At 70.7% G+C, this 57,339-nt stretch carries 49 protein-coding genes and 1 riboswitch (1 of these 50 only partly in view); of the genes, 30 read left to right on the forward strand and 19 right to left on the reverse strand.

Annotation, left to right across the window (positions count from 1 at the left end):
• The first annotated feature begins 354 nt into the window (after positions 1–354).
• Both ACWEVS_RS30825 and mgrA read left to right on the forward strand, forming a co-directional pair.
• Positions 355–2,424, forward strand: coding sequence for a S9 family peptidase (locus ACWEVS_RS30825; RefSeq protein WP_452554311.1), 2,070 nt, complete (start codon positions 355–357; stop codon positions 2,422–2,424).
• Positions 2,421–3,416, forward strand: coding sequence for an L-glyceraldehyde 3-phosphate reductase (mgrA, locus tag ACWEVS_RS30830; protein WP_449921464.1), 996 nt, complete (start codon positions 2,421–2,423; stop codon positions 3,414–3,416). Before ACWEVS_RS30825 ends, mgrA begins: the two co-directional genes overlap by 4 nt.
• A gap of 10 nt (positions 3,417–3,426) precedes the next feature.
• On the opposite strand, the gene ACWEVS_RS30835 is transcribed toward mgrA, so the two are convergent.
• Positions 3,427–5,805, reverse strand: coding sequence for a flippase-like domain-containing protein (locus ACWEVS_RS30835; RefSeq protein WP_449921466.1), 2,379 nt, complete (start codon positions 5,803–5,805; stop codon positions 3,427–3,429).
• 210 nt (positions 5,806–6,015) lie between these two features.
• Between ACWEVS_RS30835 and ACWEVS_RS30840 the strand changes: the two genes are divergently transcribed.
• The 4 genes from ACWEVS_RS30840 to ACWEVS_RS30855 all read left to right on the forward strand — a co-directional run bounded on the left by ACWEVS_RS30840 (position 6,016) and on the right by ACWEVS_RS30855 (position 12,704).
• Positions 6,016–7,323 (forward strand): M28 family metallopeptidase, encoded by a 1,308-nt coding sequence (locus ACWEVS_RS30840; RefSeq protein WP_452554312.1) that lies wholly within the window; start codon positions 6,016–6,018, stop codon positions 7,321–7,323.
• Between the two features lie 105 nt (positions 7,324–7,428).
• On the forward strand, positions 7,429–8,961 hold the full coding sequence (locus ACWEVS_RS30845) for a M28 family metallopeptidase (RefSeq protein WP_452554313.1): 1,533 nt from the start codon (positions 7,429–7,431) through the stop codon (positions 8,959–8,961).
• Between the two features lie 80 nt (positions 8,962–9,041).
• Positions 9,042–10,604, forward strand: a complete 1,563-nt coding sequence (locus ACWEVS_RS30850; protein WP_452554314.1) for a M28 family metallopeptidase — start codon at positions 9,042–9,044, stop codon at positions 10,602–10,604.
• 51 nt (positions 10,605–10,655) lie between these two features.
• Positions 10,656–12,704: a molybdopterin-containing oxidoreductase family protein gene (locus ACWEVS_RS30855; protein ID WP_452554315.1), complete on the forward strand. Its 2,049-nt coding sequence runs from the start codon at positions 10,656–10,658 to the stop codon at positions 12,702–12,704.
• On the opposite strand, the gene ACWEVS_RS30860 is transcribed toward ACWEVS_RS30855, so the two are convergent.
• On the reverse strand, positions 12,672–13,595 hold the full coding sequence (locus ACWEVS_RS30860) for an N-acetyltransferase family protein (RefSeq protein WP_449921479.1): 924 nt from the start codon (positions 13,593–13,595) through the stop codon (positions 12,672–12,674). The two genes, ACWEVS_RS30855 and ACWEVS_RS30860, sit on opposite strands and share 33 nt — an antisense overlap.
• Positions 13,596–13,682: 87 nt before the next feature.
• Between ACWEVS_RS30860 and ACWEVS_RS30865 the strand changes: the two genes are divergently transcribed.
• Positions 13,683–14,126 carry a hypothetical protein gene (locus ACWEVS_RS30865; protein WP_452554316.1) on the forward strand — a complete coding sequence of 148 codons (444 nt, stop codon included), beginning with the start codon at positions 13,683–13,685 and terminating at the stop codon, positions 14,124–14,126.
• Positions 14,127–14,196: 70 nt separating this feature from the next.
• Here ACWEVS_RS30865 and ACWEVS_RS30870 read toward each other — a convergent pair whose 3' ends face one another.
• The 3 genes from ACWEVS_RS30870 to ACWEVS_RS30880 all read right to left on the reverse strand — a co-directional run bounded on the left by ACWEVS_RS30870 (position 14,197) and on the right by ACWEVS_RS30880 (position 15,818).
• Positions 14,197–14,583 (reverse strand): VOC family protein, encoded by a 387-nt coding sequence (locus ACWEVS_RS30870; protein WP_452554317.1) that lies wholly within the window; start codon positions 14,581–14,583, stop codon positions 14,197–14,199.
• A gap of 9 nt (positions 14,584–14,592) precedes the next feature.
• Positions 14,593–14,916, reverse strand: coding sequence for a DMT family transporter (locus ACWEVS_RS30875; protein ID WP_354920028.1), 324 nt, complete (start codon positions 14,914–14,916; stop codon positions 14,593–14,595).
• Between the two features lie 24 nt (positions 14,917–14,940).
• Positions 14,941–15,001, reverse strand: a riboswitch (guanidine-III (ykkC-III) riboswitch).
• 10 nt (positions 15,002–15,011) lie between these two features.
• Positions 15,012–15,818, reverse strand: coding sequence for a class I SAM-dependent methyltransferase (locus tag ACWEVS_RS30880; RefSeq protein ID WP_452554318.1), 807 nt, complete (start codon positions 15,816–15,818; stop codon positions 15,012–15,014).
• Positions 15,819–15,917: 99 nt separating this feature from the next.
• On the opposite strand from ACWEVS_RS30880, the gene ACWEVS_RS30885 reads away from it, so the two are divergent.
• The 5 genes from ACWEVS_RS30885 to ACWEVS_RS30905 all read left to right on the forward strand — a co-directional run bounded on the left by ACWEVS_RS30885 (position 15,918) and on the right by ACWEVS_RS30905 (position 20,615).
• The gene (locus ACWEVS_RS30885; protein ID WP_452554319.1) at positions 15,918–17,723 is read left to right on the forward strand and encodes an acyl-CoA dehydrogenase; all 1,806 of its coding nucleotides are present in this window, start codon (positions 15,918–15,920) and stop codon (positions 17,721–17,723) included.
• 74 nt (positions 17,724–17,797) lie between these two features.
• Positions 17,798–18,694 (forward strand): MBL fold metallo-hydrolase, encoded by an 897-nt coding sequence (locus ACWEVS_RS30890; protein ID WP_452554320.1) that lies wholly within the window; start codon positions 17,798–17,800, stop codon positions 18,692–18,694.
• A 66-nt stretch (positions 18,695–18,760) separates the two neighbouring features.
• Complete coding sequence (locus ACWEVS_RS30895; protein ID WP_354920016.1) at positions 18,761–18,985, forward strand: hypothetical protein; 225 nt, start codon at positions 18,761–18,763, stop codon at positions 18,983–18,985.
• 41 nt (positions 18,986–19,026) lie between these two features.
• On the forward strand, positions 19,027–19,530 hold the full coding sequence (locus ACWEVS_RS30900; protein ID WP_449921491.1) for an RNA polymerase sigma factor: 504 nt from the start codon (positions 19,027–19,029) through the stop codon (positions 19,528–19,530).
• Positions 19,527–20,615, forward strand: coding sequence for a hypothetical protein (locus tag ACWEVS_RS30905; RefSeq protein ID WP_452554321.1), 1,089 nt, complete (start codon positions 19,527–19,529; stop codon positions 20,613–20,615). Before ACWEVS_RS30900 ends, ACWEVS_RS30905 begins: the two co-directional genes overlap by 4 nt.
• On the opposite strand, the gene ACWEVS_RS30910 is transcribed toward ACWEVS_RS30905, so the two are convergent.
• The 4 genes from ACWEVS_RS30910 to pdhA all read right to left on the reverse strand — a co-directional run bounded on the left by ACWEVS_RS30910 (position 20,612) and on the right by pdhA (position 24,571).
• A complete protein-coding gene (locus ACWEVS_RS30910; protein ID WP_449921495.1) occupies positions 20,612–20,908 on the reverse strand; it encodes a Dabb family protein in 297 nt (98 codons plus the stop codon). The genes ACWEVS_RS30905 and ACWEVS_RS30910 overlap by 4 nt on opposite strands.
• Positions 20,909–20,970: 62 nt before the next feature.
• The gene (locus ACWEVS_RS30915; RefSeq protein WP_452554322.1) at positions 20,971–22,488 is read right to left on the reverse strand and encodes a dihydrolipoamide acetyltransferase family protein; all 1,518 of its coding nucleotides are present in this window, start codon (positions 22,486–22,488) and stop codon (positions 20,971–20,973) included.
• 14 nt (positions 22,489–22,502) lie between these two features.
• Entirely contained in the window at positions 22,503–23,483 is a 981-nt protein-coding gene (locus tag ACWEVS_RS30920; protein WP_452554323.1) for an alpha-ketoacid dehydrogenase subunit beta, read from the reverse strand.
• Entirely contained in the window at positions 23,480–24,571 is a 1,092-nt protein-coding gene (pdhA, locus tag ACWEVS_RS30925; protein ID WP_449921500.1) for a pyruvate dehydrogenase (acetyl-transferring) E1 component subunit alpha, read from the reverse strand. The genes ACWEVS_RS30920 and pdhA overlap by 4 nt, the downstream gene beginning before the upstream one ends.
• A 395-nt stretch (positions 24,572–24,966) precedes the next feature.
• Here pdhA and purS point away from each other — a divergent pair, with 395 nt between their 5' ends.
• The 4 genes from purS (at position 24,967) to purL (ending at position 29,014) form a co-directional block, all read left to right on the forward strand.
• Positions 24,967–25,212 carry a phosphoribosylformylglycinamidine synthase subunit PurS gene (gene purS, locus ACWEVS_RS30930; protein ID WP_449921503.1) on the forward strand — a complete coding sequence of 82 codons (246 nt, stop codon included), beginning with the start codon at positions 24,967–24,969 and terminating at the stop codon, positions 25,210–25,212.
• Positions 25,213–25,434: 222 nt separating this feature from the next.
• Positions 25,435–25,821: an ATP-binding protein gene (locus ACWEVS_RS30935; protein WP_354920068.1), complete on the forward strand. Its 387-nt coding sequence runs from the start codon at positions 25,435–25,437 to the stop codon at positions 25,819–25,821.
• A 266-nt stretch (positions 25,822–26,087) separates the two neighbouring features.
• Entirely contained in the window at positions 26,088–26,771 is a 684-nt protein-coding gene (gene purQ, locus ACWEVS_RS30940; RefSeq protein ID WP_354919993.1) for a phosphoribosylformylglycinamidine synthase subunit PurQ, read from the forward strand.
• Entirely contained in the window at positions 26,768–29,014 is a 2,247-nt protein-coding gene (gene purL, locus ACWEVS_RS30945; protein WP_449921507.1) for a phosphoribosylformylglycinamidine synthase subunit PurL, read from the forward strand. Before purQ ends, purL begins: the two co-directional genes overlap by 4 nt.
• A 135-nt stretch (positions 29,015–29,149) precedes the next feature.
• Here purL and ACWEVS_RS30950 read toward each other — a convergent pair whose 3' ends face one another.
• A complete protein-coding gene (locus ACWEVS_RS30950) occupies positions 29,150–30,067 on the reverse strand; it encodes a hypothetical protein (protein WP_452554324.1) in 918 nt (305 codons plus the stop codon).
• A gap of 260 nt (positions 30,068–30,327) precedes the next feature.
• On the opposite strand from ACWEVS_RS30950, the gene ACWEVS_RS30955 reads away from it, so the two are divergent.
• The 4 genes from ACWEVS_RS30955 (at position 30,328) to ACWEVS_RS30970 (ending at position 34,940) form a co-directional block, all read left to right on the forward strand.
• Complete coding sequence (locus tag ACWEVS_RS30955; RefSeq protein WP_449921513.1) at positions 30,328–32,328, forward strand: adenylate/guanylate cyclase domain-containing protein; 2,001 nt, start codon at positions 30,328–30,330, stop codon at positions 32,326–32,328.
• Positions 32,325–32,987: a Crp/Fnr family transcriptional regulator gene (locus ACWEVS_RS30960; RefSeq protein WP_354919984.1), complete on the forward strand. Its 663-nt coding sequence runs from the start codon at positions 32,325–32,327 to the stop codon at positions 32,985–32,987. Before ACWEVS_RS30955 ends, ACWEVS_RS30960 begins: the two co-directional genes overlap by 4 nt.
• Before the next feature lie 73 nt (positions 32,988–33,060).
• Positions 33,061–34,500 (forward strand): MFS transporter, encoded by a 1,440-nt coding sequence (locus tag ACWEVS_RS30965; protein WP_449921516.1) that lies wholly within the window; start codon positions 33,061–33,063, stop codon positions 34,498–34,500.
• Between the two features lie 62 nt (positions 34,501–34,562).
• Positions 34,563–34,940: a VOC family protein gene (locus tag ACWEVS_RS30970; protein WP_452413779.1), complete on the forward strand. Its 378-nt coding sequence runs from the start codon at positions 34,563–34,565 to the stop codon at positions 34,938–34,940.
• 16 nt (positions 34,941–34,956) lie between these two features.
• Here the strand turns inward: ACWEVS_RS30970 and ACWEVS_RS30975 are convergent, their stop codons facing one another.
• Both ACWEVS_RS30975 and ACWEVS_RS30980 read right to left on the reverse strand, forming a co-directional pair.
• Positions 34,957–35,703: a methylenetetrahydrofolate reductase gene (locus ACWEVS_RS30975; protein WP_452413777.1), complete on the reverse strand. Its 747-nt coding sequence runs from the start codon at positions 35,701–35,703 to the stop codon at positions 34,957–34,959.
• A gap of 10 nt (positions 35,704–35,713) precedes the next feature.
• The gene (locus ACWEVS_RS30980) at positions 35,714–36,367 is read right to left on the reverse strand and encodes a TetR/AcrR family transcriptional regulator (protein ID WP_449922137.1); all 654 of its coding nucleotides are present in this window, start codon (positions 36,365–36,367) and stop codon (positions 35,714–35,716) included.
• 72 nt (positions 36,368–36,439) lie between these two features.
• Here ACWEVS_RS30980 and ACWEVS_RS30985 point away from each other — a divergent pair, with 72 nt between their 5' ends.
• Positions 36,440–37,786 (forward strand): MFS transporter, encoded by a 1,347-nt coding sequence (locus tag ACWEVS_RS30985; protein ID WP_449921524.1) that lies wholly within the window; start codon positions 36,440–36,442, stop codon positions 37,784–37,786.
• On the opposite strand, the gene ACWEVS_RS30990 is transcribed toward ACWEVS_RS30985, so the two are convergent.
• Together ACWEVS_RS30990 and ACWEVS_RS30995 are read right to left on the reverse strand one after the other, a co-directional pair.
• Positions 37,756–39,630 carry an ABC transporter ATP-binding protein gene (locus tag ACWEVS_RS30990; RefSeq protein ID WP_452554325.1) on the reverse strand — a complete coding sequence of 625 codons (1,875 nt, stop codon included), beginning with the start codon at positions 39,628–39,630 and terminating at the stop codon, positions 37,756–37,758. The genes ACWEVS_RS30985 and ACWEVS_RS30990 overlap by 31 nt on opposite strands.
• A gap of 144 nt (positions 39,631–39,774) precedes the next feature.
• Positions 39,775–41,820, reverse strand: coding sequence for a PhoX family protein (locus ACWEVS_RS30995; protein WP_452413775.1), 2,046 nt, complete (start codon positions 41,818–41,820; stop codon positions 39,775–39,777).
• Positions 41,821–41,932: 112 nt separating this feature from the next.
• On the opposite strand from ACWEVS_RS30995, the gene ACWEVS_RS31000 reads away from it, so the two are divergent.
• A complete protein-coding gene (locus ACWEVS_RS31000) occupies positions 41,933–42,370 on the forward strand; it encodes a sterol carrier family protein (RefSeq protein WP_354919965.1) in 438 nt (145 codons plus the stop codon).
• On the opposite strand, the gene ACWEVS_RS31005 is transcribed toward ACWEVS_RS31000, so the two are convergent.
• Entirely contained in the window at positions 42,367–44,766 is a 2,400-nt protein-coding gene (locus ACWEVS_RS31005) for a hypothetical protein (protein ID WP_452554326.1), read from the reverse strand. The genes ACWEVS_RS31000 and ACWEVS_RS31005 overlap by 4 nt on opposite strands.
• Before the next feature lie 530 nt (positions 44,767–45,296).
• Here ACWEVS_RS31005 and purF point away from each other — a divergent pair.
• Positions 45,297–46,736, forward strand: coding sequence for an amidophosphoribosyltransferase (gene purF / locus ACWEVS_RS31010; protein ID WP_354919959.1), 1,440 nt, complete (start codon positions 45,297–45,299; stop codon positions 46,734–46,736).
• Positions 46,733–47,761: a phosphoribosylformylglycinamidine cyclo-ligase gene (purM, locus tag ACWEVS_RS31015; RefSeq protein ID WP_452554327.1), complete on the forward strand. Its 1,029-nt coding sequence runs from the start codon at positions 46,733–46,735 to the stop codon at positions 47,759–47,761. Before purF ends, purM begins: the two co-directional genes overlap by 4 nt.
• Positions 47,762–48,310: 549 nt before the next feature.
• Here the strand turns inward: purM and ACWEVS_RS31020 are convergent.
• Positions 48,311–48,532, reverse strand: a complete 222-nt coding sequence (locus tag ACWEVS_RS31020) for a DUF3073 domain-containing protein (RefSeq protein WP_354919953.1) — start codon at positions 48,530–48,532, stop codon at positions 48,311–48,313.
• A 148-nt stretch (positions 48,533–48,680) separates the two neighbouring features.
• The gene (locus tag ACWEVS_RS31025; RefSeq protein ID WP_354919950.1) at positions 48,681–49,760 is read right to left on the reverse strand and encodes a Leu/Phe/Val dehydrogenase; all 1,080 of its coding nucleotides are present in this window, start codon (positions 49,758–49,760) and stop codon (positions 48,681–48,683) included.
• Between the two features lie 167 nt (positions 49,761–49,927).
• On the opposite strand from ACWEVS_RS31025, the gene ACWEVS_RS31030 reads away from it, so the two are divergent.
• Positions 49,928–50,791 carry a hypothetical protein gene (locus tag ACWEVS_RS31030; protein WP_354919947.1) on the forward strand — a complete coding sequence of 288 codons (864 nt, stop codon included), beginning with the start codon at positions 49,928–49,930 and terminating at the stop codon, positions 50,789–50,791.
• Between the two features lie 322 nt (positions 50,792–51,113).
• A complete protein-coding gene (bldC, locus tag ACWEVS_RS31035; RefSeq protein WP_013133571.1) occupies positions 51,114–51,317 on the forward strand; it encodes a developmental transcriptional regulator BldC in 204 nt (67 codons plus the stop codon).
• A gap of 235 nt (positions 51,318–51,552) precedes the next feature.
• Here bldC and ACWEVS_RS31040 read toward each other — a convergent pair whose 3' ends face one another.
• A complete protein-coding gene (locus ACWEVS_RS31040) occupies positions 51,553–52,206 on the reverse strand; it encodes a TetR/AcrR family transcriptional regulator (RefSeq protein ID WP_354919944.1) in 654 nt (217 codons plus the stop codon).
• Between the two features lie 110 nt (positions 52,207–52,316).
• On the opposite strand from ACWEVS_RS31040, the gene ACWEVS_RS31045 reads away from it, so the two are divergent.
• The 4 genes from ACWEVS_RS31045 (at position 52,317) to ACWEVS_RS31060 (ending at position 56,148) form a co-directional block, all read left to right on the forward strand.
• The gene (locus ACWEVS_RS31045; RefSeq protein WP_354919941.1) at positions 52,317–53,357 is read left to right on the forward strand and encodes a LacI family DNA-binding transcriptional regulator; all 1,041 of its coding nucleotides are present in this window, start codon (positions 52,317–52,319) and stop codon (positions 53,355–53,357) included.
• A gap of 83 nt (positions 53,358–53,440) precedes the next feature.
• On the forward strand, positions 53,441–53,689 hold the full coding sequence (locus ACWEVS_RS31050) for a hypothetical protein (protein WP_354919938.1): 249 nt from the start codon (positions 53,441–53,443) through the stop codon (positions 53,687–53,689).
• Positions 53,690–53,717: 28 nt separating this feature from the next.
• Entirely contained in the window at positions 53,718–54,524 is an 807-nt protein-coding gene (locus tag ACWEVS_RS31055) for an N-acetylmuramoyl-L-alanine amidase (RefSeq protein ID WP_449921534.1), read from the forward strand.
• Positions 54,525–54,537: 13 nt separating this feature from the next.
• Positions 54,538–56,148: a beta-N-acetylhexosaminidase gene (locus ACWEVS_RS31060; protein ID WP_452554328.1), complete on the forward strand. Its 1,611-nt coding sequence runs from the start codon at positions 54,538–54,540 to the stop codon at positions 56,146–56,148.
• Positions 56,149–56,222: 74 nt separating this feature from the next.
• On the opposite strand, the gene ACWEVS_RS31065 is transcribed toward ACWEVS_RS31060, so the two are convergent.
• Positions 56,223–57,339: the 3' portion of an AMP-binding protein gene (locus tag ACWEVS_RS31065; protein ID WP_452413764.1), read on the reverse strand. The gene runs 587 nt beyond the window's last position; only the last 1,117 of its 1,704 coding nucleotides appear in the window; the start codon falls outside the window, past its right edge — the gene reads right to left on this strand; the stop codon is at positions 56,223–56,225.

Genomic DNA, 57,339 nt, shown 5'->3' on the forward strand with positions numbered 1-57,339 from the left:
TATTTTCATGCACTGGCTTTTAACACACTGTTGAGTTCTCAAGAAACGGACGCGTTCACCGTCAACCACCCGGCCGCACTCGCTTCGTTCGTTGTATCTTAATTTTACCGTTTCGTCCGACTTGCTGTCAAACCGGGCGAACCAGCTACAATCTCGACCACCCCGCTTCCGGGGCAACCCCTCTAACTTACCAGCCCTCCGACCGTTTCACAAACCGATCTTCAGAACCGCTGCGTCAGTGGGGTTTGCCGGCCCTGGCGGTCTTGCCACTAGGTGGTTGCGCCGCGCCGCGCCGACTCCTCAAGATTAGCAGCGCTCCCGACCACTCGAGACGCGAAACGTAGACTCGGCGAGGTGAGCAGCCACATCCCGCCTCTGGCGAAGAAGGTTCCGAGCGAGCGCACCCATCACGGCGACACCGTGATCGACGAATACGCGTGGCTCACCAATAAGGAAGACCCTGACACGATCGCCTATCTCCAGCAGGAGAACGACTATCTCAAGCAGGAGACCACCCACCTCGACGATCTCCAGGAGCAGGTCTTCCAGGAGATCAAGGGGCGCACGCAGGAGACCGATCTGTCGGTTCCCAGCCGCAAGGGCGCCTGGTGGTACTTCTCGCGCACCCAGGAGGGCAAGCAGTACGGCATCTCCTGCAGGGTGCCCGCCGACGGCGACACCCCTCCGGAGGTCACCACCGACGCCACGCTCCCCGGCGAGCAGGTCCTGCTGGACGGCAACGAGCTGGCGGGCGACAACGACTTCTTCTCGATCGGCACCAGCGCCGTCACTCCGGACGGCAAGCTCCTCGCCTACTCCACCGACTACAAGGGCGACGAGCGGTTCACGCTGACATTCAAGGACCTGGAGACGGGTGAGAAGCTCGCCGACGAGATCAGCGGCGTCTTCTACGGCGGCGCCTGGTCGGCCGACGGCACCACGTTCTTCTACACCAGGGTGGACGACGCCTGGCGCCCCTACCAGGTCCACCGCCACGTCCTCGGCACCGACGCCGCCGACGACGTGCTGGTCTACGAGGAGTCCGACGAGCGCTTCTGGGTCGGCATCGGCCTGACGCGCAGCGAGAAGTACCTCGTCCTGGGCGCCGGCAGCAAGATCACCAGCGAGGTCCGGATCCTCGACGCCGAGGACCCGACCGGCGAGTTCAGGGTCGTGCGCCCACGCGTCACGGGCGTCGAGTACGGCGTCGAGCACGCCGGCGACCGCTTCTTCGTCCTCCACAACGAGCACGCGGAGAACTTCGAGCTCGCCACCGCGCCGCTCGACGACCCCGGGTCGTGGACGCCGCTCATCCCGCACCGCGAGGACACCCGCCTGCTGGAGATCGACGCGTTCGCCACCCACGCCGTCGTCCACTTCCGCCGCAGCGGCCTGACCGGCATCCGCGTCCTGCCCTACCCCCTGGAGGGCGGGCAGAGCGAGCCCTACGAGATCGAGTTCCCCGAGCCCCTCTACGACGTGGCGCCCGCGGGCAACCCCGAGTTCGCCACCGAACGGCTGCGCCTCGGCTACACCAGCATGGTGACCCCGCCGAGCGTCTACGACTACGACCTCGAGACGCGGCGGCTCATCCTCCTCAAGCAGCGCCCCGTGCTCGGCGGCTACGACCCCTCCGACTACGAGCAGTTCAGGGAGTGGGCGACCGCGGACGACGGCACCAAGGTGCCGATCTCGATCGTGAAGCGGAAGGACGCCGCCAGGCCCGCCCCCACCCTCCTGTACGGCTACGGCAGCTACGAGACCTCGATGGACCCGAGCTTCTCCGTCGCCAGGCTCAGCCTCCTCGACCGCGGTTTCGCCTTCGCGATCGCGCACGTGAGGGGTGGCGGCGAGATGGGCCGCCGGTGGTACGAGGAGGGCAAGCTCACCAGGAAGAAGAACACCTTCACCGACTTCGTGGCCGCCGCGCGGCACCTCAAGGCGTCCGGCTGGAGCGAGCGGATCGTCGCCAGGGGCGGTTCGGCGGGTGGCCTGCTGATGGGCGCGGTGGCCAACCTGGCCCCGGAGGAGTTCGCCGGCGTGGTGGCCGAGGTGCCGTTCGTCGACGCGCTCAACACCATCCTCGACCCGTCGCTGCCGCTGACCGTCATCGAGTGGGACGAGTGGGGCGACCCGCTGCACAACGCCGACGTCTACGCCTACATGAAGGAGTACTCCCCCTACGAGAACGTCGCGGCGACGACCTACCCGCCGATCCTGGCGATCACCAGCCTGAACGACACCAGGGTGCTCTACCACGAGCCCGCCAAGTGGATCGCGCGGCTGCGGGCGACCGCGCAGGGCGGGCCGTTCCTGCTGAAGACGGAGATGGGCGCGGGTCACGGCGGCCGCAGCGGTCGCTACGACGCGTGGAAGGAGGAGGCGTTCGCGCTGTCCTGGATCATCGAGAGGGGAACCCGGTGAGCTACGCGGCGGCCGATGACCGCTACGAGAAGATGCCCTACGTCCGCAGCGGCCGGAGCGGGCTCAGGCTGCCCCAGGTCTCGCTCGGCCTGTGGCACAACTTCGGCGACGACCGGCCGATCGAGATCTCGCGTGCCATCCTGCGCAGCGCCTTCGACCGCGGGGTGACCCACTTCGACCTGGCCAACAACTACGGCGTGCCGTACGGCTCGGCGGAGCGCAACTTCGGTGCCGTCTTCGCCCAGGACTTCCGCTCCTACCGCGACGAGCTGGTCATCTCGACCAAGGCCGGCTACGACATGTGGCCGGGCCCCTACGGGGAGTGGGGATCGCGCAAGTACGTGCTGGCCAGTCTCGACCAGTCGCTGCGGCGGATGGGCCTGGAGTACGTCGACATCTTCTACAGCCACCGTCCCGATCCGGAGACGCCGCTGGAGGAGACGATGGGCGCGTTGGACACAGCGGTGCGCTCGGGCAGGGCGCTGTACGCGGGCATCTCCAACTACTCGGCCGAGCAGACCACGCAGGCGGCGCGGATCATGCGGGAGCTGGGCACGCCGCTGCTGATCCACCAGCCGTCGTACTCGATGATCAACAGGTGGATCGAGGACGGGCTGCTGGACACGCTGGAGGACGAGGGGATCGGCTGCATCGTCTACTCCCCGCTGGCCCAGGGGCTGCTGACCGACCGCTACCTGGAGGGCGTGCCGGCCGGTTCGCGGGCGGCGACGAGCAGGTTCCTGTCGGCGGACCGGATCGACCGCGAGCTGGCGCGCGACCTCAACGAGATCGCGAGCGCGCGCGGCCAGTCGCTGGCGCAGATGGCGCTGTCGTGGGTGCTGAGGGACCCGCGGGTGACCAGCGTGCTGATCGGGGCGAGCAGCGTGGGCCAGCTGGAGGCCAACCTGGCGGCGGTGGACGGGCCGGCGTTCACGGAGGACGAGCTCGAGCAGATCGACAAGATCACGGGCTTCGCCTCGACCGCGTCGTGACGACCCCCGATCACAGAGCCTCGTGCCGCTGGAGGTAGGTGAAGGCGGCCCAGCCGGGTAGCACCGGCAGCCAGAAGGTGAGCAGCCGGTAGAGGAGCACCGCGGAGGTCGCGTACTCCGCGGGCACTCCGGCCACCGTCAGGCCGACGGCGAGCGACGCCTCGACCGCGCCCAGACCGCCAGGGGTGGGCGCGGCCGAGCCGATCGCGTTGGCGGTGAGGTACACGACGGCGACGGTGGTGAAACTGGTGTCGCCGCCGAAGGCGCGCACGCAGCCGTAGAGGCAGACCACGAACGCCAGCGACAGGCAGATGATGCCGCCGAACCCTTCGGTGATCTTGCGGGGTGACTGGAGGACGTCGAGCAGGCGCGGCACGACGTTGGCGAACAGCGAGCGCAGCCGCTTGGTGATGATCCTGCGCAGGGGCGGCACGCCGAGCACGACCACCATGAGGACGGCGACGGCGAGCACGACGGCGAGCAGCCCCCGCGAGGGTGTGAACGACGTGGTCGCGCTCGACCCGGTGATGTAGGCGAACAGCAGCAGCAGCCCGATGTGGCTGGCCAGGCCGATGACCTGGGAGGCGCCGATGCTGGCGACCGCCAGCGCCGGCGGCACCCCGCGCTTCTGCAGGTAGCGCGTGTTGATCGCGACGCCGCCCACCGCGGGCGGGGTGACCAGCTTGACGAAGGACGAGGCGAACTGCACGAGCACGGTACGGCCGAGCGGCAGCGGCTCGGGCACGAACCCTCTGATCATGAGCGCGGCGGCGACGAAGCTGAGCCCGGCGGCGGCGAACGCGAGGACGCCCCACTCCCACTTGGCCGTGGTGATGACCTGGAGCAGGTTGACCTTGCTGAGCTGCGAGAGCAGGAAGTAGGCGGCCAGGGTGCTGGCGATGATGGTGACGAGGGTGCGCGGCCGGAACCGCTCCAGCCGTACTTCTTCGACCTCGGCCTGCGGCGTCAGCGCCTCGATCTGCTCCCTGATGGCCGGCAGCAGCTCCTTCTGCTTGTTCAGGGCGGCCCTGGTCGGCCTGGTCAGCGCGATGCGCTGGAGCAGGGGGAGCGCGCTGACGAGCGCGTCGTTGCCGAGCACGGAGGCGGCGGCCTTGACCGAGCGTTCGGGCCCGACGCGGAGCGCGAGGTAGGTCAGCAGCTGCGCGATGTCGATGCGGAGCAGCAGGTCGCCCGCCGCGACCTCGCCGCTGCGCGGGTCGGTGAGGACGACGCGGCCGTCGCGGTCGAGGTGGATGCTGTCGCCGGTGAGCCGCCGGTGGGCCAGGCGCTGCATGCGGAGCAGCAGCACCTGCTCCCAGATCTGGGCCAGCAGGTCGTCGTCGAGCTCGCTGTCCTTGACGTCGTCGAGGGGGCGGGTCTCCAGGTGCTCGTAGGCGAGGAGGGCGGCCTCGGTGCCGATCTCGCTGGTGCCGAGCAGGCGCGGGGTGTTGGCGCCCGCCGCCTGGGTCGCGTAGGCCATGAGCGCCTCGCGTTCGAGCTCGGCGCGGAGCGAGCGGATGGCCCGGCGCCTGGTCTCGGAGTGGAGCCTGATGCGCCGCCACAGCCGGTACGGCAGGCCGGCCACCTGGCGGTCGCGGTCGAGCACGGTGACGTCGAGGCTGGTGCCGTCGGACAGGCCGACGGCGTAGCGGCGGCTGCCCTGGTGGTCGTCGTCGATCCGCCTGGCGGAGACGGGCGAGAAGGACAGCTTGCGTAGCGCGGAGATGACGGCGTTGCCCGGCGGGCGGGTGTTGGGGCTGCCGACGCCGTAGAGGGTGCCGTAGCCGACGGCCATGCCGAACAGGACGGTCACGATGGCGCTCGGCAGCGTGATCTGCTTGCCGGTGAACAACGCGAAGATCGACAGCGCGGTCACCGTCCACATGAGCGCCCGCCACGTGGGACGTCTGGAGATGCGGACGGCGGTGGCGTAGGCGATCACGGAGCTGAGCAGCGCGTTGAGCGGTTCGAGGTCGCGGCCGCCGGTCAGCAGGGTCGCCAGGTCGCCGGGGCCGTTGGTGACCAGCCACTGGCCGATCAGGTAGGAGCCGGCCATGCCGATGATGGCGGCGATCAGGCCTTCGGCGACGCGCAGGCCGTCACGGTGGAAGACCCGTTCGACGGCGAACGCGGCGGGCACGACCAGGACGGCCGCGCCGCTCAGGAAGGTGGCGATACGGGTCAGGAGGGCGGGCGCGCGGTCGGTGCCCTGGGTGACGTCCTGTTCGAGGCCGATGAGCGTCTGCTGGGCCACGAGCATGAGCAGGATGACCGCGGTGAGCGCGAGCAGGGTGGCCAGGAAGCGGAGCGCGTCGGACGGGCGGCGCAGCCGCTGCGGCAGCAGTGGTTCGACGACGAACACGGCCGGTTCGTCGCGCGCCTCAGACACGACTGGACGCTCCTTCGCGGAGTCCGCCGATTTCTCGCTTTCCCTGATGTCTGCCACCGACAGCGATTCTGCACCTTTCCCGGGTGACCGTGCGATCTCCAGCTTCCAGTGTCCGTCCACCCCACCGCGGCCACTGCCCCGGGTAACGTCTCTACCAGCAACGACGTGCCTTGCCATACCCGGTGGTGAAAGCTTGCCACTCTGTGCGGCATGATCACCCATTTGCTCGTCGCCTTCGCCGTGGCCCTGCCCGGCGCCCCTCTCGCCGAAGATGTACAGATCGCCAACATTCTCGGCCATCTGCGAGCATTCCAGGCAATCGCCGACGCCCACGGCGGTAACAGAGCGGCGGGAACTCCAGGCTATGACGCTTCGGCCGACTATGTGGTCGCGCGCCTGCGTGAGGCGGGATACGACGTCGAGCAGCAATTCTTTCAATTCGATCACTACCGGGAACTGTTCCCGGCCCGGCTGGTGGCGGACGGAAAGGATGTCGGAAAGATCACAACGCTGTCCTTTTCGGCGAGTGGCGACGTCACCGGACGCCCCCAACCGGCGGGAACGGGCTGCCTGAACGCCGACTTCACCGATTTCCCATCGGGCGGGGTCGCGGTGGTCGACAGGGGTGGCTGCACGTTCGCCGCCAAGGCGGCCAACGCCACGGCGGCGGGCGCGGGCGCGCTGGTGGTCGTCAACCAGGGTGGCACGTTCGCCGGCAGCACGGGTGCTCCTCAGCGCATTCCCGTGGTGGGCGTCGACGCGACGACCGGCATGGAGGTGGCGGACGCCCGGCAGCTGCGGGTGGCGACCAGCACCGACACCACGCGGCAGATCACGAGCAACGTGATCGCGCAGACGAAGGGCGGCGCGTCCGACGACGTGGTGATGGTCGGCGCCCATCTCGACTCGGTACGGCAGGGCCCCGGCATCAACGACAACGGCTCGGGCAGCGCGGCCGTCCTGGAGGTCGCCCTGAAGATGGCCGCCTACCAGCCCGAGCGGGCGGTCCGCTTCGCCTGGTGGGGCGCCGAGGAGCTGGGACTGCTCGGATCGACGTACTACGTGAGCTCCCTCTCACCGGAGGAGCGCGAGAAAATCACGATGTACCTGAACTTCGACATGATCGCCTCTCCCAACCACACGTTCGGGATCTACGACGGCGACGACTCCGACGGGGTGGGCGAGGGCCCGGGACCGGAGGGGTCGGCCGAGATCGAGCAGGAGTTCGTGCGGTTCTTCGCGGAGCGCGGCCTGCCGTACAAGGGGACCGACTTCAGCGGGCGCTCGGACTACGGGCCGTTCGTCGGCGTCGGAATACCGGCGGGCGGGCTGTTCACCGGCGCCGAGACGGAGAAGACCGAGCGGGAGGCGAAGCTGTTCGGCGGGCAGGCGGGTGCCCCGATGGACACGTGCTACCACCAGGCCTGCGACACCACGCAGAACATCGACGCGCACGCGCTGGACGTGTCCGCCGACGCGATGGCGACGGTGATCACCGAGTTGGCCTGGCGTCGATAACGAAATGCATTCGGGATCTTTCCGATAAAGGGTCGCCAATATACCTTTCCGAGCATGCACTTAGCCGTCGAGGACAAGCATTTTCATTCTCCGAGGAGAGCACGTATGCGTTCCCGTCTGGGCAAGGGCCTGCTGGCCGCGGTTCTCGTCGCACCTCTGACGCTCACCGGCACCGCCCACGCGGACGCGCCCGCCAACACGGTGCGCAAGCTCGTGAACGCGGTCAAGGGCGAGAATGTCAAGCGCCATCTACAGGTGCTCGACCTCATCGGAAAGGCCAATGGCAACACCCGCGTGGACGGCACGCGCGGCTACGAACTGTCTCGCGACTACGTGGCCACCCTGCTGCGGCTCGCGGGCTACAAGGTGACGGTCCAGCCGTTCGAGTTCGAGTTCGAGGGCTACAAGACGCCGCCGGTCCTGCAGCGGACCGCTCCAGAGCCGAAGTCGTTCGCCCACGTGACGGAGTTCACCGAGGTGGACGCGAGCGCCGCCGGTACGGTCACCGCCCCGGTGCAGCCGGTCGACGTCGTGCTGCCGCCGCCGGCGACCCCCGGCTCGACCTCGGGGTGCGAGGCGAGCGACTTCGCGAACTTCACCAGGGGCAACATCGCCCTCGTTCAGCGCGGCACCTGCAACTTCGCCGACAAGGTGGCCAACGCCGTCGCCGCGGGCGCCTCCGCGGTGATCATCTTCAACGAGGGTCAGCCCGGCCGGACGACGGCCCGGGTGAACCCGGGCATCGGCGAGAACGTTCCGGTGCCCGTCTTCTTCACCAGCTTCGCGGTCGGCGACGAGCTGGCCGCCAAGCCGGGCACCACGGTGAAGGTGTCGTTCGACAAGCTGGTCGAGACGCGGACCACCTACAACGTGATCGCCGAGTCCCGGTGGGGCGACGGCGGCAACGTCGTGATGGCAGGCGCGCACCTCGACTCGGTCCAGCCGGGCCCCGGCATCAACGACAACGGCTCGGGCGCCGGCGGCGTACTGGAGGTGGCGCTGCGGCTGGCCGCGCACCGGCCGGCCAACAAGGTCCGCTTCGGCTTCTGGGGCGGCGAGGAGTTCGGGCTGCTCGGGTCCAACCACTACGTGGCCAACCTGACCGAGCAGGAGAAGGCGGACATCGCCCTCTACCTCAACTTCGACATGATCGCCTCGCCGAACTTCACCTACGGCGTGTACGACGGCGACGGCGACGCCTTCGGCGTGCCGGGACCCGAGGGCTCGGCGCAGGTCGAGAAGGCCTTCCAGGACTTCTACACCGCGCGTGGCCTGCGGTCCAAGCCGAGCGAGTTCGACGGCAGGTCCGACTACAAGGCCTTCATCGACGCGGGCATCCCCGGCGGCGGCCTGTTCACCGGCGCGGAGAAGGTCAAGACCGCGGAGGAGGTCGCGATCTGGGGCGGCACCGCGGGGATCGAGTACGACCCCTGCTACCACGCCCCCTGCGACACCATCAAGAACATCGACGACACCGCGCTCGACGTCAACTCCGACGCGATCGCCACGCTGGTCGGCACCTACGCCTTCGACGCGAGCGCCGTCAACGGCCTCAGGGCGGCGGGCCCCCGCACGACCGCGGGCGTGGCCCGCGCCACCGGCGACGGCCACGACCACGACAAGGTCGAGCTGAGCTAGATCCCACCGGCGGCCCGTCGACAGCTCGGCGGGCCGCCGCTCGTGTGCTCTCGGGGGACCAACCGTCATCGAGGAGTCTCATGAGTCATCGCCGGAAGAAGGGCCTGCTCAGCGCCGCGCTGGCCACGGCCATCCTCATCACGCCTCTGGCAGCCTCGGGAACGGCGCACGCCGACCCGAACAACAACTCGGTCCGCAAGCTCGTCAAGGCCGTGGACGGCCGGAACGTCAAGAAGCACCTCAAGGTGCTCGACCTGATCGCCAAAGCCAACGGCAACACCCGCGTGGACGGCACGCGGGGCTTCGAGTTGTCGCGTGACTACGTGTCCGCCCTGCTGCGGCTGGCCGGATACCAGGTCTCGACGCAGAAGTTCACCTTCGAGAACGAGGAGTTCAAGACCAAGCCGGTCTTCGAGCGCAAGTCACCGAACCCGAAGGTCTACGCGCTCGGCCTCGACTGGATCCCGTCGGGCCACACCGCCGAGGGCAGCTTCACCGCCAAGATCCAGCCTGTCGACGTGCAGATCCCACCGGGGCCGGCGCCCAGCTCCTCCACCTCGGGGTGCGAGCCGGCCGACTTCGCCGGGTTCACCGCGGGCGACTTCGCGCTGATCCAGCGCGGCACCTGCAGTTTCGCGATCAAGGTGGCCAACGCCAAGGCCGCGGGCGCCACCGGCGTCGTGCTGTTCAACGAGGGGCAGCCGGGCCGTACCGAGGCCGACGTCAACCCCGACCTGGGCGGCCGGCAGGACATCCCGGTGCTGTTCACCAGCTTCTGGGAGGGCAGGGACCTGGCGGCCACGCCCGGCGCGGAGGTCGGCTTCACCTTCTCGTGGGAGACGGAGGTCAAGACCTACGAGTCGTACAACGTGCTGGCCGAGTCGCGGCACGGCCGCGCGGACAAGGTCGTGATGGTCGGCGGTCACCTCGACTCGGTCGAGGACGGCCCCGGCATCAACGACAACGGCTCGGGTGCCGGAGCGATCCTGGAGGTGGCGCTCCGGATGGCCAAGGCGAAGCCGGAGAACAAGGTCCGCTTCGCCTTCTGGGGCGGCGAGGAGTTCGGCCTGCTCGGCGCCGAGCACTACGTGGCGAACCTGACCGAGCAGGAGAAGGCGAACATCGCCCTCTACCTGAACTTCGACATGATCGCCTCGCCGAACTTCGTCTACCACGTCTACGACGGCGACGACTCCGACGGTGTGGGCGCGGGCCCTGGCCCCGAGGGCTCGGCGCAGATCGAGAAGTACTTCGAGCAGTTCTACGCCGGGCGCGATCTCGCCTTCAAGGGCACCGACTTCGACGGCCGCTCCGACTACGGGCCGTTCATCGCGGTCGGGATCCCCGCCGGCGGCCTGTTCACGGGGGCGGAGAAGCGCAAGACGCCCGAGGAGGTCGCCCTGTGGGGCGGTACGGCGGGCGAGCGCTACGACCGGTGCTACCACCAGGCCTGCGACACCATCAAGAACATCAGCGACACGGCGCTCGACGTCAACGCCGACGCCATCGCCACGGTCGTGGGCTCCTACGCCTTCGACTCCTCGTTGACCAACGGGCCGCACACGCCCGCCGTCACCTCCAAGGCCACCACCTCTCACGGCAAGGGCGCGCACGGGCTCGACGCGCCCAAGGCGCTGAGCTGACGCTGCCGGGCGCAGCGTCCCGGTGGGGGCGCTGCGCCTACACTCGATGCCATGTCGGCCAAGTCGGGAAAGTCGGGGACGTCGGGAAAGTCGGGGGAGCTGCGGGTTCTGGGGGCGTGTCCGCTTGACTGCCCCGACACGTGCTCCTGGGTCGTGACCGTCCAGGACGGCCAGGCCGTCAAAATGCGCGGCAATCCCGACCAGCCGTACACCCGGGGCGCCCTGTGCGTGAAGGTCAACCGGTACCTCGAACACACCAGGGCCGACGACAGGATCCTGTATCCGCTGCGCCGTACGGGGCCGAAGGGCTCGGGCCGGTTCGAGCGGATCACCTGGGACGAGGCGCTCGACGAGATCGCCACCAGGCTGCGCGCGATCATGGACGAGCACGGCGGCGAGGCGATCTGGCCCTACCTCGGCACCGGCTCGCTCGGCTACCTGCAGGGCTGCGAGGGCGTGGCGGGACGCAGGTTCTGGAACGTGCTCGGCGCGGGCAAGCACTCCCTCAACATCTGCTCGGTCGCCGGGAGCCTCGGCCTGGCGCGCACCCAGGGCACCGCGGGCGGCATGGACCCGGAGAACTTCGCCCAGGCCAGGCTGATCATCCTCTGGGGCACCAACACCCTGACGAGCGGCCACCACCTGTGGAAGTTCATCCAGGACGGCCGGGCGGCCGGCGCCTACGTGGTGGCGATCGACCCGATCCGCACCAGGACTGCCGACCAGGCCGACGAGCACCTGGCGATCAGGCCGGGCACGGACGCGGCGCTGGCGCTCGGGCTGCTCAACGTCGTGCTGGCGGAGAACGCCCAGGACGAGGAGTACCTGGCGCAGCACACCGAGGGCTGGGCGGAGTTCCGGGCGGAGATCGAGGAGTGGCCGGTCGAGCGGGCCGCCGAGGTCACCGGGATCCCGGCCGAGGCCGTCCACAGCCTGGGGATACGGCTGGCGCGCACCCGCCCGACCGCGATCCGCGCCACCATGGGCATCCAGCGGCACGAGGGCGGCGGCACGGCGATGCGGACGATCGCCGCCATCCCCGGCGTCACGGGCGACTGGCGCCACCCGGGCGGCGGCGTCGCCTACTCCACCACCGGCCACGTCCGCCTGAACATCGACCGCCGCTTCGACCTGCTGGCCGGTCCGGTCAGGACCAGGTTCATGACCCGCCTGGCCGCCGACCTCGACGACGTGAAGTGCCTGTGGGTCTACCTGGCCAACCCGGTGGCCTCCACCTCCGACTCCAACAGGATCAGGCGCAAGCTGCTGCGGGAGGACCTGTTCACGGTCGTCATGGAGCAGTTCCCCACCGACACGGTGGACTACGCCGACATCGTGCTGCCGGCCACCATGCAGACCGAGCACATGGACCTGCACGCCGGCTACGGCCACATGTACCTGATGTGGAACGAGCCCGCCGTCGCGCCTGCGGGCGAGGCCCTGTCCACCACCGAGACCTTCCGCCGCCTGGCCGCCCACATGGGCATGACCGAGCCGTCGCTGTACGACTCCGACCTGGAGCTGGCCGCCGAGCTGCTGTCCAGCGGCCACCCGTCCCTCGACGGCATCACGCTCGACCGCCTGCGCAAGGAGGGCTGGGTGCGGATGAGCTACCCGACGCCCTTCGCGCCCTTCGCCGAGGGCTTCCCCACCCCGTCGGGCCGGCTGCGCTTCCCCCGGCGCGGCAAGGCCTACGTGCCCTCCCTCTCCGCCCGTGCCAATCCGGCGGGCGACAAGCTGACGCTGATCACGCCGGCCTCGCACACCTTCCTCAACACCACGTTCGGCAACAACCCCGAGCTGCTGCGCAGGGCCAAGGACCCCGTCGTGCTGGTCAACCCCGCCGACGCGCACGCCAGGGGCCTGTCCACGGGCCAGCGCGTCAGGGTGGTCAACCACAACGGCTACTTCCTGGCCGACGTGGAGGTCAGCGACCGCGTCGCCAAGGGCGTGGTGGCCAGCCCCAAGGGCAGGTGGCCCAAGCACACCATCGGCGGCTCGAACCCGAACGCCGTGGTGGACGAGCGCGACGCCGACATGGGCAGGGGCGCCGTCTACCACGACAACCTAGTCGAGCTGGAGCTTGAACCCCTCGTGTGACTGGGCGTAGCCGAGGGAACGGTAGAAGCGGTGCGCGTCCTCGCGCCGCTTGTCGGAGGTGAGCTGCACCATCGCGCAGCCGCGCGCCCTGCCTCTGGTGTGCGCCCACTCCATCATCTTGCGGCCCCAGCCCTGCCCGCGCAGCTGGGCGGCGATCCGCACCGCCTCGACCTGCAGGCGGGTGGCGCCGCGCCGGGAGATGCCGGGGATGTAGGTGAGCTGCATGGTGCCGACGACCTCCCCCTTCAGCTCCAGCACGATCAACTCGTTGTTGGGGTCGGCGTCGATGGCCTCGAAGGCGGCCCGGTGGTCGTCGCCGTACTCCCCCGTCCTGGCGGCGGAGATCGCGTCGTCGGTGATGAGCGCGACGATGACGGGCACGTCGGCGGCGCGCGCCGTACGGAAGACCAGGGAGAGCACGTAGTGCGACTCCATCAGGTCCGGGTTGGACGGCAGCGCCATGACCTTGCCCGAGGGGATGAAGCCCCTGCGCGTGTAGAGCGCGCGGGCCGCGGTGTTGGCGTCGACGGCCCACAGGCCGATCTCCTCGGCGTCGCGGGCGCGGGCCCAGGCGACGACCTCGTCGAGCAGGCGGTCCGCCTGCCCCTGGCCTCTCGCTTCGGGGGCGACCCACATCGACACCAGGTGCACGTGTCCGGGGTGCTCCTCGAAACCGCAGGCCAGCCCGGTGTCCTGGCCGTCGCGGGTGGCGACGAACCAGGCGGAGCCGGGGGCGGCAAGCCGCTCGGCCCACTTGTCCTCGGGGAAGGCGGATTCCTTGGCGTGGGTGGAGGCGAAGGCGTCGGGGGCGTCGGCCAGCGCCCGCAGCCTGATCGCCCTGAGCCGGTCGGTCTCGTCGGCGCCGAGACGCTCGATGCGGAGTTCCTGCATGCCCGAAATCATGGCAGGCCGGCCTCCGGGGACTCTCAGGGTGATTCCCCGATGTGAACAGGGGCCGCCGAACGGCACTCTGGCTACATGAACGAGCTCTCCCGACGCGAAGAACTGTCGTTGTCGGGCGCCGCGCTGCGTGGCGCCCCTTGGAAGGCCGCCGTCGTGGGCGGTGGCGTGGTGGCCGCCGCGAGCTACGGCATGGGCGTGATCCTGCCGGGCCCGGCCGACCTGCCGTGGGCCCTCGGGCTCGGCGTCAGCCTGTTCGCCCTGATCGCGGCCATCGGCGCGATCGCCAAGCCGGAGGAGGGCGACCGGGTCACCCGGCAGGCGCGCCACTGGTCGCTGCGCCACCCGTGGAAGTTCGCCCTGCTGCCCGCCGGCATCACGGCGGTCGCCACCTACCCGATCCAGCTGGTCATCGACGGCGAGGGCATCTTCGGCGCCGCCTGGGACGCGCTGTGGGGCGGCGCGCTGGTGTACCTCATCGCGGGCATCCTGACGCTGACCATGAAGGGCAGGGCGCGCTAGCCGTTCGACCCTTCGAGAGAGCGGCGCACGGTGCGTGGGCGGCGGCGCCGCCCACGCACCGCCGGCGGCCTCACGCCGACGCCGCGTCCTTCTCGGCCTGCGAGCGGCAGACGCAGAACTCGTTGCCCTCCGGGTCGAGCATGGTCACCCAGCCGGTGCCGTCAGGATTGCGGTGGTCCTGGTGGACCGTCGCGCCGAGACCCAGCAGGCGCTCGACCTCCTCGTCGCGCGAGCTGCCGTCGATGCCGTTGACGTCGAGGTGGACCCTGTTCTTCACCGTCTTGCCCTCGGGCACCTTGATGAACAGCACGAACGGGTCCTGTGGGGTGCGGATCGCGACCTCGTCGTCACCGGGCGCGCAGTCACCCCACAGCGGCAGGCCCGTGGCCTTGCTCCACCAGGTGGCGAGCTCGTACGGGTCCGCGGCGTCGATGGTCACGGCATGGATCTCAATCATGCGGCAAGGCTAGTGGCCGGCCCCGGCGAGGTTGAGACCGACGACCCCGACCAGGATGAGCGCGATCGAGCCCAGCTTGACCGCCGACACGTCGTCGCCCAACATCAGCATGCCGAGCGTGGCCGTACCGACGGCGCCGATGCCCGTCCACACCGCGTAGGCCGTACCGACCTCCAGGCTCTTGAGCGCGAAGGCGAGCGCGCCGAAGCTCAGCACGGCGAAGACGAGGAAGCTCACCGCCCACCACACGTGCGAGAAGCCGTCGCTCATCTTCAGCGAGTAGGCCATCGCGACCTCGAGCAGGCCGGCGGCGACGAGAATGACCCAAGCCATGCGAAGCACTCCTTCTGTCGTAGGGGTGCGTCGTCTTGGCTTTCCGGGTACGGCGCGTCTCGTCCGGGAGCGGGTCGCTCACTCATCCCAACGGCTCAGGTGGCGCGCCGATTCCACCAGAGCGTGACCCAGCGGTCGCGGGGCACCGGCCACATGCCCATCGACATGGCCGTCTCGGCCACCTCCTCCGCCCGCGAAGGCTCGAGGCAGGCCCGGTGGCAGACGCTGGCGGCCAGTTCCTCGATCGTGTCGAAGCGTTCGATGGGTGCCTCCCGCTCCTCCACCCGCACCTCGAAGCCGAGCGCGGCGGCCAGCGCCACCGCGTCCTCCGCGATGGGCCGGACCGGGCGCCTGATCCCGTGGAAGTGCTCCCACAGCGGGCTCATCCAGCTCATCGGATGGCGGTGCGGCAGCTCGACGACCACCCTGCGGGTGGCGTGGGCGTCGAGGGCGCGCAGGAACACCGCCAGGTCAGGAACGTTGTAGACGACGTGCGCGGCCACCGCGACGTCGGCCGTGCCGGCCTCCTCGGCGACCTGCGGCCACCTGCCCTCGACGGTCGTCACGCGGACGCCGGCCTTGTCCGCCCTGACGGTGAGCTCGCCGAGCATCGCGGCCGAGGTGTCAACGGCGATCAGCTCGCCGATCCTGCCGGCCAGCGGGAGGGAGGCGGCGCCAGGGCCCGAGCCCACGTCCAGCAGCGTCCCGCCCTCGGGCAGGGCCTCGGCCACCCGGTCCAGGGTCGGCCCGCCGGGCTCGGCCAGCGCGCGGTCGGTCCTGGCCGCGAAACGGGTGGGTGAGTGGCCCCAGGGGTCGACGGGCGCCTTCGCCAGGATTTCCGGCGGGATGGCCCATGACTCCAGGTTTCGCCGCCATCGTTCGTTCAGCGCCTCGGCATCCATGTGACGAGAGTATGTGCTTAGCGGAGGTTACCCATGGGTAGCATTGGGAGTAAGGTTACTCGCCAGTACTAACGCCCCCGGTTCAAGGAGACAGCGGCCATGGGCCACTACAAGAGCAACGTGCGGGACCTGGAGTTCAACCTCTTCGAGGTCTTCGGTCGCCGCGAAATCCTCGGTAACGGCCCGTTCTCGGAAGTGGACGAGGACGTCGCCCGCAGCATCCTCGACGAGGTCAACAGGCTCGCCACGGGCGTGCTGGCCGACTCCTTCGAAGAGGGTGACCGCACGCCTCCGGTCTTCGACCCGGCCGCCTCGACGGTGACCGTACCCGCCGGCGTGAAGAAGTCGTTCAAGGCGCTCATGGACGGCGGATGGGCGCACCTCGACCTGCCCGCCGAGCTCGGCGGGCCCGGCGTCCCCCGCTCGCTGGCGTGGTCGGCCGCCGAGATGATCCTGGGCGCCAACCCGGCCCTCTACATGTACGCCGCGGGCCCCAACTTCGCCTACACGCTGTGGAAGGTCGGCACCCCCGACCAGCAGCGGTTCGCCGAGCTGGCGATCGAGAACAACTGGGGCGCCACCATGGTGCTGACCGAGCCCGACGCGGGCTCCGACGTCGGCGCCGGGCGCGCCCGCGCCATCCAGCAGCCCGACGGCACCTGGCACATCGAAGGCGTCAAGCGCTTCATCACCAGCGCCGAGCACGACATGGCCGACAACATCTTCCACCTGGTGCTGGCCAGGCCCGAGGGCGCGGGCCCCGGCACCAAGGGCCTGTCGATGTTTCTGGTGCCCAAGTACCACGTGAACCTGGAGAACGGCGAGCTCGGCGAGCGCAACGGCGTCTACGTCACCAACGTCGAGAAGAAGATGGGCCTGAAGGTCTCCACGACCTGCGAGCTGACCTTCGGCGACAAGCACCCGGCGATCGGCACGCTGGTCGGCGACGTGCACGAGGGCATCAGGCAGATGTTCATGGTGATCGAGCACGCCCGGATGATGGTCGGCACCAAGGCCATCGCGACGCTGTCGACCGGTTACCTCAACGCGCTGGAGTACGCCAAGTCCCGTCTCCAGGGCGCCGACCTGACCCAGATGGCCGACAAGTCCGCGCCGCGCGTGACCATCACCCACCACCCCGACGTGCGCCGCGAGCTGATGCTGCAGAAGTCGTACGCCGAGGGCATGCGCGCGCTGGTCCTCTACACGGCCACCTTCCAGGACGCCCTGCTGGTCAACCCCGGCGACGAGCACGCCGAGGCGATGAACGACCTGCTGCTGCCCGTGGTCAAGGGCGTCGGCTCCGAGCGCTCCTATGAGCTGCTGTCGCGCTCGCTGCAGACGCTGGGCGGCTCGGGCTACCTGCAGGACTACCCGATCGAGCAGTACATCCGCGACGCGAAGATCGACTCCCTGTACGAGGGCACGACCGCGATCCAGGGCCTCGACCTGTTCTTCCGCAAGATCCTGCGCAACCAGGGCGCCGCGGTCGGCTCCCTCATGGCCGAGATCAACGCCTTCGCCGCCTCCGAGGCCGGCAACGGCAGGCTCAAGCAGGAGCGCAGGCTTCTCGCCCAGGCCGCCGCCGACGTCAAGGCCATGGGCGACACGTTGGCGGGCTGGGCGCTGGGCTCGCTGGAGGCGCAGCGCGAGATCTACAAGGTCGGGCTCAACACCACGCGCTTCCTGCTGTCGCTCGGCGACCTGATCATCGGCTGGCTGCTGCTGCGCCAGGCGGAGATCGCGCTGGCCCGGCTGGCCGAGGGCGAGGACCCGTTCTACAAGGGCAAGGTGGCGGGGGCGTCGTTCTTCGCGACGACCGTGCTGCCGCGCCTGGCCGCCGAGCGGGCCGTGCTGGAGAGCACCGGCCTCGACCTGATGGACCTGCCGGAAGAGGCGTTCTAGACCACCTGCTCCCGCGGCAGGTCCGGAAGGCCGTCCACCCCCGCGGTGGGCGGCCTTCCGTGTACCTTCACGACATGTCCCCACGTGTCGAAGAGGTGTCCGAGGGCGTCTACGCCTACATCCAGCCCGACGGGAGCTGGTGGATCAACAACACCGGGTTCCTGGCCGGACGCAGGGGCGTCATCTCCATCGACGCCTGCTCCACCGAGCGCCGCACCCGCGCCTACCGCGACGCCATCGCCCAGGTCTCCGACCGGCCGATCACCACGCTGGTCAACACCCACCACCACGGTGACCACACCTTCGGCAACCACCTGTTCCCTGAGGCGACGATCGTGGCGCACGAGCGGACCAGGGAGCGGATCCTCGCCGACGGGGTGCCCACCTACCTGGGCGCGTGGTCTCCCGACGTCGAATGGGGCACGCTCGATCCCGTGCCGCCGTTCCTCACCTACACCGACGGCGTCACCCTCTACTCCGACGAGCTGCGCTGCGAGGTCAGGCACGTCGGGTTCGCCGCGCACACCACCAACGACTCCTACGTGTGGATCCCGTCGCGCAAGGTGCTGTTCGCGGGCGACCTGGTCTTCAACGGCGGCACGCCGTTCGTGCTGATGGGCTCGGTGGACGGCGCGCTGGCCGCGCTCGACCAACTGGAGGCACTCGGCGCGGAGACGATCGTGCCGGGGCACGGCGACGTGTGCGGCCCCTCGGCGATCGACACGGTGCGCGGCTACCTGCGGTTCGTCCGGCAGACCGCCGAGGCGGGGATGGCGGCCGGGCTGTCGCCGCTGGAGCTGGCCCGGCAGACCGATCTCGGCGAGTACGGCGCGCTGGTCGACGGCGAGCGCATCGTCGGCAACCTGCACCGGGCCTACGCCGACGCCACCGGCGGCGACGTCGACCTGGCGGCCGCCGTCCTCGACATGATCGCCTTCAACGGCGGGCGACCGCTGACGTGTCACGCCTGAGGGTGTGATCTTCACCAGGAGGGTATGACCGTCTCCGTACGTGGTCTTTACCCTCCGGAGGTCGTCATGGGTGTCGGGGTCAGCATCTTCTTCCTCACGCTCGGCGCCATCCTCCGTTTCGCCATCGAGCCCGACGTGTTCGGCAGCGCCGTCCACATGGACAGGATCGGCGTCATCTTCATGATCGTCGGCGGGGTCGGCGTGGTGCTGAGCATCGTGCTGGCCCCGCGCCGCGGCCACACCTCCGAGGACCGGCTGATGCACCGGGAGAACAACCCGCCCGAAGTCTGAAATCGTCGGGAAGGACCGGCCCGCTGCGGGCAATCAAGGGTGTGATCACCGCTCCAGGCGTCTTCGAGGCCGTCTTCGACGCCCACTTCGAGGAGATCCGGCGCTACATCGGGCGCAGGCTCGACCTCGACGTGGCCGAGGACCTCGCCGCGGAGACCTTCCTCATCGCCTTCCGGCAGCGCGACCGCTTCGACTCCGCCCTCGGAGAGGTCAGGCCGTGGCTGTACGGCATCGCGACCAACCTCATCGGCCGCCATCGCCGCGCCGAGGTGCGCAGGTACCGCGCGATGGCCAGGTCAGGGCCGCCGCCCGACGACGAGGGGCACGACCAGCGGATCGTGGACAGGCTCACCGCCGACGTGCGGGCCGACCGGCTGGCGGGGGCGCTGGCGCGGCTGTCACCCGGTGAGCGTGACGTGGTGCTGCTCGTCGCGTACGGCGGGCTGACATACGACGAGGTGGCCACGGCGCTCAAGATCGCCACGGGGACGGTCGCCTCCCGGTTGAGCAGGGCCAGGACCAAGCTGCGTGAGGTGATGGGATGAACGAGTTCCAGGTCATCGACTCGGTGATGCCGGACGTACCGCCCGCCTCGCCCGAACAGCTCGCGGCGACACGGGACCGGGTCCTGTCCAGGCAGGCGCTCCCCCCGGCCGTCCAACCGCGGCGCGCGAGCGGCCGATGGGCGGGATGGTGGGCGTGGACGGGGACGGCGCTCGCGGCGGCGGCCGTCGTCCTCGTCGTCAGCGCGGTGGCGGCCCTGATCCCGCGGGCGGACGAGCAGCCGGCCGCGGTCCCCCCGCTGCGGAAGCTGGAGGTGGCGGCGGCCAGACTGGCGGCCACGCCGGAGGCGAAGGGCCGCTACTGGCGGCAGGACTCCGAACGGGTCGTCCGGCTGAAGGGGGACGGGTACCTCGTCGAGGAACGGGCCGTCGAGTCGCTCGCCTTCGGGCCCAGCCAGGAGGTCTACAGCTGGCACGAGCCGGTGTCGGCGAAGCCGTACGGGGAGGCGGCCAGGAAGGCCTGGAAGCGGGCGGGCTCGCCGAGGCTGTGTCCCGCGCGAGGATGTGACCCGAACCTGCCCGCCTACCCGACGACGGACCTGCGCCGGAGCCTGACCCTGGCCGACGGGCTGGAGCCGACGCTGACGGAGCTGCGGAACCTGCCCGACGAGCCCGGCGCCCTGCGGGCCAGGCTGCTGGAGAGCTACGACCCCGGCCGGACCCCCCGCCGCGAGGAGTGGCTGGAGCGGGCGGCCTTCTCCCTCGTCACGCGCGTCCCTGCCACACCCGCCACGAGGGCCGCGGCCTACCTCCTGCTGGCGAAGGTGCCGGGGGTGACGGTGCTCGACCGGGTGCCGGGCGACTTCGGGCTGCGCGGCATCGCCCTGCAGTCCCTCAACGGGACGCAGGCGGTGATCGACCCCGCGACCGGGGAATTGCTCGGAACGCAGCAGCTGCCTCCCGCGCAGGCGCAGGCGACGATCGACCCGCTGACGGGGAAGGTGCTCAGCGTGTCGCGGCCGCCCGACGGGGTTCCGTATGCGGCGACCATCGTCACGAAGGCGGGGTGGACCGACGTGCGGCCGGTGCCGCCCCCCGGCTGCCGCAAGTGCTCCGCGCGGCTCTAGACCTCGAACTGGATGGCGGTGCGAGCCTTCCTGATCGGGACGATGTGCTCGTTGATGACGGCGTGGTGCTGCGGGTGGTCGCGGTAGACCTCGAAGTCGGCGACCGAGTCGAACTCGGCGACGATGCCGAAGTCGGCGTTGCCCGCGCCGGCGAGGCCGAGGTCGCTGCCGAGCTCGTAGCGGCGCAGCTCGGGGATCACGGCGGGCAGGGCGGCCAGGCCCTTCTCGACGGCGGCCTTCTGCTCCTCGGTGGCGGCGTCGGTCCAGGTCAACAGCACGATGTGACGGATCATGGCTTCAGCCTAGCCGTGGGGCGGGCGCCGGTGACCGGCGCCCGCCCGTCGGCGTCCTGAGCTCAGCTCCAGGCCAGCATGCGCAGCGGGTCCTCGAGCATCGCGCCGACGTCGCGCAGGAACAGCGAGCCGAGCTCGCCGTCGACGATCCGGTGATCGAACGACAGCGCGAGCGTGGTCACCTTCCTGACGGCCAGCTGCCCGTCCACCACCCACGGCGCGTCCTTGACCTGGCCGAAGGCCAGGATCGCCGACTCGCCGGGGTTGAGTATCGGGGTGCCGGTGTCGACGCCGAACACGCCCACGTTGGTGATCGTGATCGTGCCGCCGGCCATCTCGGCCGGTTGCGTACGGCCCGCCCGTGCCGTCTCCGTCAGCTCGCCCAGCGCCCTGCCCAGGCCCGGCAGGTCGAGCGTGTGGGCGGACTTGATGTTCGGCACGACCAGCCCGCGCGGTGTGGCGGCGGCGATGCCGAGGTTCACGTAGTGCTTGACCACGATCTCCTGAGCGGCCTCGTCCCACGCCGAGTTGATCATCGGATAGCGGCGGGCGGCCACCAGGACCGCCTTGGCCACCAGCAGCAGCGGCGAGACCCTGACCTCGGCGAAGTCGGGAAGCTGCTTGAGCCGCTGGACGGCCGCCATCGTCTCGGTGACGTCCACCTGCAGGAACTCGGTGACGTGCGGCGCGGTGAAGGCGCTGGCGACCATCGCCTGCGCGGTCATCTTCCGCACGCCCTTGACGGGGATGCGCTCCTCCCCGTCCCGCGGCGCGAGGCGGGCGGGCTCGGCGGCCCGCGGCGCGGTGGCGGCCTGCGCGGCGGCATGCACGTCGTCGCGGGTGATGGAGCCCTGCGGGCCCGTGCCGCGCAGCGTCGCCAGGTCCACACCCAGGTCCTTGGCCAGCTTGCGGACCGGCGGCTTGGCGAGCGGGGTCACCCGTCCCCCGGCGGGCCAGGGTTCGGGCAGCGGCTGGGCGGCGCCGGGCCCGGGGACGGCCACCCGCTCGGGGTTGGCCACCGAAGCGGCGGGCGGCATCGAAGCAGCGGGCGGCGCCGGGGCAGCAGGCGGCGCCGGAGCCCGGACGGCCTGCGGCCCGGCGGGGGCGGAGGCGGCGGGAGGCGTGGTGGCCTTCTTACGGGGGCGGCGCTTGGCCGCACCGGCCTTGACGCCGTAGCCGACCAGGACGGGAGTGCGCTCCTCCTTGGGCGCGGGGCTGCCGTGCACGCCCGGCTCGACGGCGCCCTCGGCGGGCGGGCTCGGCACCATGTCGTCGGCCAGTGCGGCGGCCCGGCCGGCCGGCTCCCCGGGGGCGGGCGCCGCCGTACCCGCGGGAGCGGGCTCGTCGGTGTCGACCGCGATGATCGGCACGCCGACGTCGACCGTCCGCCCCTCCTCCGCCATCAGCTCGGCGACGACGCCGGCCCAGGGGGACGGCAGCTCGACGATCGACTTGGCCGTCTCGATCTCCACGACGATCTGGTTGACCTTGACGGAGTCGCCCGGTTTGACGTGCCAGCGGACGATCTCGGCCTCGGTGAGGCCCTCTCCCACGTCGGGGAGCTTGAATTCACGACGCATTCGAGATCCCCCTCTCAGTAGGCGAAGGTACGGTCGACGGCATCGAGGATCCTGTCCAGGTCGGGCAGGTAGTGCTCCTCCAGCTTCGACGGCGGGTAGGGGGTGGAGAAGCCGCCGACCCGCAGCACGGGGGACTCCAGGTGGTAGAAGCACTCCTCGGTGATCCTGGCCGCGAGCTCGGCGCCGAAGCCGTTGTAGACCGGCGCCTCGTGGACGACCACCGCCCTGCCCGTCCTGCGCACCGACTCCATGACCGTGGGGAAGTCGAGCGGGTTGAGCGAGCGCAGGTCGACCACCTGGACGGAACGGCCGTCCTCCTGGGCGGCCGCGGCGGCCTCCAGGCAGGTCTTGACCATGGGCCCGTAGGCGAACAGCGTGACGTCGTCGCCCGGCCGTACCACGGCGGCCCGGTCGAAGGGGGCCCACCAGTCGGTGGCGGTGGTGTCGACGTCGGCCTTCTCCCAGTAGCGGCGTTTGGGCTCGAAGAAGATCACCGGGTCGTCGCTGCGGATGGCCTGCTGGATCATCGTGTAGGCGTCGGCCGGGTTGCTGCAGGCGACCACGCGCAGGCCGCCGGTGTGTGTGAAGTGCGCCTCGGGGGACTCGCTGTGGTGCTCGACCGCGCCGATGCCGCCGCCGCACGGGATGCGGACCACGACGGGCAGCTTGATGGCGCCCAGCGAGCGCAGCGGCATCTTGGCCAGCTGGGTGATGATCTGGTCGGCGGCCGGGAAGACGAACCCGTCGAACTGGATCTCGCAGACCGGCCGGTAGCCGCGCAGGGCCAGGCCGATGGCGGTGCCGATGATGCCCGACTCGGCCAGCGGGGTGTCGATGACGCGGTCCTCGCCGAAGTCCTTCTGCAGGCCGTCGGTCACGCGGAAGACGCCGCCGAGCTTGCCGACGTCCTCGCCCATGATGAGGACCTTCGGGTCGTCCTCCATCGCCCTGCGCAGGCCCTCGTTGATCGCCTTCGAGAGGGTCAGCATGGTCATGACTGGAAGCCCTCCAGGTAGGCGGCGTACTGGGCGCGCTCCTGCTCCATCAGCGCGTGGGGTTCCCTGTAGACGTGGTCGAAGATGTCGAGCGGCCCGGGGTCGGGCATCTCCAGGCAGCGCCTGCGCAGGTCGGCGCCGAGGTCCTCGGCCTCCGCGTCGATGGAGTCGAAGAACTCCTGGTCGGCCAGCTCGTTCTTGAACAGGTACGCCTTGAGGCGCTCGATCGGGTCCTTGAGCTTCCACGCCTCCAGCTCGCTGGCCACCCGGTAGCGGGTCGGGTCGTCGGTCGTGGTGTGCGCGCCCATCCGGTAGGTGAAGGCCTCGATCAGTGTCGGCCCCTGGCCGGTCCTCGCGGCTTCCAGGGCCTTCCTCGTGACGGCCAGGCAGGCGAAGACGTCGTTGCCGTCCACCCGGATGCCGGGGAAGCCGAACCCCGACGCCCTCCGGTAGAGCGGGATGCGCGTCTGCTTCTCCAGCGGCTCGGAGATCGCCCACTGGTTGTTCTGGCAGAAGAAGACGATCGGGGCGTTGAACACGCTGGCCCAGATGAACGACTCGTTGACGTCGCCCTGGGAGGTGGCGCCGTCGCCGAAGTAGGCGATCGTGGCGGCGTTGGCGCCGTCGCGCTGGATGCCCATGGCGTAGCCGACCGCGTGGAGGGTCTGGCTGCCGATGACGATCGTGTAGAGGTGGAAGTTGTGCTCGGACGGGTCCCACCCGCCGTGGTTGACCCCTCTGAACAGGCCCAGCAGCTTCACCGGGTCGACGTCGCGGCACCAGGCTACGCCGTGCTCGCGGTAGGTGGGGAAGGCCATGTCGGCGTCGGTGAGCGCCCTGCCCGAGCCGATCTGCGCGGCCTCCTGGCCGAGCAGCGAGGCCCAGATGCCCAGTTCGCCCTGGCGCTGCAGGGCCACGGCCTCCAGGTCCACGCGGCGGACGAGCACCAGGTCGCGGTACAGCGACCTCACGTCGTCGGGCGTCAGGTCGATGTCATAGTCGGGGTGCTCGATCCGCTCCCCTTCGGGGGTGAGCAACTGCACGAGCTCTGGGGGTGCTTCTGCACCACGAGAGGCGTCGACGGTCACGTGCCACTCCTGTGCGGTCGGGGCCGGTTCGCTGGGGTTGCCATACTTTTCCCGGCCTTTCTGGCGTACGGCCCATCTGGTGGTGGTTCGTACGCGTTTGGGGACATGGTGGCAGAGGTCACAGCCCTACGCGCAAGCCCCATGTCCTCCCCGTTCCCGGTGGATCGTGCACGAACCTTCCCGGCGGGGATCACGTTGGCAGCCGTCGGATCCCCAACGGCAGGTCAAGAGAGCCCTGCCCCGCGCCAACCCCGCGCCCGACACGCGGGCCGGTCTCGTCAGAGGCGGTGTGGGGCCGGATGGAGAGGTCGGAGGCAGGGGTGGGGCGGGTTCACCACGGGCGGGGCGTTAGGCTGAACGCCGCAACCCCGTACCTCAGCTTCAGGAGGAGCGCCGTGGCGCGCGTCATCGTCGACGTCATGCTCAAGCCGGAAATCCTCGACCCGCAGGGCCAGGCCATCGCCCGCGCGCTGCCGCGCCTGGGCTTCTCCGGCGTCTCCCAGGTGCGCCAGGGCAAGCGGTTCGAGCTCGAAGTGGAGGGCGTCGCCGACGAGGCGGCCCTCGCGGAGGTCCGGAAGATGGCCGAGACCCTGCTGGCCAACACGGTGATCGAGGAGTACACCGTGCGGGTCGAGGGGTAGAACGGCACATTTGGCGGCCAGAAATCACCATCGCGGTTTAAAGCCGGGTTTGGCCGTGCCACAATCCCACGGGCTTACCAACACTAAATAACAACAACGTGATTTTGCGGTTAGCCCTGATTTCACGGGGAAACCTCCTCCAGGTGAGATTCCCGCACTCGGAGGAGTCCGGTGGACATTGAGTTCTCGTTGGCGCTGCCGCGGGATGCGATCGGCATACCGATGGTCAGACGGGTGCTAGGTGACGCGATGCGCTCACTCAGCGTGAGCGAGAGCTGCATCTCCGACATGCTGCTGGCCGTGTCGGAAGCCTGCTCCAACGCGGTGCGCCATGGCGGTCCCGCCAACAGGTACGAGGTCAGCGCGTCCATCGGCTACGGCCGCTGCGACGTGAAGGTGGCCGACGCGGGCACCGGCCTGCCGTCGATGCCGCTGCACTACCCGCCGCCCGAGACGGAGAACGGTCGCGGTCTGCTCATCATGCGCTCCGTCGTCGACGAGATCTCCTTCGGCATCACGCCCGGCCGCGGCACCACCGTCCACCTGCGCAAGCACCTGGCGTGGGACCACGAGGAAGGCGCCCGCCCCCGCGAGCTCGCCGCCGTCTGATCCGCTTCCCCCGTCAGGTCCCGATCGGGCTTCCCCGCAGGCCCTGATCCGCTTCCCTTCCCAGGTCCTGGTCCGGCTCCCCCGCAGGTCCTGATCCGCTTCCCCGCAGGTCCCTGAGCCGCTTCCCCGCAGGTCGGCCGCCTTCCTGACAGGCCGCGAGAGGGCATCGGGCAGCAGCCGATACCCTGGAGGCACCGCCGCAGACCGCCGTCCACACCATGAGACGGTGGCGTGGCGTGCGCATTCCTCCGGAGGGGACGAAAGTCATGAGCGCTGCCCGTGTGGGCGTTGTCACGTTTCCAGGAACTCTCGACGACCAGGACGCAGCCCGTGCCGTACGGCTGGCGGGCGCGGAGGCGGTGCCGCTCTGGCACGGCGACCACGATCTGAAGGGAGTCGACGCGGTCTTCCTGCCCGGCGGCTTCTCCTACGGCGACTACCTGCGCTGCGGCGCGATCTCGCGGTTCGCCCCGATCATGGAGGAGCTCGTCCCCGCCGCCCGCGGCGGGCTGCCGGTGCTCGGCACGTGCAACGGCTTCCAGATCCTGTGCGAGGCGCACCTGCTGCCCGGCGCACTCACCCGCAACGCCTCCCTGCATTACGTCTGCCGCGACCAGCGCGTCAAGGTCGAGACGAACGCGACGGCCTGGACCGCCGACTACGCGCCCGGCCAGGAGATCGTGCTGCCGGTCAAGCACGGCGAGGGGCGCTACGTCGCCTCGGCCGAGACGCTCCAGGAGCTGGAGGCCAACGGCCGGGTGGTCTTCCGCTACCTCGGCGGCAACCCCAACGGCTCGCTCGACGACATCGCGGGCATCTGCAACGAGGCGGGCAACATCGTCGGTCTCATGCCGCATCCGGAACACGCGGTCGAGGAACTGGTCGGCGCCCCCAGCACCGACGGCCTCGGCTTCTTCACCTCCATCCTCAAGAAGCTGGTGAACGCATGAGCCTCGACACGGTGAAGCGAGCCGCGGACACGCCCGACGAGGCGATGCCGTTCGCCGAGCTGGGAATGAAGCAGGACGAGTACGACAGGGTCCGCGAGATCCTCGGCCGCCGTCCCACCTCCTCCGAGCTGGCCATCTACTCGGTCATGTGGTCCGAGCACTGCTCGTACAAGTCGTCCAAGGTGCACCTGCGCCAGTTCGCCAGCAAGGCGCCCGCGTCCGAGGCGCTGCTGGTCGGCATGGGCGAGAACGCCGGCGTCGTCGACATCGGCGACGGCTGGGCCGCCACCTTCAAGATCGAGTCGCACAACCACCCGTCGTACGTCGAGCCGCACCAGGGCGCGGCGACCGGCGTCGGCGGCATCGTGCGCGACATCATGTCGATGGGCGCGCGCCCGATCGCGGTCATGGACGCGCTGCGCTTCGGCGGCGCCGACCAGGCCGACACCCGGCGCGTGCTGCCCGGCGTCGTCGAGGGCATCTCCTCCTACGGCAACTGCCTGGGCCTGCCCAACATCGGCGGCGAGGTCGTCTTCGACCCCTGCTACATCGGCAACCCGCTGGTCAACGCGCTCTGCGTGGGCCTGCTGCGCAAGGACCAGATCAAGCTGGCCACCGCGCCTGGACCGGGCAACAAGGTCGTGCTCTTCGGCGCCTCCACCGGCCCCGACGGCATCGGCGGTGCCTCGGTGCTGGCCTCGGCGACGTTCGAGGACGAGTCCTCGGCCAAGCGGCCCGCCGTCCAGGTGGGCGACCCGTTCATGGAGAAGCTGCTCATCGAGTGCTGCCTGGAGCTGTACGCGGCCGACGTGGTCGTGGGCATCCAGGACCTCGGCGCGGCGGGCGTCTCCTGCGCCACCACCGAGCTGGCCGCCAAGGGCACCGGCGGCATGCACGTCGACCTCAACCTGGTCCCGCTCCGCGACCCCTCGCTCAGGCCCGAGGAGATCCTGATGAGCGAGTCGCAGGAGCGGATGATGGCCGTGGTGGCCCCGTCCGACATCCCCGCCTTCATGGCGATCTGCGAGAAGTGGGACGTGCCCGCTGTCGTGATCGGCGAGGTGACCGACACCGGCAGGCTCGTGATGACCTGGGACGGTTCGGTCATCGTCGACATCCCGCCGGGCACCGCGGCCGACGAGGGCCCCGTCTACGAGCGGCCCTTCCACGAGCCCGCGGGCCAGGCCGCGCTGAACGAGGTCGTCGACCTGCCGCGGCCCGCCGACCTGAAGGCCACGCTGCTCCAGCTGCTCGGCTCGCCCAACCTCGCCTCCAAGGAGTGGGTGACCTCCCAGTACGACAGGTACGTCCGCTCCAACACGGTGCTCGCCCAGCCCGCCGACGCCGGCATGCTGCGCATCTCCGAGGTCATGGAGGGCGCCACGCCGACGACCCGCGGCATCGCGCTGGCCACCGACGGCAACGGCCGCTACGCCAAGCTCGACCCCTACGCGGGTGCCCAGCTGGCGCTGGCCGAGGCGTACCGGAACGTCGCGGTGACGGGCGCGCGGCCGCTCGCCGTCACCAACTGCCTCAACTTCGGCTCCCCCGAGGACCCGGAGGTCATGTGGCAGTTCGCCGAGGCCGTCCGCGGGCTCGCCGACGCCTGCCGGACCCTCGGCGTCCCGGTGACCGGCGGCAACGTGTCCTTCTACAACCAGACCGGCGCGGCGGCCATCCACCCGACGCCCGTCGTGGGCGTGCTCGGCGTCATCGACGACGTCGCCAAGCGTGTCCGCTCCGGGTTCACCGAGCCGGGTCTGCGCATCGCGCTGCTCGGCGAGACCCGCGACGAGTTCGGCGGTTCGGAGTGGGCGCGCGTCGCCCACGACCACCTCGGCGGCCTGCCGCCGGAGGTGGACCTGGTGGCCGAGCAGGGCCTGGCCTCCGTCATGGTCGAGGCGGCCGCGAAGGGCCTGGTGGCCGGCTCGCACGACCTGTCCGACGGCGGCCTGGCGATCGCGCTGGCCGAGGCGTGCCTGGCCCAGGGGGTCGGCGCGAAGGTCGCGCTGCCCGAAGACGCGTTCGTCGCCCTGTTCAGCGAGTCGTCGGCGCGGGCGCTGGTGGCGGTGAAGGCCGAGCACTTCGAGGAGTTCGCGGCGCTGTGCGCGTCGTTCGAGGTGCCCTGCTACGGGCTCGGCGAGACCGGCGGCGAGTCGCTGGTGGTGGAGGGCGCCTTCGAGGTGCCCGTCTCCGAGCTGCGCGAGGTCCACACGGGCGCGCTGCCCGCGCTGTTCGGCTGAGGTTCCTTCGTTCGCGGGGGCCGGTACGGCATGCCGTACCGGCCCCCGCGGCGTTCCTGCTGCGCGGTTCCTCCCTGCGCGGCGTTCCTACTTGGCGGCGTTCCTACTTGGCGGCGTTCCTACTTGGCGGCGTTCCTACTTGGCGGCGCAGATCGCGTAGACCGTGCCGCCCCTGCCGCCGCCGGAGCCCTGGCCGGTGACGGTCTTGGTGTCCGTGCCCGGCGTGGTGGCCGTCTGCGGCGCGAGGTCGTTGCCGTGGCTGCCGCCGCTCAGCTCGACCTCCCAGCCCGTCGGGGTGCCGCCGGAGAGCGACGGCGCGCTGGTCGTGACGGTGCCGTTGACGCCGGAGAAGCCGCCGCCCGTGGCCACCGAATCGGCCGGGCAGGAGACGGATCCTTCCTTGCCGCTGAAGTTCTTGCTCACGACGACGATGGACTTGATGCCGCCCGCGTCGCCCTTGTCGCCCTTCGGACCGGCGGGACCCTGCGGCCCCGCGGGGCCGGTGTCGCCCTTCGGACCCTCGGGGCCCTTCTCGCCGGGCTTGCCCTGCGGCCCCGCGGGCCCGGTGTCACCCTTCGGGCCCTGCTCGCCCTTCTCACCAGGCTTGCCCTGCTGACCGGCGGGACCGGTCTCACCCTTGGGACCCTGCTCGCCCTTCTCGCCAGGCTTGCCCTGCGGACCGGCGGGACCGGTCTCACCCTTGGGGCCCTGGGGGCCGGGCTTGCCGTCGACGCCGTTCTTGCCGGCCGGGCCCGCCGGACCCTGGGGACCGGTCTCGCCCTTCGGGCCCGCCGGACCCTGCGGGCCCTGCTCGCGCGTGCCGGCCAGCCCGTTGGGGGACGATCCCCCGATCAGCACCCTGATCTCCGTCGTCCGGCACGGCGTCGCCGGGTTGACGATCCGGGCGTAGCGGGTCTTCTTGTGCACGCAGGCGTGCACCTCGTTGGCGGCGGACGACGCGGTGGCGACGCCACCGATGGTGAACAGCGAAGCGGCGAGCGCTCCGACGGTGGCGAGGGTGAGCGCGCGCCCACCGCGAACCTTGATTGCCACGGCATACCTTCCAGATGGAACAGAGATGGTGCGCATGTTGTGCATGAGGTTCACGCTTCAACCGTTCCAATGGATTACGCCACTACATAACGTGTATGTCACGAAACAGAGGGTGACAGGCGGGATTGACCGGCGGTCAGCCGTCGCCGAATCGCGAACACTCCCGGAGCGGTCACGAGCGACCAGGCCCCGGGCAGACCAACGCGCCGAGCCGGTGAATCGACGCCTTGGATTCCTCCCGGGCGTGGGGATAATCGTCCGTGAACACCTACCTGCCGCCCGCCAGCCAGCCCGTCAGAGCGGTGGTGTGGGCGATTCACCTGGTCCTGCCGCTGCTCGGGCTGTGGCTGCTGCTCGCCGACCCGGGCGGCATCAACGTGAGGTGGCAGCACAACCCCAGCCACTTCTGGATGATCCTCGTCGTGGCCGGCATCAACGTGGTGCTGGGCCTGATGATCAGCGAGGCGGCGCGCAGGCGGGAGGACGCGCGGCTGTTCCTGGTGTCGATGGTGTTCCTGAGCAGCGCGGGCTTCTTCTTCCTGCACGGCCTGGCGACGCCGCAGATCATCCTCGCGGCGCCCTCCCTCGGGTTCGACGTCGGCCAGCAGGTCGGGCTGACGGTGGCGGCCGTCTTCGCCTTCGCGTCGGCGTTCCCGCTCGGCGAGGGGCAGGCCAGGACGGTACTGGCGGCGCAGGACCTGATCAGAGCGGTCCTGCTGGGAATCATGGTGATGTGGGGCGTGGCCTCGCTGGTGCCCGGGCTGACGCCGCTGAGCAGGCCGCCGGCGGAGGCGCCCATCCCGTGGTTCGGCTGGTTCTCGGTGCCCGGCATGGTGTTGTTCGTCGCGGCCGGCGTCATGATGTTCCTCCTGCACCGCAGGCGGCGCTCGGCGATCCTGGTGAGCCTGATGACCGCCTACGCGCTGCTGGCCGAGGCCATGATCGCGGGGATGTCCCAGCTCAACTGGCACCTGTCGTGGTGGGAGTGGCACATCCTGCTGACACTGGCCTTCGTCTTCGTCGCCTACAGCGCCTACCTGCAGTTCCGGCGCGAGGGGTCGAGCGCCGGCCTGTTCGACTCGGTGGCGCTGTCGGCGACGGTGGTCAGGATCCAGGCGCAGTACGAGCAGGCGCTGGAGGAGCTGGTCGAGCACGTCCGCAAGGGCACCAAGCTGCCTGCCGTACGGCTGGCGGGGCGCTTCCAGCTGACCGAGGGCCAGGCGGCGGTCCTCGACCGCGCAGGAGAGGCGCTGGCCAGCGAGCGCGAGCTGTCCGAGCGCCTCGCGGCGCTCGTCGACGTCGGGACGCAGACGAGGGTACGGCTGGCCGAGTCCGACCTGCTGACCGGCGCCCTGGAGCGGGTACGGCAGGCGTACGGCGACGTGCGCATCGGCCTGGTCGCCGACGGCAGGGTGAGCATCGGCTCGCGCGAGTACGTCTTCGACGGCACCGCGCCCATCAGGCGCGAGGGCCTGGTCGCCTATCCGCTGACCGTGAAGGGGCACCTGGCGGGCGCGCTGGAGGTGCCGCTCGGCCGTACAGCGCAGGACGAGGCCCTGGCCTCGACCCTGGCCAGCCAGCTGTCGATCTCGTTGGAGAACGCCCGCCTGTACGCCGAGCTCGACACGCTGTTCCGGCAGTACATGTCGCCCGACGTCGCCAACCGCCTGCTGGCCGACCCTGGGCAGGCCGCTCTCGGCGGCGAGCTGCGCGAGCTGACGGCGCTGTTCGCCGACCTCAAGGGGTTCACCACGTTCTCCGAGCGGGTCACGCCCGGGGAGATCGTCGAGATGCTGAACCGCTATCACACCGCGGCCGTGCCCTGCATCCTCGGCAACGGCGGCACGATCGTGCAGTTCGTGGGCGACGCGCTGCTCGCGCTCTTCAACGCGCCCGCCACCCAGGAGGACCACGCGCTGGCCGCGTGCCGGGCCGCCCTGGCCATGCAGGAGGCGGCCAGGCAAGTCGCCGCCGACGGCTGGCCGACCTTCAGGGTCGGCATCAACACCGGCATGGCGCTGGTCGGCAACATCGGCAGCCCGGAGCTGAGGGGCTTCAACGCCATGGGTGACGCGGTGAACGTCGCGGCCCGGCTGGAGGCCATGGCGGAGCCCGGCACGGTGGTGATCGGCGCCACGACTCTGGCCCAGCTCGGCGCCGGCGTGACGGCCACACCTCTCGGGGCGCTGCGGTTGAAGGGGAAGGAACAGGAGGTGGAGGCCTACGTGCTGGCGGCCCTGCCCCGCATAATCGGGTCATGACCGCAGAGGCCGGAGAGTTCCTGTCCATGCTGACCCCTGACGAGACCGAGGCCCTGAAGGCCGCCGGTCGCCCCAGACGCTGGGAGCGGGGCGAGGTGCTGATGACGGAGGGAGACACCTCCGACTGGGTGCTGCTGCTGCTCGAAGGGCGGGTCAAGGTGTCCTCCCACACCAGCGGCGGGACGGAGGTCGTGCTGGCGGTGCGCGGGCCCGGCGGGCTGATCGGCGACATGTCGGCCATCGACGGCTCGCCCCGCTCGGCGACCGTCACGGCGCTGGAGCCGGTGGCGGGGGTGGTGGTCCGCGACTTCGCCGGGTTCCTGCGGGCGCACGGGCGGGTGGCGGTGCTGCTGATGCAGCTGGTCACCGGGCGGCTGAGAGACGCGGACCGCAAGCGGGTCGAGTACGGCGCGTTCGACACGACGGGGCGGGTGGCGACACGGCTGGTGGAGCTGGCCGAGCGGTACGGCGAGCAGACGAGCACCGGGCTGCGGGTCGCGCTGCCGCTGTCGCAGGACGAGCTCGCGGGGTGGACGGGCGCGTCCAGGGAGGCGGTCAGCAAGGCGCTGCGGACGTTGCGCGACCGGGGCCTGATCGAGACGGGGCGGCGCCGGGTGGTGATCCACGACCTGGAGGGCCTGCGCAAACGCGCCCGCTGACGGCATCGCTTCTCGCGCGTGGCTCGGGGGTGGCGCGATCAAGCGGACGTACGTCGTACGTCATAGTGGGAGCATGGTCGCCGTCTCCCCCGACTACGCCCGCCGACTCCGTTACGCCTGGCGTGTCTGCTCGGTGACCAGCCTCGGTCTGGTGTTGATCGGGATCGCCGGCAGCACGCTCAACGTCGCCCTCCCGGCCGTCGTCCGCCACTTCCATGCCACCCCCTTCGAGTCGGGCTGGATCCTGCTCTCCTTCCTCCTGGTCAACACCGCCAGCCTGGTCTTCTTCGGCAGGATCGCCGATCTGCTCGGCCGCAGGGAGGTCTACCTGGCCGGGTTCGCGCTGTTCACGGTCGGCTCGCTGCTGGCGGGCCTCGCGCCCGGCGTCTGGTTCCTGGTCGCGATGCGGGTGTTACAGGCGATCGGCTCGGCGATGATCCTGGCCAACGGAACAGTGATCATCACGGCCGCCTTCCCGCCGGACCGCCTCAGCCAGGGCATGGGCGTCTACATCGGCACGCTGTCCATCGCGCAGCTCGCCGGGCCGACCGTCGGCGGCCTGATCGCCGAGGCGGCCGGCTGGCAGTGGATCTTCTGGGTGAACGTCCCCGCGGGGGTGATCGCGCTGGTCTGGGGGGCGCTCACGCTGCGCGGGATGCCGCGGGGGCCGCGCGAGCCCGTGGACGCGCTCGGCAACCTGCTCATCTTCGCCACGCTGACCGCGCTCCTCCTGGCGCTGTCCGAGATCGGCAACGGCGGTCCCGTCGTGGTCGTGGGCGCGGTGGTGGCCGCGGTGCTGGCACCGCTCGTCCTCCTGGTCGAACGGCGGGCCGCGCATCCGGTCCTCGACCTGCGGCTGTTCGGCGGCCGGATGCTGGCGTGGGCGAACCTGGCCTCCTTCTGCAACGCGCTGGCCAGGGCGGCGCTGATCCTCCTGGTGGCGCTGCACTTCCAGGCGGCCCGCGGCGTCGACGCGTTCACCGCCGGTCTGACCGTGCTGCCGGTTCCCGTCGGGATGGCGCTCGCCTCCCCCGTCGCGGGCGTGCTGGGGCGGCGCGTCTCGCCGTACGCGCTGTCGATCGGGGGGTCGCTGTTCAGCGCGGCCGGCCTGGCGGTCCTGATGGCGACGGCCCGGCCCGGCACGCCGTACTGGATCATCGGGGTGGGGCTCTTCCTGGCCGGATGCGGCAGCGGCACGTTCCTGACCGGGAACACCACGCAGGTGATGAGCGCCCTGCCGGCGGGGAGCCTGGGCGTGGTGAACGGCTTCCGGCTCATGGTGATGAATGTCGGGATCGTGCTCAGCGTGGGCCTGTCGCTGAGCGTGCTGACCAGCGCGGTCGCTCCGTCGTTGCGCGCGCAGGTGTACGCGGGCACGCTGTCGCGGCTGTCGCCGGTGGCGGTGGAGCAGTTGATGGCCGGGTTCCGGCTGACGTACGGCGTGCTGTTCGGGGTGGCACTGGCGGGCGCCGTGTTCGCGGCACTGGCCCGCGGCCCCCGCGCCGTACGATGAACGGCCATGAAGATCGTGCGACGACGGGATCGCCGGCGCGCGGCACACGGGAAGAAGGGCTGATGACGCACCACAGCAGGTTGCACCTGGCCGTGATCGACGTGCCTGGGGACGAGCACGACGAGGCACTGGCGTTCTGGCGAGGCGCGACGGGGCACGAGCTGCCCCGCATTCCCCAGCATCCCGAGTTCCACGGCGGCATGCTGCCCGGCCAGGAGTTCGGGCTCCTGGTGCAGCGACTGGACGACGGGGAGCCCCGCGTGCACCTCGACTTCCACACCGACGACCTGGAGGCCGAGGTCTCGCGGCTGGAGGGGCTGGGTGCGACCCGCGTCCGGCAGGCCCCCAACTGGTGGGTGATGCGGGACCCGGCGGGCCAGCCGTTCTGCGTGGTGAAGGATCCCGGGATCAACGCCGACAACGCCCGCCGGTGGGACTGAGCGCCCGACCGGCCGCTCAGAGGGTGTCGTGGAGGCGGGACTCGACGTCGCGGTAGCGGGTGACCGGGATGAGGTGCACGCCGTCGAAGGCGCCGGAGTCACGGATCCTGAGAACGTGCTCGCAGGCCGCCTCCACGCCCGCCATCCGGTCGTCGCCCAGGCGCTCCACCAGCTCCTCGGGGATGTCGATGTCGGGAATGGCCGCGGCGAGCCGCTGGGCGTGGGACTGGCTGGCCAGCACCATCACCCCGGCGTAGACGGGCACGTCGACGGGGTTGGCCTCGCGCCACCTGAGCAGCGCGTCGAGCGAGAAGCTGACCTGGACGAAGAGGAAGTCGGCCGCGCGCTTCCACGCGGGCAGCGGCCGCAGCCCCGCCGCCGCGCCGACGCGGAACGCCGGCGAGAACTCCCTGGCCTCCTCGATCATCGAGCGGACCGTCAGGTCGCTGGTCCTGTTGCCGCTCGTGGGCTTGTCGCCGTAGACGAACAGGAAGTGATCGACCCCGTAGGCGGCCGCGGTCAGCAGGTCGCGGCGCAGGCCGAGCAGGTTGCGGTCGCGCGAGTTGAGGCAGGCGATGCTGCGCCCGCCCATGGCCTGGACCTCGTGCGCGACGGCGACGCTGGAGACCGTCGCCCTGCCGATGTGGTTGTCGGGGATGAGGAAGGAATGGGCGAGCTTGCCCAGGGTGCCGATCTGGTGCCGGACGTGCGTGAGGTCGGGCTTGGTAGGCGGTTCGATCTCGCAGACCAGCTGGAAAGTCATGCCCGGCAGCCTATCGGCGGGCGGCCAGCGCGACGACGCCGCCGAGCACGAGATCGACGCCGAAGCTGTCGTAGAACTCCTCGCTGACACCCTCGACCATGGGCCGCGCCATCGCCACCAGGTTCGGGTAGGTGTCGGCGGGCAGCGACTGCAGGCCCAGCCGCTTGACCCTGAGCAGCTCGGTGATCTCCTCCGGCGTACGGCCGGGCCGGAAGTGGACGGGCGCGTCGGCGATGGAGATGGCGCTCTGCAGCAGGTACTTGGTGATCAGGCAGCTCTCTTCCTGGCTGAACCCGGCCGAGTGGGCCAGGCCGAGCGCCCGGTCCCAGACGGTGAGGAAGCTGGGCACGGTGGTCTGGTCGATCTGTTCAAGCACGTTCTTGGCGCAGGGATAGCGGCGCAGCGTCCTGATCAGTCCGAGGACGAGGTCGCGTAGCTCCTGGTGCCACGGGCGGTCGCCGGCGTCCTTGGGGGTGAACCCGGCGATCAGGTGATCGGCCATGCCGATCAACAGCTGCTCCTTGTTCTTGAAGTGCCAGTACAGCGCCATCGGCGTGACCCCGAGGTCGGTGGCGAGCCGCCGGATGGTCACCGCGTCGAGCCCCTCGGCGTCGCCGATCTCCAACGCCTTCTCGACGATCGCCTCAGCGGTCAGTTTTCCCATCACGGTTGACAACTATACGCCGTACAAGTTCAACTGTACGGCGTACAAGTACGGCGTATAGGAGGCAATGCGATGAGATGGTGGGCGCTGGCCGCGGTGACCCTCGGCACGTTCATGACGTACCTGGACAACAACATCGTCAACGTGGCCCTCCCGACGATCCAGCGGGACCTGGGGTTGACGCTGTCCGGCCTGGAGTGGGTGGCGACCGGGTACATGCTGGTGTTCGCCGGGCTCATGCTGGTCGGCGGGCGGCTGGCCGACGTGCTCGGCAGGCGGACGACGTTCCTGAGCGGGCTCGCCGTCTTCACGCTCTCGTCGCTGGGGGCGGGACTGGCCGCCGACGGCGGCACGCTGATCGCCGCGCGGGCCGTCCAGGGCGTCGGCGCGGCCCTGCTCACCCCGACCGCGCTGGCGCTCATCTCCGCCACCTTCCGCGACCCGCGCGAGCGCGGGACCGCGGTCGGCATCTGGACCGCGTCAGGCGCGCTGTCGATGGCGCTCGGACCCGCGACGGGCGGCTTCATCAGCGAGCACCTGCACTGGGGCTGGATCTACCTGATCAACGTGCCGGTCGGCGTGGGCACGCTCGCGCTGGCCGTGTGGGCCATCAGGCCCGACGCCGAGCGCGTGCGCCGCGCGCTCGACCTGCCCGGCCTGGCCACCTCCGCGATCACGCTCTTCGCCCTGACGTACGCGCTCATCGAGGGATGGACGCTTCCGCTCGCCGCCGTCACGGTACTCTCCGCCGTCGCGTTCGTGGTCGTCGAGAGCAGGTCGGCCGAGCCGATGATCGACCTGAGCCTCTTCAGGAACCGGGTCTTCACCGGCGGGACGCTCGCGATGGGCCTGTGGTCCTTCGGGGTGTTCGGCATCTACTTCTTCAGCGCCCTGTGGCTGCAGAACTCCCTGGGCTTCTCCCCCGTCGAGGCCGGCGCCGCGTTCGTCCCGATGGCCCTGCTCATGGCGGCCGTCGCGATCCAGGCGCAGCGGCTGGCCCGCCTCCTCGGCAACGGCCGCACGGTCGCCCTCGGCCTGGCGCTCATGGCGACGGCCGTGCTCGGCATCTCGTTCGTCGGCGCGGGCGGCGGCTACCTCGACGTCCTGCCCTGGTTCCTCCTGTACGGCCTGGGCGGCGGCATGCTGGTCCCGCTGACCACGATGATCCTCGGCGCGCTCCCCCAGGACAGAGCGGGCGTGGCCGCCGGCGTCCTGAACGTCTCCCGCGAGGTGTTCGGCCTGCTGGGCATCACCGTCCTGGGCGCCATCCTCAACGCCAGGCAGGTCGCCACCGGCTTCCTGCCCGCCTACCAGTCCACCCTGGTGATCGCCGCGGTCATCGTGGCCGTGGGCATCCCCGTCAGCCTCTACTCGCTGCGCCGTACGGCTCAGGCGGCGATGGCGGGCGCCTCGAACTGAGTCCTGTGGAGCTCGGCGTACCTGCCTCCGGCGGCCAGCAGGGTGGCGTGCGTCCCGCGCTCCACCACGCGGCCGTCCTCGACGACCAGGATGAGGTCGGCCGCGCGGACGGTGGACAGCCGGTGCGCGATGACGATCGCGGTCCTGCCGGCCAGCGCCTCGCCGAGGGCTTCCTGCACCGCCGCCTCGGACGTCGAGTCCAGGTGGGCGGTCGCCTCGTCGAGGATGACCACCCTGGGGCGGGCCAGCAGCAGGCGGGCGATCGTGAGGCGCTGCCGTTCACCGCCCGACAGCCGGTAGCCGCGCTCGCCCACCACCGTGTCCAGCCCGTCGGGCAGCGACTCGATGAGGCCGGCGAGCCGCGCCCTGCGCAGCGCGTCCCAGATCTCGTCCTCGGCGGCCTCGGGGCGGGCCAGCAGCAGGTTCGCCCTGATCGTGTCGTGGAAGAGGTGGCCGTCCTGGGTGACCATGCCGAGGGTGTCCCTGATGGAGTCGGCCGTCAGGTCGCGCACGTCCACCCCGCCCAGCTTCACCGCCCCCTCGTCCACGTCGTAGAGCCGCGGCAGCAGCTGGGCGATCGTGGACTTGCCCGCCCCCGACGAGCCGACGAGGGCGACCATCTGGCCGGGCTCGGCGCGGAAGGAGACGTCGTGCAGCACCTCGACGCCGCCGCGCGAGTCGAGGGTGGCGACCTCCTCGAGGGAGGCCAGCGACACCTTGTCGGCCGAGGGGTAGGCGAAGCGCACGCCGTCGAACTCCACCGACACCGGGCCGTCGGGCACCGCGCGGGCGCCGGGCTTCTCCTTGATGAGCGGCTCCAGGTCGAGCACCTCGAAGACGCGCTCGAAGCTGACCAGCGCGCTCATGACGTCGACCCTGGCGCTGGCCAGCGCGGTCAGCGGGGAGTAGAGCCTGGTCAGCAGCAGGGCCAGGGCGACCACCGAGCCGGGGTCGAGCCGGCCGGCGAGGGCGTAGAAGCCGCCGAGGCCGTACACCAGGGCCAGGGCCAGCGCCGAGACCAGGGTCAGCGCCGTGACGAACAGTGACTGGGTCATGGCGGTGCGGACGCCGATGTCGCGCACCCTGCCGGCCCGGGCGGCGAAGTCCGCCGACTCCTTGGCCGGGCGGCCGAACAGCTTGACCAGCGTCGCGCCCGGAGCGGAGAACCGCTCGGTCATCTGGGTGCCCATGGCGGCGTTGTGGTCGGCGGCCTCGCGGCGCAGCCGGGCGATGCGTCCGCCCATGCGCCGGGCCGGCAGCACGAAGACGGGCAGCAGGAGCAGCGCGAGCAGGGTGATCTGCCAGGAGATGCCGATCATGACGATCAGGGTCAGCACCAGGGTGACGACGTTGCCCGCGACGCTGGAGACGATGTCGGTGAAGGCGCGCTGGGCGCCGATCACGTCGTTGTTGAGGCGGGAGACCAGCGCGCCGGTGCGGGTGCGGGTGAAGAAGGCGATCGGCATGCGCTGGACGTGGTCGAACACGGCGGTGCGCAGGTCGAGGATGAGGCCTTCGCCGATGCCGGCGGACAGGTAGCGGGTGAGCAGGCCGAGGCCCGCCTCGGCCAGCGCCAGCACGGCGATGAGCGCGGCCAGCTCCAGGACCACGTCGAAGGGTTCGGCCTTGACGATGGCGTCGACGACCCGGCCGGCCAGGACGGGGGCCGCGACGGCCAGCGCGGCCATGACGATGCTGAGGAGGAGGAACTGGGCAAGTCGGGCCCGGTGCGGCCGGGCGAAACCACCGATCCTGCGGAGGGTGGCCAGCGAGAAGGGGCGGCGCTCATGCCGGGCGTTCATGGCGCCGTAGAGCTGGTTCCAGGCGGTGACTTCCATGTCCATGGGGACGACGGTAAAAGGTCAAGTTCACTTGAGGTCAAGCCCGCCACGCCCGGAAGAGCCGCCCGAGGACGCCTTTCCAGGAAGGTCCGGGGACGACGCCAGCCCGTGACCCCGGAAGGTCACGGGCTGGCAGATGCCGACCGGCTAGGAGCCGATCTTCTCGCCGTCCACGTGCCACGTCACCGCCACCGCCGGCCGCGGCTGCGCCGCGCCGCCGTCGGGCCAGTGGCTGGCCGGGGCCTCGGGCGAGGCGCCGTCCACCTCGCCCGGGTGCTGCACCGCGACGAACACGCTGCGCTGGTCCTGGGTGACCATCGGCCCGCACGTCTCGGCGCCGACCGGCACGGTCAGGAACTGGCGGACGTAACCGCGCTCCTTGCCCTGCACCGGCATGACGAACAGCCCGTCGTTCTTCTTCAGCGCGTTACCGTCGGTGGAGATCCACAGGTTGCCGTCCCTGTCGAACGCCAGGTTGTCGGGGCAGGAGATCGGCGAGACCTTGGTCTTGTCGAACCCGGCGAAGTAGGTCGCCGCGTCGTTCGGGTCACCGCAGACCAGCGGGAGCGACCAGGCGAAGGTCGTCGACGCGGCGTCGTCGCGGCGCTCCACGATCTCCAGCACGTGCCCGTGCTTGTTGGAGGGACGCGGGTTGGCCTCGTCCACCTGCGCGGCGGTCCGGTTGGAGTTGTTGGTGAGCGCCACGTAGACGGCCTTGTTGACCGGGTTGCGCTCGATGTCCTCGGGCCGGTCCATCTTGGTGGCGCCGACCTTGTCGGCCGCGACGCGGGTGAAGATCAGCACCTCGGCCGCGCTCATGCCGTCCACGAAGCTCTTGTCGCCGCTGACCAGCGGGATCCACTGGCCAGAGCCGTCGAAGGCGCCGTCGGAGGGCAGCTTGCCCGAGCCGTCGATCTCCGCGGCGGGGCTGTCGCCGGTGAACTTGGCGACGTAGAGGGTGCCCTCGTCGAGGAGCCTGCGGTTGTGCCGGTCGAAACCGGGGATGTAGCGCTCCTTGGACACGAACTTGTAGATGTACTCGAAGCGCGAGTCGTCACCCATGTAGACCGCCAGGCGGCCGTCCTTGGTCAGGGTGGTGTTGGCGGCCTCGTGCTTGAAGCGGCCGAGCGCGGTCCGCTTGATCGGGGTGGAGTCGGGGTCGAACGGGTCGATCTCGACGATCCATCCGAAGCGGTTGGCCTCGTGCGGGTGCTTGGCCAGGTCGAAGCGCTCCTCGACCCGGTCCCACCGGCGACCGCCCGACGCGCTGGTCGGCAGCGTGTACCGGGTCACCTTCGGGTCGTTCTTGTCGCCGTTGACGAAGTACTGGTCGAAGTTCTCCTCGGCGGTCAGCACGGTCCCCCACGGGGTGGTGCCGCCGGCGCAGTTGTTGAGCATGCCGACCGGCGTGGTGCCGTCCTTGTCGGCGGCCGTCTTCAGCAGCTCGTGACCGGCGGCCGGGCCGCTGAAACGCATGGGCGTCTGAGCGGTGATGCGCCGGTTGTAGCGGCGGCGACCGTTGGTGACCAGCTTCCACTGGCCGGTGTTGCCCACCCGCTCGATCTCCACGACGGAGCCGCCGTGCGCGGCCAGCCCGATCTTGATCTGCTCCTCGGTGGCGGCGGCGCCGCCGGTGTAGCCGCGGAACATGAGGTTCTCGTCGGAGTACTCGTGGTTGACCCACAGCAGCGCGCGGTGGCGGCCCATCGGGAACATGGTCACGAAGTCGCAGTTGTAGCCGAACTGCTTGCTCTGCGCCTCAGCCGTCTGGTTGTCGAAGTCGAACGCCGGGGCGTCCGGCAGCACGGGGTCGCCCCAGCGCACCACGACCGACGAGGAGTAGCCGTCGGGGACGGTCAACGCGTCCTCGGTGTTGGGCGCCACCGGGGTGAAGGTCAGCCGACCACGCCCGAACTCGGGGTCACCATGCTGTCCGGCGATCTCGGGGTCGGCGAAGGCCGGTACGGCTCCCGCGCCCACGACCAGCGCGCCGAGAGCGCCCACGCCACCCGCGCGCAGAACGCCACGACGCGACAGAGCCTGCGCGGCGATGTCACCGAAATAGGTGTTGTCACTGATGTTGGCGACTTCGTGTGCGCACGCGTTGCCGCAACGGAATTGGCACGTCAGGGCACTTCGACCGCTCTTGTGCGGGGTCGAGAGCAACGGCAGCAGCCTGCCCGGGTTAGGCACGGGTCCTCCAGATTCATGCGGTCGTTCCGCCGGGACGCTACGGCGAGCGCTGAAACCTGAGGTGAACGACGACCGCCTCCCCGATGAACCCTTCCCGCGAGACAATAAGGGAATGCCGCCCCGCAAGATGGATCAGGACAAGCTCAGATCCGCCCTCGACGCCCAACTGGTCGCGCTCGACGAGCCGCCGTTCGACGGGCCCGCCTCCGCGCTCGCCGACGCGTGTGTCGCGGCCGTCATGACCGCCTACGACAAGGGGCGCAAGCCGGAGCGGGAGGCGGGGCGCTTCGCCGTACGGCACCTGCTCGACCGGCTGGTCGAGAAGGCGCCCGGCCGGACGGTCGAGGTGCGGGTGCCGCCGTACGCGGCCGTGCAGTGCGTGGAGGGCCCCCGGCACACCAGGGGCACCCCGCCGAACGTGGTCGAGACCGACCCGCGCACCTGGCTCGAACTGGCGATCGGCCGCGTCACCTGGTCGGAGGCCATGGCGAGGGGCGCCGTCCTGGCGAGCGGCGCCCGCGCCGACCTGTCCGACCACCTACCGGTCTAGCGGATCCAGGGGATCTTGTTCTCCACGCACTGCTCGGCCAGCCGCTGCGGCAGGTTCGCGCACTCGGCGAAGTAGTTGGACACCCACACGGCCGCGCCCACGGCCAGCACCAGCGTGAGCACGCTGAGGCCGATGCCGGTCCACGCCTTGCCCTTGCCGCCGCCCTTGGCGAGGGCGACCACGCCGAGGACGATGCCGACCAGGGCGGTCAGCACGCCGGTGAAGCAGACGAACAGCAGGAACAGGCTCGCGATCCCGAGCACCAGCGAGGCGGTGGCCAGACCGCTGCCCGGCCTGGCGGGACGCCAGTCGCCACCTTGGTACGGCACGGGGCCGCCGGGAGGCGGCGGGTAGGCGACTCCCCCTGCGGGGGCGGCGTAGGGCGAGGTCGGCTCGGCGCCTGACGGTCCCTCTGGTCGGGCTCCCGGCCCGTAGGGGCCGCCCGGCGCGCCGCCGTAGGGGCCGCCGCCGGGAGGGGTTCCCGGTCCGTAGGGTCCGCCGCCACCGGGCGCACCGCCGTAGGGCCCACCACCGGGAGTGCCGCCTGGAGGGCCGCCGGGGGTGCCGCCGCCGGGGCCGCCGCTCTCGTGCTCGCCGCTTCCCGAGGAGGCACCCGCCGCGCCTGGAGTTCCGGGGCCGCCCGGAGCGCCAGGGCCGCCCGGGGTCCCAGGGGTGCCCGGAGTCCCGGGAGCGCCTGGCGCGCCGGAGCCTCCCGGAGTGCCGGAGCCTCCCGGCGTGCCCGATGCGCCCCCGCCGGGAGCTTCGCTGGAGAACGCGCCGGCGACGTAGCCGCCGGCGCCCGCCTTTCCGGCGACCGACGGGCCCCACGGGAAGTCGCGCCCGAACCCGCCGCCGGCCGGGCCGGCGCTCTGCGGTCCGCTCCCCGAACCGAAGGGACGGGATCCACCACCAGCCGGACCGGCGGACTGCGGCCCGCTGCCACCGGAGCCGAAGGGACGCGGTCCACCACCGGCCGGACCGGCAGACTGCGGTCCACTACCTCCCGAACCGAAGGGACGAGGTCCACCACCGGCGGACTGCGGCCCGCTGCCCCCCGAACCGAAAGGACGCGGTCCACCACCGGCCGGAGACTGCGGCCCGCTTCCGGGACCGAAAGGCCGGGTGCCCCCACCGGCCGGACCGGCGGACTGCGGCCCGCTACCTGCCGAACCGAAGGGCCGGGAACCGCCGTAGGGGGCCGTCCCCTGCTGGGGGCCGCCGTAGTGCCCGCCGCCCGCCGGACCCGCACCGTACGGCGCGCCTTCCTCGCGGGATTCACGGGATTCAAGGGAATCGCGGGATTCGCGGTACGGCGTGGCGCCCGTGCCACCGGGAGTGCCCGACGGGTACTCCTTCGGCCCGCCCGCGTACGGCGAAGCGCTCGGGAAGGCGGTCGGGGTGGTGTCGTCGTCCGAGACCGGATGCGCGGGCTGGCCGTACGGCGGCGTGGACGGGGTGGGCGGGTCGTAGCGGGACGGGCTGGACGGCAGCGGCACCTCACGCGTCTGGTCCTCGGCCGACCATCCAGGGTAGGAGGGCGTCGCGCCCGGCACCTGGTAGGGCTGCTGCGGGCTGGGCTCCGGCCGGCCCCAATCGGTGAACGTCTGCGTGCGGTCGGCGTCCTCGCTGCCCCAGTCGGACGACCACCGGGTGCCGGAGGGCTCGCCCTGGCTCGGCGAGGGAACCTCGGGTGCCTCCGGCAAATCGGGGTGGCCGGGCCCGGGAGCCGGCGGCGGCTCGGGAGCGTCCGGCTGCGACGGGAACGAGGGCGGCCCCGGCACGACGGGCGGTTCGGGCGCGATCGGCGGCTCGGGGGAGACCGGCCGTCCCGGCTCGACGGGCGGCACGGGCGTGAACGGCGGTTCGGGAGTGACCGGCTCGCCGGGCTCGATGGGCGGCTCCGGAGTGACCGGCTCTCCCGGCTCGGCGGGCTGCTCGGGGCTGACGGGCTCTCCCGGCTCGTCCGGCTGTCGCGGCGTGCCGGGCTCCTCCGCCGCGAACGACCGCCCCGACACGAACGGCCGCTCCGATGCGAACGGCTGCTCCGATACGAACGGCTGCTCCGGCGTGGCGGGCGGCTCGGAAGCGGGTCGCTCGGGCTCGTAACGCCCCGACCACTCCTGGCGTCCCTGTTCGGGCTCGGACAGGTCGGGCCATCCGGAGTCGTCGGTGTAGCGGCCCCCCGACCACGCCGACTGCTCGGACGGCGTGGGCGTGCCGAAGGGCTCGCGCGTACCGCGACCGCCCCACGCCGACTCCGCGGACGAGGCCCCGGTCGACCAGTCGGCCTCGTCGGACGACCACCGCGAGGCCGCCTCCGCCGAGGTCCACGGAGAGTACCCCTCGCTCGGCTCCCCCTGCCGCGCCGGATGGTCGGGCGCGGGCCAGACGGGCACGTCGGGACCGCGCTCGTGGGAGGCGCCCCACCCGGCTTCCGCCCCCGGGGAGGCCGGCGGCTCGGGCGCGATCGGCTCTCCGTGCGGCGTCGTGGACGCCTCGTCAGGCCAGGGCGCCGCCTCTGGCGCTGAGGTTGGCTCGGAGGCGCTCGGCTCGGAGCTCGGCTCGGTCGGATCACCCGTGGGCTCGCCCTGCGGGTCCTGCCCCGGCCGAGGGTGATTGGGGTCTCGAGGTGTGGTCACGGTCTACGTCTCCCCCGACGTGTCGGCATGCCGGAACCTCCCCACACTCCCCCGGATTACCCTCACGAAACGGTGCGACACGGCAAAAGAGTGGCGATCCTTGGGTCACAGTGCGCCAAGCGCCCAGGGCAAGACGAGTGCATGCCGCTTTCCTCGGCCAGACGGCCCATCGCAACCTCACCGGCGAGATCATCCGAGAAGGATCCAGCACGGGACGAACCGGCCATCTGATGTGATCAGGGCCCCGGGTGTGCGAGCAGAGTTGTCGCCGACCTAAACTGAACCACGTGCTGAAGGGCGACGGCCGACTGGGCCACGACCTGGACCCCGATGACCGCGCACCGAAGGACGCCTGTGGCGTCTTCGGCGTCTGGGCGCCAGGCGAAGAAGTCTCCAAACTCACCTACTACGGGCTGTACGCGTTGCAGCACCGCGGACAGGAGTCCGCGGGCATCGCGGTCAGCGAAGGCAGCCGCATCCTCGTCTACAAGGACATGGGCCTGGTCGCCCAGGTCTTCGACGAGTCGGTGCTCGGCACGCTCCGCGGGCATATCGCGGTCGGCCACTGCCGCTACTCCACGACCGGTTCGAGCGTGTGGGAGAACGCGCAGCCCACGCTGAGCTCGACCGACGTGGGTGGCCTGGCGCTCGCCCACAACGGCAACCTGATCAACACCCCCGAGCTGGCCGAGCGCCTCGCCCCGGGGGTGACCAGGGCGACCACCGACACCGAGGTCCTGACCAACCTGCTCGCCCAGGACCGCACCCGCTCCATCGAGGACGCCGCCGCCGAGCTGCTTCCGCAGGTCAAGGGCGCCTACTCGCTGGTCTTCATGGACGAGAAGACCCTCTACGCCGCCCGAGACCCGCAGGGCATCCGCCCGCTGGTGCTCGGCCGCCTGGAGCGCGGCTGGGTGGTGGCCTCCGAGACCGCCGCCCTCGACATCGTGGGCGCCACGTTCGTGCGCGAGGTCGAGCCGGGCGAGTTGCTGACGATCGACGAGGGCGGGGTGCGTTCGCGCAGGTTCGCCCTCGCCGAGCCGAAGGGCTGCCTGTTCGAGTACGTCTACCTCGCCCGCCCCGACACCACGATCGCGGGCCGTGGCGTACAGACGACCAGGGTCGAGGTGGGCCGCATCCTGGCCCGCGAGCACCCCGTCGAGGCCGACCTGGTCATCCCGACCCCCGAGTCCGGCACGCCCGCCGCCGTCGGCTACGCCGAGGAGAGCGGCATCCCGTACGGCCAGGGCCTGGTGAAGAACTCCTACGTCGGCCGGACCTTCATCCAGCCGTCGCAGACCATCCGCCAGCTCGGCATCCGCCTGAAGCTCAACCCGCTCAGGGAAGTCGTGGCGGGCAAGCGCCTGGTCGTCGTGGATGACTCGATCGTGCGCGGCAACACGCAGCGGCAGATCGTCCGCATGCTGCGCGAGGCGGGCGCGCGTGAGGTGCACGTGCGCATCTCCTCGCCGCCCGTCGCCTGGCCCTGCTTCTACGGCATCGACTTCGCCACGCGCGCCGAGCTCATCGCGGGCTCGCTCAGCGTCGAGGAGATCCGCCAGTCGCTCGGCGCCGACTCCCTCGGCTACATCTCGCTCGAGGGCCTCACCAAGGCGACCACGATTCCCGCCGAGCGCCTGTGCAGGGCCTGCTTCGACGGCTCGTACCCGATCCCGATCGACCAGGACAACGTCGGCAAGTACGTACTGGAGAGTTCGCCCAAGTGAGCACCTACGAGGCCGCAGGCGTCGACATCGAGGCGGGCGAGCGCGCCGTCGAGCTGATGAAGGACAAGGTCGCGCGCTCGCGGCGGCCGGAGGTGGTGGACGACGCCAGCGGGTTCGCGGGGCTGTTCGACGCCTCCGCGCTGCTGCGCTACCGGCGGCCGCTGCTGGCGACCTCCACCGACGGCGTCGGCACCAAGGTCATGCTGGCCCAGCAGTACGGCAAGCACGACACGATCGGCATCGACCTGGTCGGCATGGTCCTCGACGACCTGGTGGTGTGCGGCGCCGAGCCGCTGTTCATGACCGACTACATCGCCTGCGGCAAGGTGGTGCCTGAGCGCATCGCCGAGATCGTCGGCGGCGTCGCCGAGGGCTGCCGCCTGGCGGGGGCGGCCCTGGTCGGCGGCGAGACGGCCGAGCACCCCGGCGCGATGGGTGCCGACGAGTACGACCTGGCGGGCGCCGGCACCGGCGTCGTCGAGGCCGACGCGATGCTCGGCGCCGACCGCGTCCGCGCGGGCGACGTGGTGCTGGGCCTGGCCTCGTCCGGCGTCCACTCCAACGGCTATTCGCTGGTACGGCACGTCATCAAGCAGGCAGGGCTGTCCCTCGACACCGAGGTGCCGGAGTTCGGCCGCCCGCTCGGCGAGGAACTGCTGGAGCCGACGCGGATCTACGCGCTCGACTGCCTGGAGCTCGCCCGCACGGTCGAGGTGCACGCCTTCGCGCACATCACCGGCGGCGGTGTCGAGGGCAACCTGTCGAGGTCGCTGCCCGGGCACCTCGACGCGCTGCTCGACCGCTCGTCGTGGACGGTGCCGGCGGTGTTCGAGGTGCTGGCGCGACACGGCGGCATCGGGCAGCAGGCGATGGACCGCACGTTCAACCTGGGCGTCGGCATGGCGGCGATCGTCCCGGCCGAGGCGGCCAACCCGGCGATCAAGCTGCTGGCGGCGCGCGGGCTTGACGCGTGGGTGCTCGGCGAGGTCGTGGCGGACGGCACCGGCCAGGCGCGCTACCGCTGACCCACGCCGGTCCGCGATGCCCGGCACCTCGGACGGCGGGCGACGTCGATCACCCCCGGCCGGGCTCCTGACCGAAGGAGCCCGGCCGCGGCACGTCTAGTGCGGTGTCCACGAACCTTCACCGGGTCGGCGTGGGCCGTCAACTTCGCCGCTCCGGAAGCCCAGAGCTGGTGCACGTTAGTGGACACCGCACTAGGTTGGTTTACCGGTCGGCGTCGGCCCTGGTCGGCGGTGGGGCCGCTGGGGGCTCCCGGCGGGTCCTGCGGGCCACCTGGCCGGAAGGAGCGAAGCCGGTCACCCGAGAAAAGCGGCCCTGACCACGCCGACCGGGCACACGGGACGGCAAGCCGAGCCCCCAGGCGGGGCGGCTAGCCAGGCGGCGCGGCAAACAGGCGGCGCGGCAAACAGGCGGCGCAGCGAGCCAGGCGGCGCGCGGTCGGCGGGCCGGCGCTACGGCGTCCAGCGCTCAAGGAGTCCCGGGTACGAGCGGAAACGCGGAAGTGCCCCACGGGCGGTTCGCCCGTGGGGCCCATCCTGACAACAGGTCAGCTATCGACGCCCGGACGGCCGGTCGTCGTCTTCGTCGCCGTAGTCGTCGGCGTAATCGGCATAGCGATCCGCCAGCTCATCGTTGAGGTCGTCGGCGTCATTGTGGTTGGAGTCAGAGACTCCGAGCTCGTTGCGAAGACGCTCAAGATCCGTGCCACCGCTGTTGTACTTCAGCTGGCGAGCAACCTTGACCTGCTTGGCCTTTGCTCGGCCGCGCCCCATTGGCTCGACCCCCTCGTGTGGGGTCGTCCCCGACCCCTCGTCGCTAACGCACCACATACTGACGCCGTGACTCGGGCGCCAGTCTCTCGTTCGCCTATTACCGTACCTGTTTTGCGCTCAGCTCGGTACGTCGTATGGTCGCGGGACGTCAGCCGCCCAACCAGATGGCTCGAATTCGCCCGACTTCCGACATTCTGCGCTCAGCCAGCCTATCCGCTGCCACAGCCGGTGGCACGCCTTCCTCGGCGGCGATCCCGAAAATCTTGAGCGTGGTGTCGAAGATCTGGCTCGCCTTGGCCCGTGCCCGCTCCATGTCGAAGCCCTGGATCTCGTCGGCGACCTGGATGACGCCGCCGGAGTTGACCACGTAGTCGGGGGCGTAGAGGATCCCGCGGTCGGCGAGCTGCTTCTCCACTCCCGCGTGGGCGAGCTGGTTGTTCGCGCCACCGCACACGATCTTCGCCCGGAGGCCGGCGACCGTGGGGTCGTCGAGGGCCCCGCCGAGCGCGCAGGGGGCGTAGACGTCGATGTCGGCGGCGGTCAGCTCGGCGGCGGAGGCCACGGCCTCGACCGAGGGGTGGCGCTGCCGTACTCGCTCGACGGCGGCGGCGTTGACGTCGCAGACGACGACCTCGGCGCCGTCCTCGACGAGGTGCTCGACGAGGCGGTGGCCCACCTTGCCGACGCCCTCGACGCCGACCCGCTTGCCGCGCAGCGACGCCGTACCCCAGAGGAAGGAGGCGGAGGCGCGCATGCCCTGGAAGACGCCGAACGCGGTGAGGATGGAGGAGTCGCCCGCGCCGCCGTTGGCGACCGTGCGACCGGTGACGAAGCGGCTCTCGCGGGCCACGAGGTCCATGTCCTCGCTGAAGGTGCCCACGTCGCAGGCGGTGTAGTAGCGGCCGTTCAGCGACTGGACGAAACGGCCGTAGGCGCGCAGCAGCGCCTCGCTCTTCATCGTGGCGGGGTCGCCGATGATGACGGCCTTGCCGCCACCGAGGTCGAGCCCGGCCAGCGCGTTCTTGTAGGCCATGCCCTTGGAGAGGTTGAGCACGTCGGCCAGCGCGGCCTGCTCGCTCTCGTACGGGTAGAACCTGGTGCCCCCGAGTGCGGGGCCGAGCGCGGTGTTGTAGATGGCGATGATGGCACGCAGCCCGCTCTGCTCGTCGGCGCAGAAGACGACCTGCTCATGCGTGTCCTTGTGGGACACCCCGAAGACGTCGGTCACGGTAGTGACTCCCTGTCCGGTCCGCCGCCCCTTCGCGGCGGAGATCCTCTCAGGGTAGAGGTCGTGGAGGTATGTCGTCGCCTCAGGAGTGAGGCAAGTGGGCAGGTCGCGAAGGTCGGTGCGACCACAACGGTGCAAGCGGGTTGTCTTCGTGACACGATGCCACCGTGCTGCCCTATGCCGCTTACCTTCGTGTCTACGAGCCGCTGACCGCGTTTCCGGAGCCGGACCGCGCCGCCTGGGCCGAGTACGCGGACTCACGCGTCCGTCCGCGCAGGGCCACCGCGCTCGAGGCCGAGCACGGCGAGTCCATCCGACGGCTGCTCGCCAAGCCTCCCCATCCCGCTCCGGCCCAGGAGAGCCCCAACGCCTATCTCCGGCGTGTCGAGGACCGTCTCTATGTCTGCCCATGGCAGAGCCGGTTGCGCTCGTGGCTGGCGTTCTCAGAGTTTCGCGGGAGCGCTCCGGTGAAACTGCTCGACAACTTCGTGCCGCAGACGATCGCCGAGCAGACGGCCGACGACTTCGACAGGTACAAGCGTCAGGGCGGCTCGGCCGCGCTGCGCACCCACATCAGGACGACGAAGTGGAACGTGCCGCCCGCCTGGTTCGTGCCGTTCGACGGCAACGAGCGGTGGCTGGTGCTGGGCAAGCCGGCCAACGGCCAGGACACGACCACGACCACGGGGCGTAACCTCATCTACGTCACCTCCATGGCGCAGGCCAGGCGGCGCTCGGCCCGCGCGCTGCAGGTCATCCGCAGGCACGTGGGCGAGGTGGCCACCGGCATCGAGGTCGAGGAGATCGCCAGGTGGCTGGAGGAGTTCCATCCCCACTCGCTGGTCGAGCTCGACTACGGCGGCCTGGTCCACCTCATGGACGACGATGCGTTGCAGGCCGACCAGTCGGTGGCCGAGCTGTCGGCGGCGCTCACGGGTCTGGACACGGGTCAAGAAGAACTTGCCTTTGCCATGTATCAACGCGTGATCTTGCGGTGGAAGCAAATGCAACTTCTGGAATCTGCCAACTGAACCCCAAAACAACGGTCTGACCTGCATGAGTAGGTCACGTGTCGCGGCTGCTGGCTTCTGCGAACTGAGTAGTTTGCCGTTTTCACTGCGATACCACGAAACGTGTCGCTAGAATCACCGAGCGTGACATCGCCACAGGGGCGGGCAGTTGGGTCAAAGAAGGGCTCGCCAATCGCTCTACGTGGCGGTATGGTCACTTCGGGTGATGCCGCCTATGGTCCAGAAAAGCCGCACGCACTGGGCCATAGAGGGACATCCGTGACACGCGCAGAAGCAGTCGCAGGATCGCTGAGCCGGTCCACACGGAGGAGAGGCCGCACAAATGTCAGCTCGTACACCCGAGGCCGAGCCACTGCTCACGCCCGCCGAGGTCGCGACCATGTTCAGGGTCGACCCCAAGACCGTCACGCGGTGGGCCAAGGCGGGTAAGTTGACGTCGATTCGCACCCTGGGGGGACACCGGCGTTACCGGGAGACCGAGGTTCGCGCCCTGCTCGCGGGCATCCCGCAGCAGCGTTCGGAGTGAGTCCGGGGTCGTCACGATCCTCAGGGGGGTTCACGGTGGGCCTGGGTCCACGGCCCGGTCCACCCGCGTGACGACGTCAAGTCCCCAGCGCGTCGGGGGACGCAAACGGGAGTTGGCGCCGCCCGCCCGGCGCCATTCTTCCACCCCACTCAACGGCGGGAAGCGTGCGCGAGGTCCACCACCTGGTACGGTCCCCCACGGCCTGTCGGCCACGGTGGATGCGACCCGCCATGAATCAGGCCAGGTCGAGCAGCAACCGCTCGACGCCCTGGTCGTAGACGGCGGCCACGCCGAGCAGCGCCACCATGTGGTCGACGAGCATCTTCTCGAGCGTGGCACGGTCGATGTCGCGATGCTCGAGCCAGTCGAGGCCCGCGGTCTCCACGGAGGCGATCCACGAGCGCACGGTCGTGCGCAGTACCGGGCTCGGCTCGTCGACCCGCATCTGCTTCTGGATCATCAGGAACAGCCGCTGCCGTACGCCGTCGACGATCTCGCCGACCTCGCCCGCGCGGTTGGCGGGCCCGCCGCGCAGCAGCGCCGCGAACCCCGCGGCGTGCTCCTCGACGAAGTCGAAGTAGCGCCGCAGCCCGAGGGCCAGCTGCTCCAGCGGCCTGCCGCCGTCCTGCGGCCGCAGGCGCGACTCCAGCTGCTCGGCCGCGCTCCTGAGCGCGGCCACGTAGAGCTCCTGCTTGCCGCCGAAGTAGTGGTAGACGAGGGCACGCGAGGCACCCGCGGCCGAGGCGACGTCGTCGATCGAGACGTCCTCGGCATCATGCTTGCTGAACAGCTCCAGGGCGGCCGCCATGAGCTCTTCGCGGCGCCGGTCCACGCTCAGTCTGCGCCGCGCAGGACGGGTGCCGCTGCCTGCGGATTTCCCGGGTGTCACACCTGCACACTAGCGGAGCCGATGCCGAATAACGCTCGGGCCCGTACCCTGCCGCGTCCTCGATCGTTTGGTGAGACAGGTGCCCATCCAACGCATCGCGGGGGAGACACATGTCAGGACCGCCAGTCAACACAACCGTCGTCGGGGCAGTGGACACGCTGCCCCGCCCTAGACCCACCATCCGGAATGTCGCCGAACGTGCCGGCGTCTCCAAATCGCTGGTGTCGCTCGTGCTTCGCGGATCTCCGCACGTCAGCGAGCATCGCCGGCAAGCCGTACTGCAGGCCGCTCGTGAGCTCGGCTACCGCCCCAACGCCGTGGCGCGCAGTCTCGTCGAGGGCCGCACGCACCTCGTCGGCGCGCTCGTCGCCGACCTGCACAACCCCTTCTACGCCGAGTTCCTGGACGGCCTGCAGGAGAGCCTGCACGGCGACGGTCTCAGGATGCTGATCGGCAACAGCCAGTGGGACCCGGCCTTCGAGGACGAAGCCGTTGAAGCGTTCCTCGAACTGAGGGTGGACGGACTGGTGCTGCTCGGCATCGCTCCGACCAGCGAAACCCTCATCGAGGCGACCTCCTACACTCCCACGGTCGTCGTAGGGGAACGTGACATCGAGCTCGACAACGTCGACATCGTGGTCGACGACGACCAGCTCGGCGCCCGCCTGGCCATCGACCACCTGGTCGAGCTCGGCCACAAGCGGATCGCGCACATCGAGGGCACGCGCTCGTCACGCTGCGAGGGCTACCTGGTCGCGATGCGGCGCCACGCGCTGGCGCCGTACATCATGGTCGAGCACGGTGAAAGCACCGAGGAGGGTGGCAGGCGCACCGCACGCGCGCTGCTGACCCGCGATCCCCGGCCCACCGCCATCTTCGCCGCCAACGACGTCGTCGCGCTCGGCGTGCTGTCGGCGGCCAGCGAGCTCGGGCTGCGCGTGCCCGAGGACCTGTCCGTGGTCGGTTACGACAACACCCATCTGTCTGCCGTCCACCACATCTCACTCACCTCCGTCGACCAGCCCAGGCGAACCATGGGCCGATCGGCGGCCGCACTGCTCAGCGACCGGATCCAGGATCCCGGTAAGGTCGCCAGGCTGCGTCAGGTCACACCGGAGCTGATCGTACGGCGGAGCACAGGCCCCGCCTAAAGATTGGTCAAACACCGGGGCGCCCTCCCGCCTCGGTTGTTAACTCGGACGGGTCACTGCTGTATCTGACCCGGGGGACAGTCATGCGTGATCCAGAACTTGTGTCATGCGCCCAGCGCGCGGCGGCCGAGCTCGAGCGCGCCTGGGCGCACTGGCGCGCGGAACGCGGGCGGGGAACGGACGGCGGGGCCGAGTCGGTGGCCAGTTACGTGGCCCACTCCCTCGACCATCCATGGGGCCGCCCACGCGTCGTCCTGGGCCTCGACGCCGAGGACGCGAGGGAACTCGCCGCCCTGCTGCAGCGGCAGGAAGTCGGCGAACACGTCTGGTGACCTCGCGGCGTCACGTATTTTGGAGCGCATGCGTGTTCTAGCCGCTTCCACTCTCGCCCTTCTCGGCCTGTCCGCCGCCGCCTGCGGCAGCGACGCCGGCGGTGAGAGAGTCGCCGCACCCGTGGAGACCCGACCGGCCGCCGCTGCCGCCGCCGCGGCGGTGGCCGTCCGCGACAAGCCGCTCGACGGCAAGGTCATCGTGGTCGACCCGGGCCACAACGGGGGCAACGCCAAGCACCCGAAAGCCATCAACCGCCAGGTCAACGTCCTGACCCAGTGGAAGCCCTGCGACACCACGGGCACCGCCACCAACAACGGCTACAGCGAGGCCGCCTTCGCCTGGGACGTCTCCCAGCGCCTGGTGAAGATCCTCGAAGAGCGGGGCGCCACCGTGAAGCTGACCCGCAAGAACAACACGAGCGTCGGGCCCTGCATCACCGAACGGGCCGCCATCGGCAACAAGGCCAAGGCGGACGCGGCCATCTCGGTGCACGCCGACGGCTCCGCCCCGGCCAACCACGGCTTCCACGTCATCATGCCCAAGAAGATCAACGGCCCCGTCGACCCCGTCGTCGACGACTCGCGCCGGCTCGGCCTCGCGGTGCGTGACGCGTTCAAGAAGGAGACGGGCCTGCCGTACTCCACCTACATCGGGGCGAAGGCGCTCAGCTTCCGCGACGACCTCGGCGGGCTCAACCTGTCGACGGTCCCGAAGATCTTCATCGAGTCCGGCAACATGCGCAACGCGGGCGAGGCCGCCAAGTTCCAGGACCCCGCGTTCCGGCAGCAGATCGCGCAGGGCCTGGCGAACGGTTTGCAAAACTATTTGAAGTGACATCATTTGCGGCATGAACACGCTGCTGCCTCGCCCGACTGTTCTGTCCGCGCTGTCCGGCTCCTACGAGCTCACCGTCGGGGCCACCGTCTCGGGGCCCGCCGACCTGGCCGACGCCGTACGGCGGGCGCTGCCGATCCTCGACCTGCGCCCCGGTGACACGGGCGCCGTCGACGTCAGGCTGGACCCCGCGCTCGGCGAGGAGGCCTACCGCCTGGTCGTCGGCTCCCGCGGCGTCGAGATCACCGCGGGCGGCGGGGCAGGCGCGTTCTACGCGGCGCAGTCGCTGCACCAGTTGCTTCCCGACGCGACCTACCGCAGTGCCGTACCGGCCGCGGCGTGGGTGGTGCCGGGCGTGCGCGTCGAGGACTCCCCCGCCCACAGCTGGCGCGGGCTGCACCTGGACGTGGCGCGGCACTTCCTGCCCAAGCGGGAGGTCCTGCGGGCGATCGATCTGATGGCCGTGCACAAGCTCAACCGGCTCCACCTGCACCTGGTCGACGACCAGGGCTGGCGGGTGGAGAGCAGGGCCTACCCGCGCCTGCAGGAGGTCGCCTCCCACCGGGCGCGCACCGCCACCAACTACTTCCGCGACGAGTCGACCTACGACGGGATCCCGCACGGCGGCTACTACACGCTCGACGACCTGGCCGAGATCGCGCAGTACGCCAGGGAGCGCCAGATCGTGGTGGTCCCCGAGATCGACGTGCCCGGCCACGCGAGCGCCATCCTGGCCGCCTACCCGGCGCTGGGGGCGACGGGCGAGCCGTTCGAGGTGCTCGACCGGTGGGGCATCTCCCCCGCCATCCTGTCGCCGCTGCCGGCGACCGTCGACTTCCTCACCACGATCTTCGACGAGCTGCTGGGGGCGCTGGGCGAGACGCCGTACGTGCACGTCGGCGGCGACGAGTGCGTGCTCGACGACTGGGAGGCCTCGGCGGAGATCAGCGCCTACCGGGAGTCGCTCGGGCTCGCCGACGTGGGCGCGCTGCACGCCTGGTTCCTGCGGCGACTGGCCGACGTGCTGGCCGAGCGCGGCGCGCGGGCGGTGGTGTGGGACGAGGCGTTCGTCAGCGGCACGCTCCGCCAGGACACGCTGGTCATGCCGTGGCGCGGCATGGGCGTGGGCCGCAGGGCCGCCGCCGCCGGGCACTCGGTGATCGCGACCCCCGTCTTCCCGCTGTACTTCGACTACGCCGAGGCCTCGTCCTCCGACGAGCCCATGGCCATCGGCGACACGATCACGGTGACGGACGTCGCCTCCTTCGAGCCCGCGCCGTCCTCGTGGGCGCCGGAGGAGCGGGAGCGGGTGGTCGGCCTGCAGGGGCAGCTGTGGAGCGAGCGCATCCCCGACGCCCGGATCCTCGACTACCGGGCGTGGCCGCGGACGTGCGCGCTGGCCGAGGTGGCGTGGAGCGGGGAGGCGGGCTCCGACTTCATGGCACGGCTGGAGCGGCACCTGGGGCGGCTCGACGCGCTCGGCGTGGAGTACCGGCCGCTGTCGGGGCCGCGCCCGTGGCAGAAGGGGCGCCCGCACCGGCCCGCGACGGTGCAGGTGGCGTCGGCGATGGAGCGCCTGGACGAGAAGACGCAGTCGGCCACCTCGACCCGGCCCAGCATCTGAGGGCAAGCTCGCTCGGGGGCCTCCCGGCCCCCCTCACCTCCCCGGTGACCACCATGCCGCCGCGGCGCCGAGCGTCACGAGCGCAGTTCGGGGAACTGGTCGTCCCGCCACTCGGGCAGAGCGCTCTGTCCCGACGCGGCCTGCTCCTCCCGGCCGCGCAGCTCCACCCGCCGGATCTTCCCCGACACCGTCTTCGGCAGCTCGAAGAACTCCAGCCGGCGCACCCGCTGGTACGGCGGCAGCTTCTCCCTGGCGTGGCGCAGGATCGCCAGCGCGGTCTCCCTGCCGGGCTCCCAGCCGGGCGCCAGCGCCACGTACGCCTTGGGCACCGCCAGCCGTACCTCGTCGGGGGACGGCACGACGGCCGCCTCCGCCACGGCCGGGTGCTCGATGAGCACGCTCTCCAGCTCGAAGGGCGAGATCTTGTAGTCGGAGGCCTTGAACACGTCGTCGGTGCGCCCGACGTAGAAGATGTAGCCGTCGGCGTCGCGGGCGGCCACGTCACCGGTGTGGTAGTAGCCGCCGGCCATGGCCTCGGCGTGGCGCCGCTCGTCGCCCTGGTAGCCGGTCATGAGCGAGACCGGCCTGCGGCTCAGGTCGATGCAGATCTCGCCCTCGTCGGCGGGCTCGCCCGTGATGGGATCGACCAGCACCACCGGCACGCCCGGCGCCGGCAGCCCCATCGAGCCGGGTTTGACCGGCATGCCGGGAATGTTGCCGACCGACAGCGTGGTCTCGGTCTGGCCGAAGCCGTCGCGCAGGGTCAGGCCCCAGTGGTGCTGGACCTGTTCGATCACCTCGGGGTTCAGCGGCTCGCCGGCCGACACCGCCTCGCGCAGCCGCCCGGGGCCGCCCGACAGGTCGGCCTTGATCAGCATCCGCCAGACGGTGGGCGGCGCGCAGAACGTCGTCACCTCGGCCCGCCGGATCTGGTCGAGCAGGGCGGCGGGGTCGAACCTGCCGTAGTTGTAGACGAAGATCGTCGCCTGGGCGATCCACGGCGCGAAGAAGCAGCTCCACGCGTGCTTCGCCCAGCCGGGCGAGCTGATGTTCAGGTGGACGTCGCCGGGTCGCAGGCCGATCCAGTAGGTCGTCGACAGGTGTCCGACGGGATAGGAGACCTGGGTGTGCTCGACCAGCTTGGGCTTGCTGGTGGTGCCCGAGGTGAAGTACAGCAGCAGCGGGTCCGCG

This window comes from Nonomuraea sp. NPDC003754 (assembly GCF_053605785.1).

Coding starts and splice junctions, on each gene's coding strand:
- ACWEVS_RS30970 (WP_452413779.1), top strand. CDS start 34,563: ATGACGCACCACAGCAGGTTGCACCTGGCCGTGATCGACGTGCCTGGG.
- ACWEVS_RS30885 (WP_452554319.1), top strand. CDS start 15,918: ATGGGCCACTACAAGAGCAACGTGCGGGACCTGGAGTTCAACCTCTTC.
- ACWEVS_RS31045 (WP_354919941.1), top strand. CDS start 52,317: ATGTCAGGACCGCCAGTCAACACAACCGTCGTCGGGGCAGTGGACACG.
- ACWEVS_RS31055 (WP_449921534.1), top strand. CDS start 53,718: ATGCGTGTTCTAGCCGCTTCCACTCTCGCCCTTCTCGGCCTGTCCGCC.
- ACWEVS_RS30875 (WP_354920028.1), bottom strand. CDS start 14,916: ATGGCTTGGGTCATTCTCGTCGCCGCCGGCCTGCTCGAGGTCGCGATG.
- ACWEVS_RS30840 (WP_452554312.1), top strand. CDS start 6,016: ATGATCACCCATTTGCTCGTCGCCTTCGCCGTGGCCCTGCCCGGCGCC.
- ACWEVS_RS30980 (WP_449922137.1), bottom strand. CDS start 36,367: ATGGGAAAACTGACCGCTGAGGCGATCGTCGAGAAGGCGTTGGAGATC.
- purL (WP_449921507.1), top strand. CDS start 26,768: ATGAGCCTCGACACGGTGAAGCGAGCCGCGGACACGCCCGACGAGGCG.
- ACWEVS_RS30850 (WP_452554314.1), top strand. CDS start 9,042: ATGAGTCATCGCCGGAAGAAGGGCCTGCTCAGCGCCGCGCTGGCCACG.
- ACWEVS_RS31050 (WP_354919938.1), top strand. CDS start 53,441: ATGCGTGATCCAGAACTTGTGTCATGCGCCCAGCGCGCGGCGGCCGAG.
- bldC (WP_013133571.1), top strand. CDS start 51,114: ATGTCAGCTCGTACACCCGAGGCCGAGCCACTGCTCACGCCCGCCGAG.
- ACWEVS_RS30915 (WP_452554322.1), bottom strand. CDS start 22,488: ATGCGTCGTGAATTCAAGCTCCCCGACGTGGGAGAGGGCCTCACCGAG.
- ACWEVS_RS30865 (WP_452554316.1), top strand. CDS start 13,683: ATGAACGAGCTCTCCCGACGCGAAGAACTGTCGTTGTCGGGCGCCGCG.
- ACWEVS_RS30975 (WP_452413777.1), bottom strand. CDS start 35,703: ATGACTTTCCAGCTGGTCTGCGAGATCGAACCGCCTACCAAGCCCGAC.
- ACWEVS_RS30890 (WP_452554320.1), top strand. CDS start 17,798: ATGTCCCCACGTGTCGAAGAGGTGTCCGAGGGCGTCTACGCCTACATC.
- ACWEVS_RS30965 (WP_449921516.1), top strand. CDS start 33,061: ATGGTCGCCGTCTCCCCCGACTACGCCCGCCGACTCCGTTACGCCTGG.
- ACWEVS_RS30985 (WP_449921524.1), top strand. CDS start 36,440: ATGAGATGGTGGGCGCTGGCCGCGGTGACCCTCGGCACGTTCATGACG.
- ACWEVS_RS30855 (WP_452554315.1), top strand. CDS start 10,656: ATGTCGGCCAAGTCGGGAAAGTCGGGGACGTCGGGAAAGTCGGGGGAG.
- ACWEVS_RS31060 (WP_452554328.1), top strand. CDS start 54,538: ATGAACACGCTGCTGCCTCGCCCGACTGTTCTGTCCGCGCTGTCCGGC.
- ACWEVS_RS30845 (WP_452554313.1), top strand. CDS start 7,429: ATGCGTTCCCGTCTGGGCAAGGGCCTGCTGGCCGCGGTTCTCGTCGCA.
- ACWEVS_RS30960 (WP_354919984.1), top strand. CDS start 32,325: ATGACCGCAGAGGCCGGAGAGTTCCTGTCCATGCTGACCCCTGACGAG.
- ACWEVS_RS30895 (WP_354920016.1), top strand. CDS start 18,761: ATGGGTGTCGGGGTCAGCATCTTCTTCCTCACGCTCGGCGCCATCCTC.
- ACWEVS_RS30905 (WP_452554321.1), top strand. CDS start 19,527: ATGAACGAGTTCCAGGTCATCGACTCGGTGATGCCGGACGTACCGCCC.
- ACWEVS_RS30935 (WP_354920068.1), top strand. CDS start 25,435: ATGGTCAGACGGGTGCTAGGTGACGCGATGCGCTCACTCAGCGTGAGC.
- ACWEVS_RS30860 (WP_449921479.1), bottom strand. CDS start 13,595: ATGCAGGAACTCCGCATCGAGCGTCTCGGCGCCGACGAGACCGACCGG.
- ACWEVS_RS31020 (WP_354919953.1), bottom strand. CDS start 48,532: ATGGGGCGCGGCCGAGCAAAGGCCAAGCAGGTCAAGGTTGCTCGCCAG.
- ACWEVS_RS30920 (WP_452554323.1), bottom strand. CDS start 23,483: ATGACCATGCTGACCCTCTCGAAGGCGATCAACGAGGGCCTGCGCAGG.
- ACWEVS_RS30990 (WP_452554325.1), bottom strand. CDS start 39,630: ATGGACATGGAAGTCACCGCCTGGAACCAGCTCTACGGCGCCATGAAC.
- ACWEVS_RS30910 (WP_449921495.1), bottom strand. CDS start 20,908: ATGATCCGTCACATCGTGCTGTTGACCTGGACCGACGCCGCCACCGAG.
- purQ (WP_354919993.1), top strand. CDS start 26,088: ATGAGCGCTGCCCGTGTGGGCGTTGTCACGTTTCCAGGAACTCTCGAC.
- ACWEVS_RS30880 (WP_452554318.1), bottom strand. CDS start 15,818: ATGGATGCCGAGGCGCTGAACGAACGATGGCGGCGAAACCTGGAGTCA.
- ACWEVS_RS30870 (WP_452554317.1), bottom strand. CDS start 14,583: ATGATTGAGATCCATGCCGTGACCATCGACGCCGCGGACCCGTACGAG.
- ACWEVS_RS31000 (WP_354919965.1), top strand. CDS start 41,933: ATGCCGCCCCGCAAGATGGATCAGGACAAGCTCAGATCCGCCCTCGAC.